Genomic DNA, 55,796 nt, shown 5'->3' on the forward strand with positions numbered 1-55,796 from the left:
CTGCCGCTGACGCTTCATCCACTTCTTCAGGTTCTTGCGCGCGAACGTCGCCTCGCCCTTGGTCGACGCGATGTCGCCGAGCCATGCGTCGAAGCCGGCTCGGCCCAGGTCGGCGTCGAGCGCTGCGACGATGTCGGACTCGCGCTCGTCGAGCATGCGCTCGAGTGCCGCCAGCTGTTCTGTACGCCAACCGATGTCCCGGGTGACGCCGGACGCGTGGTGGCGGCGCAGCTCGTCGAGCATCGCTCGATGGACCGGCTCGACGACGGGCGTGGTGGGCAGTGCGGGTGCGGCCATGAGCGGTGTCCTCAGATCTCGGGTGCCGGTACGACGCCGGTCAGGATGCCTCCGCTGAGACCGCCGTCGACGACCATCGCGTGGCCGTTGATCCAGCGAGCCTCAGCGGTGACCAGGAAGATGATCGCGTCGGCGATGTCGTCGGGCTGGGCGTGTCGGCCCAGCAGACCCCGGACGCCGTCGAGATTATCCTTGCCCATCGACTCCTCGAAGTCGGGCAGAATCGGGGTTTCCACAGGGCCGGGCAGTACCGCGTTGATGCGCAGACCCATCTCCACCAGGGCCAACGACATCGACATCGCGTAGACCGTGGCGACCTCCTTGGAGAAGTTGTAGGTGTTGCCCTCCTGCGGGTTGGCCGTGAACCAGGCCGCACCCTCGTCGAAGGTGTCGGTGGCCAGCAGGTCGCGCACCTGCTCGAGTCGCAACGGCCAGTTCATGCCGGCGATCGACGAGACCACGACGATCGACCCGCCCGTGCGCAACCGGCCGAACATCGCCTCGGTGAGGTGCCGGACGGCCAGTGCGTTCACGGCCAGCACGAGGTCGCCCGGCGCGGTGCCGGGGATGCCCGCCACGTTGATGAGTCCGTCGTACTCGCCGTCGAGGGTCTCGACGGCGGCGTCGATGCTCTGCGGGTTCGCCAGGTCGACCTCGACATGGGTGGTGACCCCGGCGGTCGGAGTGTTCCGGTCGAGGCTGTGCACCAGGGCGCCTGCGGCGAGGAGTTTGCTCGCCACCACGTGGCCGATGCCCGACGCCGTCCCGGTGACGACGAAGCTCTTGCCCGCGAGATCGCTCATCACGTCGTCAGCGTGTACGGCAGCGAGCGGACCGCGTGAACGAAGTTGCCGACCAGGAACTCCGGCTCGGAGAGTTGCAGGTTCGTCGCGCGGGTCAGCAACTGTCCGAACAATTCTCGCAGCTGGGTCTTGGCGAGGAAAGCCCCCATACAGAAGTGGGGGCCGCCGCCGCCGAACCCGACGTGCGGGTTGGGCGATCGGGTGACGTCGAAGCGTTCGGGGTCGGTGAACACCTCGGCGTCACGGTTGGCCGAGGGGTAGAGCATCAACAGCCACTCCCCCGCACGGATCGGTTGCCCGCCGACCTCGGTGTCCACCAACGCGGTACGCCGGAACGTCATCACCGGGGTCGCATAGCGGATGAACTCGTCGACGGCGGTGCCGATGTTCCCGTCGAAGTCGTCGATGAGCAGCTGTCGCTGATCTGGGTTGTCCTGCAATGCCTTCGCGACCAGGCTGATCGTGTTGCGGGTGGTGTCGTTGCCGGCCACCGACAGCAGCACGAAGAACGCGGCGATCTCGTCGTCGGTGAGCTTCTCGCCGTCGACCTCGGCCTGCACGAGATTGGTCATGAGGTCGTCCCGGGGCTCCGCGCGACGGGCCTCGGCCAGTTCGAGCGCCATGGTGAGCAGCGCGACCAACGACTCGTTGAGTACCTCGCCCGGCTCCCGGCCGGCGGCGACGGCCGGGTCGTTCCACGAGACCAGCCCGTCGGCGTGGTGCGCGGCGTCGTCGCGGTGGCTCTCGTCGAGACCCATCATCTCGTAGATGGTCCACATCGGCAGACGCTTGGACACCTGCATGACGAAGTCGCCCTCGGGGTTGGCCAGCAGATCGTCGACGATGCGCTCGGCCTGGCTCTGGATCTGTTCGGTGATGGTCTTCACCTGGCGCGGGGTGAACGCGGCGCTGACCAGACGACGCAGCGACGCGTGGCGCTTGCCGTCCATGGCCAGGAACGACATCGACGCCTCGAGCAGCTCCTCGGGGAGTTCCTCGACCATCACGCCCTGCGCGGACGTGAACAGCTCCGGGTGCTTGCTGACATAGGTGATGTCGGCGTGTGTCGCCACCGCCCACACCCCGGGTTGCTCCGGCGGGATCAGCGCACCCTCGATCGGGGGATGCCAACTGATCGGCGCCTCATCGCGCAGCAGTCGGAAGGTCGCCTCGCGGTCGTCGGCGGTGGCGGCCCAGAACGACTGCGGCGAGATGCTCACGGGATGGAAGGTTCGGTCGGCGGTCGGTGCACTCATGTGAGGAGTCCTTGTCTTCAGAACGGTGGCTGGGCGTCAGACGAGCAGGTCGTCGCGGCCGTCGGCCTTCAACCGCTCGACGTAGCTGGGGAACAGCTTCTTCGACAGGGGCGCCAGCTTGAGCAGCGACGCGACGTTGCCGTCGACCGAGATCTTCTTCTTGGCCATGGCCATCGGGAGGTTCACCCTGCCCTGCCAGTACGCGCTGCCCACGTCGGCGCTCATCGACATCGTCGCGCCTGGGGTCGGTGCGGCGTCGAGGCCGCCCGGCAGCCCGTCGCCGTACACCTTCTGATCGGCGGCGTCGATCACCACATGCGCCTCGGGCTCGGTGAACGCGAACTCGAGGACGATCCCGGTCCCGGCCAACTTCGGGCCGATCTCGTCGTCGGCGAACGCCGTCTCGAAGATGCCTCCGATGTAGGTACACACCTCGTCGGCACTGGCGAAACCCATGATGTCCTCCGTCGTCGCAGTTCAGGGCGGGCCCCACCATCCAGATGAGGTGTGGATCACAGTAGCCATAACTTCACTTATGGTCAAGGGAATCGCACGCCCGTCCGTCAGACGGGGATCGACGACCTAGGCTGGGTCGGTGGCGACCACGACATCGCGCCAGGCGTACCTGGAGACCGGACTGGATGTACTCGCCGATCTCGGGTACGGCGGACTGAAGCTCGCCGAGGTGTGTCGACGCCTCGGTGTCACGTCCGGGTCCTTCTATCACTTCTTCGACAACTGGGGTCACTACACCGGCGAGCTGCTCGAACACTGGCGCACCGAGCGGTCAGACGCTCTGATCGAACACGTTCGCGCCGAACCGGATCCACGCAAACGCATCGAGGCGTTGCGTGCGATCGGCATGTCGCTGCCCTATCGTGCGGAGTCGGCCATCCGAACCTGGAGCAGCCTGGATCCCGCGGTGCTCGCGGTGCAGCAGGAGGTCGACGCCCAGCGCGCACAGGTCCTGCACGACGCGGCGCTCGCCGTCGTCGGCAACGAGCGCGGTGCGGAGATGTTCGCCAAGTGGGCGATGTACCTGCTGGTCGGATACGAGCAGATCACCCTCGAGGCAGATCGTGATGCGCTGGAGTGGATGTTCAACCGCGCCGAGATCGCGCTCGACTCCGGTGAGCTGGCGGACCTGCCCCCGGTGTGACCGGGCGCCGATCCTGCGTCAGGCAGGTGCCAGGAACGCTTGCAGCGCAGCGGAATAACTCGCGACATCCTCGGCGCCCATCATCTCGCGAGCGCTGTGCATCGCCAACTGCGCGGCACCGACATCGACCGTGCGGAGGCCCGTCCGGGTCGCGGTGATCGGTCCGATCGTCGATCCGCACGGCAGGTCGGCGCGGTGTACATAGCGCTGCAGCGGCACCCCGGCCTGCTCGCAGGCGAGCGCGAACAGTCCCTCACCCTCGGCGTCGCTGGCGTAGCGCAGGTTCTGGTTGACCTTGAGCACCGGGCCGCCGTTCACCGCGATCCGGTGGGCGGGCTCGTGGCGGTCCGGGTAGTTCGGATGCGTCGCGTGCGCCATGTCGCCCGAGGCGCAGACACTCGCCGCCATCGTCTGCAGGTAGTCGCCGCGATCTCCGCCGCGCGCCAACACGATTCGCTCCAGCGTGCTCGCGAGGAAATCGGATGCGGCGCCCCGCTCGGATCCGCTCCCGACCTCTTCGTGGTCGAACAACGCCAGCACCCGCGTCGGTCCGCTCGAGTCCGCGGCGTCGAGGAGGCCACGCAGCCCGGCGTAGCAGGTGCCCTGGTTGTCCAGGCGCGGCGCGCTCAGCAGGTCCGAGTGCGCGCCGATCGGCGAACTGGGTACGAGGTCGTGGGTCATGAGTTCCCACCCGACCACGTCGGCGAGGTCGAGTTCCTCCCGGCCGCACAGCCATTCGAGGAACTGCGCGGGCGTACCGTCGTCGACACCCCAGATGGCGTTGACGTGCCGCTGCGGGTCGAGGGTCACGCCCTTGCGGTCCTCGGACAGGTGGATGGCCAGCTGCGGCACCCGCAGAACGGGATCGTCGACCCGGACGAGCCGCTGCTCGAGGCCGGTTCCCCGTCGGATCGCGAGGCGACCGGAGACGCCCAGATCCCGGTCGAGCCAGGAGTTCAGCCACGCGCCGCCGTAGGGTTCGAGGCCGACCATGCGCAGGCCGACCGACCGTAGCTCCGGATGTTGTTTGAGGCGCACGTTGGGGCTGTCGGTGTGGCCGCCGACGATCCGGAAGGCGGTGTCGGTGCCGCGGGCGTCCCAGGCGATGATCGACCCGCCACGGACGACGTAGTGGGCCCCGGCGACGTCGGCCCACGCCTCGGTCTCGTGCAGCTCGGTGTAGCCGGCGGACTGCAGGTCGGCCGCGACCGTCGCGCACACGTGGAACGGCGACGGGGACGCGTCGACGAACGTGCAGAGGCCACGCGCGGTCGCCGACGTCGGGATCGTCATGGAGCTCAGGCCGTGGCCAGGACCGCGTCGATAGCGGAGAAGAACAGCCCGAGTCCGTCGTCGCTCGGGCCGGTCAGCGGCTCGGTGGCGTGTTCGGGATGCGGCATGAGGCCCACGACGCGTCCGTCGGCACTGGCGATGCCCGCGATCGAGCGGAGCGACCCGTTCGGGTTGTCGCCGGCGTAGCGGAACACCACGCGGCCCTCCCCCTCGAGTTCGTCGAGCACCTCCTCGGAGGCGACGAACCGTCCCTCACCGGATTTGAGCGGCACCAGGATCTCCGCACCCGGCTCGAATCGGCTGCTCCAGGCCGAGGTCGTCGACTCGACCTTCAGCCACTGGTCGCGGCACACGAAATGCAGTCCGGTGTTGCGGGTCAGTGCGCCGGGCAGGAGACCGGCCTCGCACAGCACCTGGAATCCGTTGCAGATACCCAGGATCGGGGTGCCGCGGGTGGCTGCCTCGACGACCGCGCCCATCATCGGGGCGAAGCGTGCGATGGCGCCGGCCCGCAGGTAGTCGCCATAGGAGAAGCCGCCGGGCACGATGACCGCGTCGACGCCCTGCAGGTCGGCGTCGGCGTGCCAGAGTTCGACCGGTTGCGCACCGGCGAGACGGACCGCCCGCGAGGCGTCGACGTCGTCGAGGGTCCCCGGGAACGTGATGACCCCGATGCGCGCCGTCACTGCTCGGCCCGGGAGACCGTGAAGTTCTCGATCACGGTGTTGGCCAACAATTCTGCCGCGATGCGCTCCAGGGCGGCGTCGTCGACCGAACCGTCGACCTCCAGCTCGAAGCGCTTGCCCTGTCGGACGTCGGCGATACCGGCGAAGCCGAGCCGGCCGAGCGCTCCGACGATCGCCTGCCCCTGCGGGTCGAGGATCTCCGTCTTGGGCATCACGTCGACAACCACACGCGCCATCTTGTTCGCTCCTGTATCACCGGGGGCTGATTCTCGTGGTCAGCTTACCGGCAGTCGCCGCTGCTCTACGCAGCGCTGCGCCGTGCGGCCGAGTGGGTCAGCTCACGGTAGGTGACCGGCGCCAGACCGTGGTGCAGCGCGAGGTCGACGCAGTCGAGAATCGTCGAGCGTGCCATCGGGTTGTCGAGGTGTTTGGCGGCGATGGACAGCCGGACGATCCCGCCCTTTCGTGCGGTGCGGTTCGACGCGACGACCACCATGCGACACCACCAGGCGTCGGCCCGGAACCCGTCGCCGAACCCGAGTACCCGAGAGCGTTGGAACGACCCGGTCGACAGGTCGTTCCAACCGGTGAACCCGAGATTGACCCGGAACCCGGCCTGCGGCAGCGCCTCGAGCGCGCCCGCGGACGCGGACCATCGAGGGGCGGCGAAGATGCGTGTCCGCAGACCACTGCGTTCGAGAACACGGTCGGCGGCGGTCAGCCGCAGGGCGGCCTCGTGGGCGGCGATGACGGCGAACTCGGCGCGGCGACGCTTGGTGGCCGCCTGGTCGTAGCCGTGCAGCACGATGGCGTCGTCACCGGATCGGCGGTCTCGCAACCAGCCGACGGTGTCGGTGTCGTCGAGGAGTCGGTACCCGTGCTTGAGGCGCGGCGCGACCAGCAACGACACCGGGACCTGACGCTCGGCGAGGGTCTCGGTGAAGTCGCGGACCGCGACCGCGGTCTCGGTGCGGATGCCGGAAATCGATACGTACAGCTGTCCTGCCATGTGCCCCAGTGTCGACCGCGCAGGTGTTGCGACGGTGGAGTCGACGTGTACGGCGATCGAACTACCCGTGTGACATGCGCCGCGTCGCGACGGCGTGGGCGTCGGTCAGAGCACGGCCTCGATCGCCTCGATGACCTCGGCGGCGTCGGGTTCGGTGCGCGGGCGGAAGCGTCGGACGACGGTCCCGTCGGCGTCGAGCAGGAACTTCTCGAAATTCCATTGCACGTCGCCCGCCTCACCGGAATCATCGGTCGCCTGCGTCAACTCGACGTAGAGCGGGTGCCGGTCGCCACCGTTGACGTCCACCTTCTCCAGCAGCGGGAAGGTCACGCCGTAGGTGGTCGAGCAGAACGTCTCGATCTCCTCCGCCGTACCGGGCTCCTGGCCCATGAACTGGTTGCAGGGGACGCCGACGACGGTGAGTCCGCGGTCGCGGTAGTCCTCGGCGATCTTCTCGAGGCCGCTGTACTGCGGGGTCAGGCCGCACTTGCTGGCGACGTTGACCACGAGGACCGGGCCGGTGAACGCGCCGAGGGTGGTGTCGGCGCCCTGCAGCGTGGTGAGGGGGATCGCGTTGATGGAGGTCATCTGATGAGAGTAGGTCGTTCGACCGACGACGGCGAAGTGACCTGGACCACCTGTTTTCCGGGAGTGTGTCCGATCCCACAACAATTGCGTTGGCGACGATAGTTGCGTGTGCGTTACCTTTTCCCGGTGACTCTCACCCACCCGCAGCCTGCGCTCTCGGCACCGGTGTCGGAGGAACAGACGTTCGACGTGCTCGTCGATTTCCTCAACCGTCTGCTCTGCACCACCGAGGTCGACGCGCTGGACAGCATGATGAACACCGAGATCTCGTTCTCGCACTTCCGCACCCTGATGATCCTGTCCGGGCGCGGCCGCGCGTTGTCGTTGAACGAACTCGGCGAGGCGTTGCACCTGTCGCTCGCCGCGGCCGGTCGCAACGTCGACAAACTGGTGGGTCTGGGCCTGGTGGACCGGCGCGAGGACAGCCACGACCGCCGGGTCAAGCGTGTGTCCCTCACCGACGAGGGCCACGCGATGGTCAGCGCACATCTCGACAACAAGGAAGACCAGTTCCGCAGCTTCGTGGGCCGCTTGCCCGAGGAGCTGCGCGACGGACTGCATTCCGTCCTGAACTCGATAGTCAGCGGCGACTATCTCTCCGAATCCGATCCGGTGTTCGTGCACCGGAAGAGCCAGAAAGTGAACGGATGACCTCACCTACCAAGGCCTCCGCAGAAGGGGCCGGCGCGGAGAGCGGCGGTCTCGACGCGCGGGTTCTGAAGATCGCCGCCGTGGTCGTGCTCGGCGCGATCATGTCCATCCTCGACACCACCGTGGTCGCGGTGGCCCAGAACACCTTCCAGGACGTCTTCAACACGTCCGCGGCGAGCGCCGCCTGGACCGCCACCGGATACACCCTGGCCCTGGCCGCGGTCATCCCGCTGTCGAGCTGGGCCGCAGCACGTTTCGGCACCAAGAAGGTCTACCTGACCTCGCTGGTCCTGTTCGTCATCGGCTCCATCCTCTGTGCTTTCGCCTGGAACATCGGCTCGCTCGTCGCGTTCCGCATGCTGCAGGGCGCGGGTGGCGGCATGCTGATGCCCGTCGGCATGATGATCCTGACCCGCGCTGCCGGACCGGAGCGCGTCGGCTCCGTCATGGCCGTGCTCGGTGTCCCGATGCTGTTGGGCCCCATCGCCGGCCCGATCCTGGGCGGCGTGCTCATCGAGTACGTGTCCTGGCACTGGATCTTCCTGATCAACGTCCCGATCGGCATCCTCGCCTTCCTGTACTCGGCCTGGATCCTCGAGGACGACGACGAGAAGACCAGGCCGCCGTTCGACTTCGTCGGATTGCTGCTGCTGTCACCGGGTCTCGCGCTGTTCCTGTACGGGGTGTCGTCGTCGAACGACGCGGGCACGTTCATCGCCGCGAAGGTGCTGATCCCGATGGTGATCGGTGCCGCGCTGATCATCGGATTCGTGTTCCACGCCCTGCGCGGAGCCAACAAGAACCCCTTGATCGACCTGCGACTGTTCAAGAACCCCACGTTGAGCTGGACCGTGGTCACGTTCAGCCTGTTCCTGATCGCGTTCTTCGGCGCCTCGCTGCTGTTCCCGCAGTACTTCATCGGCGTGCGGGGCGAGTCGACCCTGATGGCCGGATTGTTGGTCGCACCACAGGGTCTCGGCGCGATGATCACCATGCCCATCGCGGGCCGGATGACCGACAAGATCGGTCCGGGCAAGTTCGTCCTGACCGGTATCGTGCTGATCGCCTTCGGCCTGGGGACGTTCATGTTCCTCGGTGCCGGGACGTCCTACTGGATCCTCGGTGCGGCGCTGTTCGTGCAGGGCCTCGGTATGGGTATGTCGATGATGCCGATGATGTCGGCCGCGTTGGCCACCCTGTCGGCCGACAAGGTCGCCGACGGTTCGACGCTCGTCAATGTCGTCCAGCAGACCGCCGCGTCGGTCGGTACCGCGGTCATCTCGGTGATCCTGGCCAGCAACCTCAAGTCGGTGACGCCCCCGACGCCGTCCGGCCTGGCCGGGGCTTTCGGTGACACGTTCGTCGTCGCCGTGGTGCTGATCATCCTCTGCCTGGTGCCCGCGTTCTTCCTGCCCCGCAAGAAGGTGTCGGTGCACACCGAGATCGGCGCCGACGGCGAGCCCGTCAAGGCCGCTCCGGTGATGATGCACTGAGCTGATTCCCGACCGAAAGGCCCCGCCGGCAGCTCCACGCCGGCGGGGCCTTTCCCATGCGCCACCCCCAGTTGGGCACGTAAACCCGCCAGTTGGGCACGTAACGACGCCAATTGGGCACCTAAGACCGCCAGTTGGGCACGTAAGTCCGTCAGTTGGGCAGGACCCCGAACCAGTTGGAACCGTCGTGATGTCAGGGACGTCCGATCCATCGTGCAGCCCGACCAACATCCCTTCTGGGGAGACGAGAACTTGATCCGTACTGACGCCGCGGCGCGAGACGTGCGAAGGGACTGCCGTCGGATCCAACGCGGTGTCCACGCTCCACCACATACCGTTCTCACCGACCGTGACCTCATCCGAGCAGCAGTCATACGCGCGGGCGACGGAGCGGTTGTCTCAGGGATGAGTGCCGCGGTCTTGCACGGCGCCAGATTCACCGATCACGACGCCGACATCGAGCTCATACGTGGCCTCACCGGTCAGGGCCGACAGTTCGACGGTGTGCGCATCATGCGAACCGACCATCTCGCGGCCGATGACGTGCAGGTGGTCGACGGCCTCGCCGTCACCACCCCGGTCCGCACCGCCTACGACATCGGCCGACGGGGACCGGCATGGAAAGCCCTGGCACGCCTGGACGACCTCGCCTTTGTGTCCGACCTGGACCTCGCGGAACTCTGGGCGTACATCCGCGATCACCCGCATACGAAAGGGATCCGGCAGATTCGCGACCTGATCCAGTACATCGAGCCCAAATCAGAATCCCCCCGCGAGACCGCCTTGCGGTACCTGATCATCAAGAGTGGGCTGCCACGTCCGGAAGCGCAGATAGAGGTGTTCGGCGCAGACGGGCGCCTCATCGCCAAACTGGATCTCGGCTACCGCCGGTACAAGATCGACATCGAATACGACGGCGTCGAGCACCACACATCGGCCGACGATCGCGCCGACAATGCCGAGCGCGATCGCAAGCTGTCAGACCTCGGCTGGGACACCATCCGCGTCACCGGTCAGGCGATGTCGACGAACCCGGACAAGGTCGTCGCCACCATCGAGGAACTTCTGGCGATCCGCGGTTGTCGGAACCCCCGGCGACACTGATCATCAGCACCACGGCTGCCCAACTGATGGTCGTAGGTGCCCAACCAGCGCGGGTACGTGCCCAACTGGCGGGGTTACGTGCCCAACTGGCGGGGTTACGTGCCCAACTGGCGGGGCGGGGGTCAGACGGCACCTGTCTGGCGGAGGACCCAGGCATGTTCGAAGGCGACCTCTTCCCACTGCTTGTACCGACCACTCACACCACCGTGCCCGGCCGACATCTCGGTCTTGAGCAGGATCGCGTTGTCCGACGTCGAGTTGTCCTGCAACCGCGCCACCCACTTGGCCGCCTCGGTGTACATCACTCGGGTGTCGTTGAGCGACGTGAGCGCGAGGATGGCCGGGTAGTCGAGCGCAGCGACGTTCTCGTACGGCGAGTACGACCGCATGTACTCGTAGACCTTCTTGTCCTCCAACGGATTTCCCCACTCGTCCCATTCGATGACGGTCAACGGCAGCGACGGGTCGAGGATCGAGGTCAACGGGTCGACGAAGGGCACCACCGCGAGGATCCCGCTGAACAGCTCGGGCGCGAGGTTCGCGACGGCCCCGATCAGCAGGCCGCCGGCCGAGCCGCCCTCCCCCACCAACTGCGCCGGGGTGGTCGCGCCGGAGTCGATGAGGTGCCGCGCGGAGTCGACGAAGTCGGTGAAGGTGTTCTTCTTCGTGAGGGTCTTGCCGTTCTCGTACCAGTGCCGACCCATCTCGCCGCCGCCGCGGATGTGCGCGATGACGAAGACGACACCCCGGTCGAGCAGCGACAACCGCGCGATCGAGAACCCGGGGTCCATGCTCGCCTCGTACGAGCCGTATCCGTAGAGCAGCGTCGGCGCCGGCCGCGACACCCCCTTGCGACTCACGATCGACAACGGGACCTGCGTGCCGTCGGCGGCGGTGACCCACTCCCGCTTCTGCTCGTAGTCGGCGGGGTCGTAATCACCCAGCACCACTTGACGTTTGAGCAGGATCCGCTCACCCGAGGTGACGTCGAGGTCGATGATCTCGCTGGGTTCGATGAAGCTGGTGTAGCCGATGCGCAGTCGCGGCGCCGCCCACTCGGGGTTGCCGGCCAGGCCCACCGACGACAACGGCTCGTCGAACGTCAACTCCTGGAACGACACATCCGACGAGCTCGTCGCGCCGCGGATGTCGGCGATCGCGATCCGCGGGGTCGCCGCGCGACGGTAGCTGAGCACCAACTGGTCGGCGAAGGCGTCGACACCCTCGATCCGCGACTCCGCATCGTGCGGTATCAGGACCCGGGTCGCAGTCGGATCGTCGACCGGCGCGTCGAGGAGCTCGAAGTTCTCGGCGTTCTCGTTGTGGGTGATGAGGAACCGGTCCTCACCGCCGATCACGGCGTGCTCGACGTCGTACTCGACACCGTCGCGGCGCGGCCAGATCACCTGGAACTCGCCGGTGGGGTCGTCGGCCGCGAGCACGTGCACCTCGGACGTGATCTTCGACCCGAGCCCGATCATGAGGTACTTGTCGCTGCGCGTACCGCCGATGCCGACCCAGAAGCGCTCGTCGGGCTCGTGGAACACCGTGACGTCGTCGGTACCGGCGCCGAGGTCGTGGCGCCATACGGTGTCAGGACGCCAGGCATCGTCGACGGTGAGGTAGAAGATGTGGCGGCCGTCGTGCGACCACGTCGCGCCCGGAGCGGTGTTCTCCACCGTCTCGGCAAGCAGCTCACCGCTGCCGAGATCCTTGAAGCGCAGCGTGTATCGCTCGTCGCCCACCTTGTCGACGCTGTAGGCCAGCATCGTTCCGTCGTCGGTCACCGAGAACGCGCCGAGGCTGTAGAAGTCGGTGCCCTCGGCGTCGAGGTTGGAGTCGAGGAGCACCTGTTCGCCGGGCAGCGGGTCGTCGCCGGACACCGTCGGGGGGTCCCAGTCGTCGTCGGCGGCGATCGGCGCACGGCACCGCAGCGCGTACTGCTGCCCTTCCACCGTCCGGGCGTAATACCAGTACTGTCCGCGCCGCGACGGCACCGACATGTCGGTTTCCTGTGTCCGCGACTTGATCTCGCCGTAGATCGCGGCCCGCAGGTCGGCGAGCGCGGCGGTGTCGGCCTCGGTCAGGGCGTTCTGCGCCTCGAGGTACGCGATGACCTCCGGATCGTCCTTCTCGCGCAGCCACTCGTAGTTGTCGACGACCTCGTCGCCGTGGTGCACCCGGGTGCTGGGCACCTTCTTCGCGACGGGCACGGCCTGCTTCTCGGTCACTGCTCTCCCTCCGGCCAGTCGGCGAACGACAGACCTGAAATACGTTCATAGGCTTCGATGTAGCGCGCCCGCGTGCGCTCGGCGATGTCGGCGGGCAGTGGTGGCGGCGGACCGTCGGCCCGGCGGTCCCAACCCGAATCGGGGCCGTTCAACCAGTTCCGCACGATCTGCTTGTCGAAACTGGGCTGCACCTCCCCCGGGCGGTAGGTCTGCGCATCCCAGTACCGCGAGCTGTCCGGCGTCATCACCTCGTCGGCGAGTACCAACGTGCCGTCCGCGGCGGTCCCGAACTCGAACTTGGTGTCGGCGAGAATGATCCCACGCTCCGCCGCCAGTTCCGCACCACGCGAGTAGATCTCGAGCGTCGCCGCACGGGCCGCGTCCGCGACGTCGGCACCGACCTTGCCGACGACCGTGTCGTAGTCGATGTTCTCGTCGTGGTCCCCGAGATCCGCTTTCGACGCCGGGGTGAAGATGGGCTCGGGTAGCTGCGAGGCCTCGCCGAGACCGTCCGGGAGCGCGATCCCGCAGACGGCTCCGGACGCCTGGTAGTCCAACAGACCCGACCCCGTCAGGTACCCACGCGCCACACATTCCACCGGCAGCATCGGGAGCCGTCGGACGACCATCGACCGTCCGACGAGATCGGCCGGGATGCGCTCGTCGGAGGGGCCACCGGCCAGATGGTTGGGCACGCCGAGGGCGTCGAACCAGAAGAAGGTCATCGCGGTCAGGACACGACCCTTGTCCGGGATGGGTGTGGAGAGGATGTGGTCGTACGCCGAGATCCGGTCCGACGACACCATCAACAGCGTCTCGTCATCGACCGCGTAGAGCTCGCGGACCTTGCCCGACGCCACGTGCTGATAGGACTCCAGTGATGGACGCATGGCTCCGAGGTTAGTCAGGGCGTGGCAGGCTTGAAGCGTGGACCATGCCCCTGCCGTGCGCATCACCTACTGCACGCAGTGCAATTGGCTGCTCCGTGCCTCGTGGATGGCGACGGAACTGCTGTCGACCTTCGGCTCCGATCTCTCCGGCGTGACCCTGATACCGGGTACCGGCGGGATCTTCACCGTGGAGGTCGACGACAATTCGGTATGGGACCGCAGACGCGACGGCGGCTTTCCGGACATCGTCACCCTCAAACAACGGGTTCGCGACGTCGCAGATCCGGATCGCGACCTCGGGCACGGCGACCGGAGCCGACCCGCGACGCCCACCGTCGACCACTCACCCAGTACTACGGAGGACACATGACAGACCAGGGGACATCAGGTGAGATCGTCGCGGCACGCGAGTTGCTCATCGACTGCTTCGGCCGCATCGACGAGCTCGTCGGCGAGCTGACCGGCGATCTCGACACCGAGACCGCGACCTTCCGCCCCGAGCCCGAGGCCAACTCCATCGCGTGGCTGATCTGGCACTCGGCGCGCGTGCAGGACGATCACGTCGCCGGTGTCGCCGACGTCGACCAGGTGTGGCCGAAGTGGCGGGACCGCTTCGACCTCCCGTTCGACGATTTCGCGACCGGCTACGGGATGAGCTCGGAGGACGTCGGCAAGGTCGTCGTCGACGCGGAACTGCTCGCCGGCTACCACCACGATGTACACGAGCAGACCGTCCGCTACCTCGAGGCGCTGACACTGGCCGAACTCGAGCGGGTCGTCGACGAGAACTGGGATCCGCCGGTGACGGTGTCGGTACGCCTGGTCAGCGTCATCAACGACGCGACGCAGCACATCGGTCAGGCCGCCTACCTCAAGGGCCTCGCCGCCAACTTCTGACCACGCCACCGGGCCGGCGCCGGCGTCAGGCCGCCAATGCGGTCGCGAGGTTGTCGAACGTGCTGCCCCAGCCGCGTCGGGCGCCGTCCTCGGGTGAGATCGGTCCGGGTGCAAGCAGGTGGAAGTCCATCGTCGTGCGGTCGTCATCGTCGGCGGTCAGCGTCACCGTGCACACCGACACCGACGTGGGGTCGGTCGGGTCAGCCCAGGTGAACACCAGCTTCTCCGGCGGGGTCACCTCGAGGTACTCCCCCGACGTGGGGCACTCCCAGCCCGACGCGTCGTCGACCATGACGGCCGAGAAGTGCCCGCCCACACGGACATCGGACGTCGCGCGCTCCGGCGGGATGCTCATGCCGACGGGGCACATCCATCCCATCTGTGCAGACTCGGTCCACGCCGCCCACACGTCCGCGCGCGGTGCGTCGAAGGTGCGGGTGATGGTGAACTCGCGGGTCTCGGTTGCGGTGTCCTGATTCATCTCTGGGTGTCCTCTCGATGTGCTGCGGGTGGTGCGGGATGTCGTCGTGCCAGTTGTGCGTCGAGCCGATCGAAGCTTCTCGACCAGAAGACCCGGTAGCGCTCGATCCAGTCATCGGCCGCCGAGAGCGGGGTCGCGTCCAATGTGCACGGCCGGTACTGCGCGTCCCGGCCGCGATTGATGAGCCCGGCCGCCTCGAGCACCTTCAGGTGTCGAGATATGGCCGGGAGGCTGATGTCGAACGGCTCGGCCAGTTGCGACACCGTCGCCGAGCCACCGTCGGCCAGCCGGGCGAGGATCGCCCTGCGCGTGGGGTCGGCCAGCGCGGCGAACGTCGCACTGAGCGTGTCCGTCGCCATTCCCACTCCTTCGATAACCGATCAGTTAAATAACTGATCGGTTAAATATGCGCCCACCGACACCGGCTGTCAACACCTCTCCGAAAGTTGTTGGCCGTCGCGTGACGGCCGGCGAACGACCTACAGGATCGGCGCGGGGGCGTAACCCGCAGCGTCCGGATACTGCGCGACCAGCCTCCCGACCGCGTCGACCACATCGGCCACCTGCTGCTCGGCGGCCCCCACGAAGGCGGCCTTGTCGGCGAGCGCGGCGTCGAGTGCGGCCCGGTCCAGCGGGAGTCGGTCGTCGGCGGCGAGGCGGTCGATGAGGTCGGGCTCACGCCCCTGCTCACGCATCGCCAGCGCGACGGCGACGGCGTTCTCCTTGATCGCCTCGTGTGCGGTCTCGCGTCCGACACCCGCACGCACGGCGGCGATCAGCACCTTCGTGGTCGCCAGGAACGGCAGGTAGCGCGCGAGTTCCTTCTCGATCACCGCCGGGTACGCACCGAATTCGGCGAGCACGGTCAGGAAGGTCTCCATCAGACCGTCGATGGCGAAGAACGCGTCCGGCAGCGCGACACGGCGCACGACCGAACAGAACACGTCACCCTCGTTCCATTGCGCGCCTGCGAGTTCGGCGGCCATGGAGCCGTAACCGCGCAGGATCACCGCGAGGCCGTTGACGCGCTCGCAGCTGCGGGTGTTCATCTTGTGCGGCATCGCCGAACTGCCGACCTGGCCGGGCTGGAAGCCCTCGGTGACGAGTTCGTGTCCGGCCATCAACCGGATGGTGTGCGCCAGCGACGACGGGCCCGCCGCGACCTGTACCAGAGCCGAGACGACATCGTGGTCGAGGGAACGCGGATAGACCTGCCCCACCGAGGTCAGCGAATGCGAGAAGCCAAGGTGCGCAGCGATCTTCGACTCCAGCTGCGAGAGCTTCGCGGTGTCGCCGTCGAGCAGGTCGAGCATGTCCTGCGACGTACCCATCGGCCCCTTGATGCCGCGCAACGGGTACCGGCCGATCAGCTCACTCAGCCGCGTCAGCGACACCAACAGTTCGTCGGCGGCGGAGGCGAAACGCTTGCCGAGCGTGGTGGCCTGGGCGGCGACGTTGTGGCTGCGTCCGGCCATCACGACCGACGAGTACTCCGCGGCGCGGTCGGCGAGACGGGCCGCGACGGCCACACCGTGGGCGTGCACGTGCTGCAGCGACCGCAGGATCTGCAGCTGCTCGACGTTCTCGGTGAGGTCGCGGCTGGTCATGCCCTTGTGGATGTGCTCGTGACCGGCGAGGTCGTTGAACTCCTCGATGCGCGCCTTCACGTCGTGCCGGGTGACCCGCTCGCGGTCGGCGATCGACGCCAGGTCGATCTGATCGACCACGCGCTGATAGTCCTCGATGACACCGTCGGGCACGTCGACGCCGAGTTCCCGCTGCGCCGAGAGCACCGCGATCCAGAGCTGACGCTCGAGGGAGATCTTGTGCTCGGGCGACCACAGCGACACGAGATCGGCCGATGCGTAGCGGCCGGCCAGGACATTGCTGATGCGGGGTTTGTCAGACACGACGCTCATTGTGCCCTGCGGCCCAACCGGCGGAGTTACGTGCCCAAGCGACGTCGTTACGTGCCCAACTGGCGGAGTTACGTGCCCAACCGGCGGAGTTACGTGCCCAACTGGCGCGGGTGGGGTCTAGCTGTAGGCCTTGGGCAGCGGCATCTTGCGGTCGGCGAGCACCTGACGCAGCCGCGTCGGGTAGTCGGTGATGATGCCGTCGGCGCCGGCGTCGATCTGCGCGTTCATCACGTCGGTGTCGTTGACGGTCCACGGGATGACGGTGAAGCCCTCGGAATGCGCACGGTCGACGAAGGACTTGTCGGCGATGAGCCGGAAGCCGGCGTCCTTCGTCGTCTGGCCATAGGGCACCGAATAGCCGGGCGAGAGCACCTGCACCCCGAGCTGCTTCGCGCCCGCGATCACGTCGCCACCGACCGCGTCGTAGTCCACCGACCCGGTCCACTGCGACTTCGACTTCCACGTCGTCTCGTCCCACAGCGCCACCAGCGGGATCGACGGATCGGCGGCCCGCACGATCGGGAGCGTGCGCCAGTCGAAGCTCTGGATGTCGACGAGGTCGGTCTTGCCCGCGGCCTTGATCGCGCCGAGCATCACGTCGACGTACTGCTGCGGGGTCGCCGATTCGCTGCGCTTCTCGCCCTCGATCTTGGTCTCGATGTTGTAGTGCACCCGAGCGTTGTACTTGTCTGCCAGCGCGAACAGCTGCGGCAGCAGCGCGATCTTGTTGCCCTCGACGACCTTCGCGTCGGGGAACCCCTCGAGCTTCTTGCCGCAGCTCAGCGTCTCGATCTGGGCGTAGGTCAGGTCGTGGACCACCTTGCCGACGTACGGGAACTGCGGGTCTCCCGGCGTCGCGGCCGCGGTGTCGGCGCACTTGGTGGGATCGATCGTGGGGTCGTGCCAGATGATGGGCTCGAGGTCCTTGGTCAGCACGATGTCGAGCTCGAGGGTGTCGACGCCCAGCTTCAACGCCTGCTCGAACCCGTACAGCGACTCCTCGGTGTGCTCACCACGTCCACCGCGGTGGGCCTGCAGATCGAAGGCACGGGCCGATCCGGTGGCCGAACTCGACGACGCGTCGGACGCGTCGGGCGACGAATCCGAGCCGCACGCGGCGAGTCCGAGGGTGGCGGCCGCGGCGGCGGTGAGCAGGGCAACGCTGCGGAGCAGGCGAGAAGAGGTCACGAGGATCCAAACTATGGGGGTCGTACCGTGAAGGGCCAGCTCAGCCCGGGGTGTTCATCGAGTGTTAATGCGTGTGGACTCAGGCGTTGACCGGCGCGAGGACGTCGACCACGTCGCACAGGGCCACCCTGGTCACGGCCATCACGTCGTCCTCGGCGTCGGCGAGCGCACCCACCACGGCACCGTCCTCGACGGCCATCAGCTGGGCGATCCGCGCCGGGCTCCCGACGCGGCCGGACTTCTCCAGCACCTCGCCGTGCAGCCCGGCCAACAGCTTGCGACGGTTGGCCAACACCGGCCGCAGTCGGGGGAACCGCGCGCACAGCACGACCATCTCGTAGCGGGTCGTGAGTTCGTCGCGGGTCGTTCGATCGCCGACGAAGACGTCGGCCAGTGCCTCCGCGGTCGCCTCCCCGCCGCGACGACGCCGTGTCAGCAACTCCGACCGCAACCGGATCGCCTCCTCGTCGTGATGACAGGCGAAGGTGACCGCTTCGACGATCAGATCCTCGAGCGACTCGAAGTAGTACGTGGTCGATGCGAGGGGCAGCCCGGCACGTTCGGCGACGGCCCGGTGGCGGACAGCATCAAACCCACCCTCCAGCAAGAGTTCTCCGGCGGCGGAGATCAGTCGCGCCCGCCGTCGCAATCCCTTGGGGGTGGCTGCCGACGTCATCGGCTCATCGTGCCAAAGCACACGCGACCTCAGACTTGTTTTGCGCAAATCTGCTGTGGACCGATCTGCAATCGGTTCGGCGTGTGAGCAGCGCAGTCAGCGGCGGACCACCGGGCCGAGCAGATCGATGCCGCGCTCGATGTCCGCCGCGCTGCCCGCGAAGCTGAGCCGGACCGTGCGGTGTCCGGTGCGGGTGTCGAAGTCCGCGCCCGGCGCCATCGCCACCCCCGTCTCGGTCAGCACCCGCGCGCACCAGGAGAGGGTGTCGTCGGTCAGGGCGCCCACGTCGGCGTAGATGTAGAAGGCCCCGTCCGGCGGCGCGATGTCGTCGATGCCCAGACTCGTGAGGCCGTCGAGCAGGACGGCACGGTTCGCGGCGTACCGGGCGACGTGGGCGTCGCACTCGGCGATCGACTCGTCGTCGAAGGCCGCGATCGCGGCGATCTGCGACACCGCCGGCGGGCAGATCGTGAGGTTCGCGGTCAGCCGTTCGATTCCCCGGAGATACCGCCGCGGCACCAACATCCAGCCCAGTCGCCATCCCGTCATCGAGAAGTACTTCGACACCGACCCCATCACCACCGACTCGCGCGACGTCGCCCAGGCACACGACGTCGGCCGGTCCGGACCGCCGTACTCGATGCCGTGATAGATCTCGTCGGAGATCAGCAGGGTGCCGTGGGCGTCGCACCAGCGGGCGAGGTCGGCCAGTTCGTCCGGGGTCAGGATCGTCCCGGTGGGGTTGGCCGGGCTGGCGACGATGAGTCCCGCGGGTGGTTCGTCGAGAGCGTCGAGCATGGCCGGGGTCGGGACGAACCGCGACTCCGGGCCACAGTCGAGTTCGACGACCTCGCACCCCAGCGCGGTCAGGGCGTTGCGGTAGGCGGGGTAGCCCGGGCGGGCCATCGCGACGCGGTCGCCGACGTCGAACGCGGCGAGGAAGATCAGCGTGAACGCGCCGGACGACCCGGTGGTGACCACGACATCGGTGGGGTCGACGGCCAGTCCGTACCGGCGTCGGTAGAGGTCGGCGATGGCCTCGCGCAGCGGGGTCAGACCCAGCGACTCCGTGTAGCCGAGCAGGTCGGAGTCGAGGGCGGAATGCACCGCACGCAGCACCGGGGCCGGCGCCGGGGTCGACGGTTGGCCTGCGGCGAACGAGACCACCTCGAGCCCGGCGGCCCGTCGCGCGGCGCTCGCAGCCAGCACGTCCATGACGTGGAACATCGCCACGTCCGATCGCCGCGATCCCTCCGCTGCCGCCATTCGTCGAGCCTAGTGGCGCACCCGCGGCGGCGAGAAAGGGCGCCCACGTCGCGATTCATCGGTCCGCGACTCCACCGGTACCCTGTGGGTTCGATGGCCACGGGGCGGACGCGCACGGGATACGGGGGACGACGATGACGGGGCTCGATCTGTGACGACCAGGCTCACTCGTCGTGCGCTGTTCCGGGCCGGCGCGGGTCTCACCGCGCTCGGTGCGCTGGCCGCCTGCGCCGACGAACCGGCCACCGGATCGGCTCCGCGACAACGGTTGCAGGCGCGGGCGCAGGACGAGGTCGTACCCGAGAGCCCTACCAGTGCCGCTGCCGTCCCCGGCGACCCCGCCCTGATCACCGGTAGTTTCCGGTCCGCGGCCATGCGTGGTCGCGACACCCGCTGGGTCGTCGCCCGGCCCCCGGGCGTCACCGGCGACATCCCCGTCGTGGTGATCCTGCACGCGCTGAACTCCGACGAGCGCACCGCCTTCGACAGCAGCCTGCAGATGCACCGCTACCTGGCCGAGTCGGTGGCCGGTGGCACGGCGCCGTTCGCCCTCGCGGCCGTGGACGCGGCGCGATCGTATTTCCATCCGCGGGTCGACGGCACCGACAGCGGCGCCATGGTGATCGACGAGTTCCTGCCGATGCTCACCGACAACCGGTCACTGGGCCTGCGAACCGACCGCATCGGACTGTACGGCTGGTCGATGGGCGGCTACGGCGCGCTGCGACTCGGGGCCATCATGGGTCCGTCGCGGGTGGCCGGTATCGCCGCGAGTTCGCCTGCGCTGTGGGGTGATCCGCGAAGCTTCCCGCCCCGCGCCTTCGACAACCCGGCGGACTACCAGGCCAATTCGTTGTTCGGCCAACAGGCCGCGCTCACCAAGATCCCGCTGCTCATCAGCATCGGGTCGAGCGATCAGTTCTACCTCTACACCCGTCAGTGGATGGCCGGCCTGCACCCCGCCGCGGCCTTCTCCACCTCGCCCGGCGGTCACAACAACCGGTACTGGCGCAGCGTGCTGCCCGACCAGATGGCGTTCCTGGGTCGCAGTCTCGCCGCCTGAGCGATCAGGGAATGGAGATCCGTCCTTCGAGGGCCGCGAGGCCGATGTCGGAACGATGATGTCCACCAGGCAGTTTCACCGCGGCGACGCGCTCGTACGCCTGGGCCCGGGCGGCGGCGAGGTCGGCACCGGAGCCGACGACGCTCAGCACCCGCCCCCCGCTGGAGACGATCGCCCCCTCGGAGTTGCGGGCGGTGCCCGCGTGCAGCACCCCCTCGGCCTCGCCCCCGGTGATCACGTCGCCCTTGCGTGGCGTGCCGGGGTAGTTCTCGGCGGCGACGACCACCGTGACGGCCGAACCCTCGCGCCAGCGCAGCGGTTCCAGATCGGCCAGCGTTCCGGTCGCGGTCGCCGAGAGCGCCCGGCCGAGCGGGGATTCCAGCAGCGACAGCACGGCCTGGGTCTCGGGATCACCGAAGCGGCAGTTGAACTCGACGACCGCGGGCCCGTCGGCACCGATGGCCAGCCCGGCGTAGAGCAGGCCACTGAACGGGGTACCACGCGATTCCATCTCGGCCGCAACGGGTCTGACGACCTCGTCGACGATGCGCTCCACCATGCCGTCGGGCAACCAGGGCAACGGTGTGTAGGCGCCCATCCCGCCGGTGTTGGGCCCCTGGTCGTTGTCACCGACTCGTTTGTGGTCCTGCGCCGGGAGCAGCGGGACCACCACCGTGCCGTCGACGAGACAGAACAGGGACACCTCGGGGCCGTCGAGGAACGACTCCAACAGGACCGGGTGACCGTCCTCCAGCAGATCGGCGGCGTGCACGCGAGCGGCGGCACGATCGGCGGTGACCACGACACCCTTGCCCGCGGCCAGCCCGTCGTCCTTGACCACCCAGGTGGGACCGAACCGATCCAACGCCGCGTCGAGATGAGCGGGGTTGTCGACGATCTCACTGTGGGCGGTCCGGACGCTGGCCGCGGCCATCACGTCTTTGGCGAACGCCTTGGACCCCTCGATCCGGGCGGCCTGCGCCCCGGGGCCGAACGTCGCGAAGCCCGCGTCGCGGAGGGCGTCGGCGACACCGAGCACCAGAGGCACCTCGGGCCCGATGACCACGAGGTCGGCGTCGATCTCGCGCGCCAGGGCGATGACGGCTTCGGCCGAAGCGATGTCGACCGCATGGTTCATGGCGACCGATTCCGTGCCCGCGTTGCCGGGGGCGACGTGCAGTGCCGTGACCTCCGGATCGTTCGACAGCCCGACGAGCAGCGCGTGTTCGCGGCCGCCCGATCCGATCACCAGTGTTCGCACGGGGCCTGACTCTACTAGCTGGGCCGTCGCGTCAGGACAGGCTGTGTTCGAGCCGCTCCAGGGCCACCGCGCGATGTCGGGTGCCGACGATCTCGTCGAGGATCACCACGGCGACGGGCGCGACGGCCGTGACGACCAACGCGTAGACCACCGACAACCCGGCCGCGGCGAGCAGCACCGACCCGACGAGGATCGCGACCGCGGCAACCGTCAGCGCCAGGTTGAGCACGTCGAACTCGACGAGGTAGGTGTACATCGCGGCGATCGACACGATGTAGATGCCGAGCGGGACGGCGACGCACGCCACCGCGGCTGCGGCCGAGATGTGCGACTCGTGTTCGAGGTAGAGCGCCGAGACGTGCAACCCGGCACCGACCGCGGCGATCGACATGAACACGATGATGTGGGCGTATCCCCAGCCGAAACACTTGGCGCGCCGCAGTTGCAGAGCCTCGCCGGTGGGCACCACGAAGTAGATCCACCACATCGCGAACGTGGCTGCTGTCCCGGCCGAGCCGAGCACGGCGGTCTCCAGGGTCCATCCCTGGGAGTGGATCACCGCCTGCAGCGCGACGACGGTCCCGACGATGCCCTCACCGAGGGTGATGATCGCCAGCAGCCCGTACCGCTCGGCGATGTGGTGCGGATGCCAGGGTGTGTCCGGTTCCGAGTTGAGGCGCTCGGCGACGAACGGACCGGACAGCTCCACCCCGGCCAGCACGAGGGTCGCGACGAGCGTGGGGATCAGCGACGTGTTCACCACGATGAGCGCGATCCACCCGGCCTGGGCGACGAGGATGGCCAGCGCGTAGCTGAGACAGGTCCGACGGAACTCGGGGCTCTGCACGGAGGCGCGGATCCACTGGAACACCATCGCCACGCGCATGACCACGTAGCCGAGGACCGCGACGCGATTGTCGATGTGCTCGCCCTCGGCGACAGAGGTGAACACCGGCTCGATGCCGAGCGCGAGGATCAGTACGCCGCCCATCTGCACCATCGTGACGACGCGGAACACCCAGTCGTCGGTGTCGAAGGCGGAGGCGAACCACGAGAAGTTGATCCACGCCCAGATGCTGGAGAACGTCGCGAATCCGAACCCGATGATCGCGGTCTTGTAGTCGCCGTCGGCCAGATAATGCGCCACCTGGGTGCCGGCCAACGAGAACGCGACGACGAAGGTGAGGTCGAAGAAGAGTTCGAGATTGGTTGCCGTGCGGCCCTCTTCGTCCCGCGCCCGGCCGGTCATCTTCGCGACACGATGGCTCAGGACCAGTGATCCGCCGCTGCCGGGGTCTGAGGTCATCGGGAAATAGTACGTATTGTCCGTTGTCCGCGTGCGACACCGGTGCCGTCAGGGTGGGTGGAGTGCGAAACCCGCGTCAGCGGGCGATGGCCGCACGGATCGCGGCGGCGGCGGGTTTCGGGTTCCCGAATTGGTCCCACACCCCGAAAAAGCCCTCACGCGGACCGACGCCGGCACCCTGGTCGAAGGGCTCGTAGGCGAACACCGTTCCGCACCAGCTCTGCTGGGCCAGGTATCCGAGCGCATCGGAGTAGGTTCGTGCCTGCACATCCCGTGAGACGCTGTCGGGCGTGATCCCCGTGGACGCCCCGAACTCGGTGAGCCACAGCTTTTTGCCGGAGTCGCCGGCCCTGACCATGATCGCCCTCGACGACGGCAGCAATCCGCCCCCCGTGAACGCCGCGCGGGGTAGCGCCGGATACGTGTACGGGTGGACGCCGACCCAGTCGGAGTTCGCGGCGAGACCGTGGTCGTACATCGAGCGGAGATACGCACCGGCATCGGCACCGCCGTTGGCCAGACCGGCCGAACCGACCGACACCGACGGGTTCACCGACTTCACCGCTGCGCGCACGGCGATGAGGTATCGCATGTAGGAGGGCGCCGAGAAACCGGGGATCAGATTCGGCTCGTTCCCCACCTCGATCGCCGTGACTGCCGGATAGCGCCGTAGTCCGGCGACCGCAGATGCGGCAAGACTCGCCGGACTCTGAGACGGGTCGAACACCATGCACGCCAGAAAGTTCGAGATCCCGGCAGCGCGTCCTGCGTCGTAGAGGACGTCCTGACCGAAGGTGAACCGGTACCACGAGGCGCCGACACCGGTGACCAGATCCATCATCCGGTTGGCGGTCGCCGCCGAGAACCTCGGAGTTCTGTTGCCGTCGGCCGCGAACCCGAAACGACTCGACGGGAACAGTGCAGCCGCATGTGCCGCCGCCGGGATCGCGAGTGCACCCGTCGCGACACCCGCACCCACGAGAACCGATCGACCGAGGAATTCCCTCCGGCCCAACGTCGATCGCCCACGTACACCACTGTCATCGATCTCTGATCTCCCCATCCGTCGAGGATATATCGCATCGATGCGGCACTTCGGCGTGGATCTGGCGCCGAACGGTGCAGAAACCCCTAGTCGGACACCCGGGCGATGAACGCGCCGAGGTTGGTGCGCACCCGCCCGATCTTCGATTCCACGTCGAGGTCTTCGCGGTACTGCTTGCCCAGTGCCGGGGTCTTCTTGCCGCGGGCGTAGAGCGAGCAGGCGAGATCGGTGCACATGTAGGTGCCGACCGAATTGCCCTTACGACCCGCCTCGCCGGACCGGTTCGCCGTCATCAGCGAGACCCCGCCCGACGGGTGCGTGGTGAGGCAGATCTTGCACATCTGGGCGCGTCGGGACCCGCCGGTCTCGTGCCGCAGGGCAAGGCCGACGAAGCCGTCCCCGTCCGGGGCGACGAGGTAGCACCGTCCGGCGTACGTCGGATCGGTCCACCCGAGGAAGTCGAGCTCGTCCCACGGGCGCGAGTCGAGATCGCGCGGGATGACGATGCGCTTGGCCTCGCCCTTGGTGCAGTTGACGAACGACGACCTGATGTCGGCTTCGGTCACGGGATACATGGGAATCACTCTTCGTTGATCGTCGGTCGGACTCGGCGAGTGACGGTACGCCCGGGTCGGCGCACCGCACAACGAGTTTTCCGTACCCGTCGACAACGCGACGGCCGCCGGATCGGGGGTCCGACGGCCGTCGCTGCCATGACTCAGCTGGTCGGCTGGGTCAAGTCGTAGAGCGTCACCGTGCCGACGGTCTTCGCCGTGTAGTGCGTGGTGATCCACTCACTGATCGCGGTGGCCGTACCCTCGGCGTTCATGCCGCCGCCCGTGCGTCCACCACCGATGAAGTAGTGGATCTTGCCCTGGCGCACGTACTCCTGGAACTGAGCCAACGTCGGCGACGGATCGCTGCCGTTGAAACCTCCGATGGGCATGACCGATTTCTGTGTCGCCAACTGGTAGCCGGACGCGGAGTTCGATCCGATGGCCGCAGCGACCCAGGTGTACTTGTCGGCATCGGTCTCCAGCAGCGTCACCATCTCGGCGGTCGGCTTCGATCCCTCGAGCAGACCTCCGCCGGGACCACCCATGCCGCCGGCGCCACGGGTCGTGGCGCCACCCGCCTGTGCTCCGGGGGTGGTTGCACCGTTCGTGCCGGGCTGTCCGGGAGCCTGGCCGCCCTGAGCCCCGCCACCGAACCCGCCGAACCCGCCCGGGCCGAATCCGCCGCGCATCCCGCCGCGACGTCCGCCCATACCGCCGAACGGACCGCCACCGTTGACCGACGGCCCGGCGGTGATGATCGAACCCGTCGTGGGTGTGCCCGCGGTGTCGATCGCGTAGGCGGCTGGCCCCGCAAGACCCATCACGATGGCGACCCCCGCGACGATCGCGGCCACCCGCGGCAGGCGTGGGACGAGCAGTGCGATCGCGGCGATCGCGGCCGCGACGATCACGACCCATCGCAGCCACGGCACGAAGTCCGGCGATCGGTTGAGCAGGAAGAACGACATCGCGCCGGTCACCGCGACGGCGACCGCGAGCACGATGCGCACCCACGTGAGGTGACGACCCTTCCAACACATGGCCGCACCCGCGCCGATGAGCGCCGCGATGGCAGGCGCCAACGCGACGGTGTAGTACGCGTGGAAGATGCCGGACATGTAGCTGAAGACGGCCATGGTGGTGAGCAGCCAGAGCATCCAGACCGAGATCAGGGCGCGATGGATGTTGGTGCGAGATGACCTGCCGCACAGCACCAGTGCCGCGATCCCGAGGATCAGGGCGGTCGGGATGAGCCAGGCGATCTGACCGCCCTGCTCGGGCTGGAACATGCGGAAGAACCCGGTCTCGCCCCACATGCCGCCGCGACCGCCGGGCCCACCTGCGCCACCGGGACCACCCGCGCCGAAGCCGCCGGTCGCGGCGGTCTCACCGATCGCGCGACGCGCGCCGCCCCCTCCGCCTCCGGTGCTACCGGTCTCGTTGCCGGTGAGTCGTCCGAAGCCGTTGTAGCCGAACGTCAACTCCAGGATCGAGTTGTGTTGCGAACCACCGATGTAGGGGCGAGAGTCCTTCGGCCACAGCGTGACCGCCAGTACCCACCAGCCCGCGCTGACAAGCATCGCGACCAGCGCGGTGATCAGGTGGCCGAGTCGCTTGACCCAGGTGTGCTGGCCGAACGCCAGGTAGGTGATCGCCAGCGGCGGGATGACCAGGAACACCTGCAACTGCTTGGTGAGGAACCCGATACCGACCAGTGCGCCGGTGAGCACCATCCATCGGATCCGACCGTCCTCGATCCCCTTCAGGGTCGCCCAGACGGCACCGATCATCAGCAGCACCAACAGTGCGTCGGGGTTGTTGAAGCGGAACATCAACGCGGCCACCGGGGTGAGAGCCAGTGTCGCGCCCGCCAACAGACCGGCGGGAGCACCCAGATACTTCTTGACGATGAGGTGGAGCAGCGCCACCGAGGCGACACCCATCAGCGCCTGCGGGACCAGGATCGACCACGAGTTCAGCCCGAAGATGCGTACCGCGATTCCCGGGATCCACAGGGAGACCGGGGGTTTGTCGACGGTGATGGAGTTCGCGGCGTCTGACGACCCGAAGAACCATGCCTTCCACGACTGCGAGCCGGCCTGGATGGCCGCGGAGTAGAAGGAGTTGGCGTACCCGTTCGCGCTCAGGCTCCACAGGTAGAGCACCGCGGTGGCGGTGAGCAGGACGCCGAGGCCCCACCGTTCCGGATGTGGCAACGCCCGCCGACGCCTCCCATCATCGGATGGTGAGACGCCGGTGGGGGTGTCGAGTACAGATGTCACGCTGCGGCCTCCATGCCTGCGGTGTCGTCGTCGGACCGGGGCCCGTGCCCGGACGCATCGGCGTGGGCGTTGCGGAACACCCAGCGGAACGCGACGAAACGGGTCAGTGTGGCAACGAGGTTCGCGACCACCAGGACGAGGAGTTCGATGTGCTTCGATGCGCCGGGTGCACCGGCCTCCAGAGCGAGCAGCGAGCCGGCGGTGATGGCCCAGCCGAACAGGAAGACCGCGATACCCTGCAGGTGGTGCTTGGCCGCATCCTCCCGCCCCTTGACGCCGAAGGTGAAGGCTCGGTTGGCGGCGGTGTTGAACACCGCGGTGATGAGCAGCGCCGCGAAGTTCGACAACTGTGCGCCCAGCATCGAGTGCAGGACGAGGTAGAGCACCGCGTAGGCGACGGTGGAGATGACGCCGATGACGCCGAAGCGGACCAGTTGACCGATCATGCCGTGCGGTACCCCCGTGACGTGCGGATCGTCGAACCGGTTGCGTCCCAGACTCCGTCGGAGTTCGGCCACCGGGAGGTCGCCGTTGGCGAGCGCGCGACCGACGCGCCAGCATCCCTTGAGGTCTTCGGTCGCGGTCTTGACGATGTCGACGCTGCTGTTGGGGTCGTCGATCCAGTCGACCGGCACCTCGGCGATCCGCAGGCCGATCCGCTCGGCCAGCACCAGCAGCTCGGTGTCGAAGAACCAGCCGGTGTCGTGGACGTAGGGCAGCAGTGCATGTGCGACGTCGCCGCGCATCGCCTTGAACCCGCACTGTGCGTCGGAGAACTTCGCCCGCATCGTGGTGCGGAGGATCAGGTTGTAACTGCGCGAGATGAATTCACGTTTGGCGCCACGGACCACCCGCGACGAGCGGGACAGGCGCGAGCCGATGGCGACGTCGGAATGTCCCGACAGCAGCGGCGCGACCAACGGCATCAGGGCGTTGAGGTCGGTGGACAGATCGACGTCGCAGTAGGCGACGACGGTGGCGTCGCTCATGCTCCAGGTCGCGTTGAGCGCACGACCGCGGCCCTTCTGCGCCAGGTGCACGACGCGGACACTGTCCATCGTCTGGGCCAGCTCCACGCCCACGGCGAGAGTGCTGTCGGTGCTGGCGTTGTCGGCGATGGTGATGCGTGCCGAGTACGGGAAGTTGGTGTGCAGGTGCTCGGCGAGGCGGCGGACGCAGCCGGCCAGGTCGGCCTCCTCGTTGTAGACCGGCACGACGACATCGAGGTCGGGATGGCGGGGCGTGCGGTCTACGACGACGATCATCTCGGGAGCGTCGGTCGGGTCCGGCATCGCCGTGCCGCCCGATCGATCGACGGTGTCTGTTGTCATGACACAGACTCTGATCGGTCAAGCTGCCCCGTCTCTGCGGCCGACCTGTCAGCTTCCTGTGAGCGGAACCACCCTCAGTCGGAGGTGTGCTCCTCGTGCCCGGCAGCGCGCAGAGCTGCGCGGATACGCGTCGCGGCGTCGTCGAGTGACGCGGGATCGGGGTCCTTCTCGGCCAGCGCGAGGTCGAAGGTCTCCAGCGAGTGCGCCGGGAAGACGTGGATGTGCAGGTGCGGCACCTCGAGCCCGGCGATGAGCAGGCCCATGCGAGGGGCGTCGAACGCGTCGCGGGTCGCCTGGCCGACCGTCTGTGACACCGCCGTCAGGTGGGCGAAGACCGCCGGGTCGACCTGCTCCCAGTGGTCGATCTCCTCGCGCGGCACCACCAGCACGTGCCCGGGCGTCACCGGGTTGATGGTGAGGAACGCGACGGCCGTGTCGTCCTTCCAGACGAAACGTCCCGGGATGTCGCCGTTGATGATCATGCTGAATACCGAAGCCATGGGTCGATCGTATGCGTCCCGACCGACCCGACGGGTCGGTGTCAGCGCAGTGCGGCGATGCGCCCGAGAGCGGTGGCGATGATCTCGGGCGACGTGCCGATGTTCATCCGGACCCAGCCCGCGCCGGGTCCGCCGAACGAGACACCGTCGCTCACCTTCACCCGCGCACGATCCAGCATCGCCCCGGCCGGATCGGCTCCGAGGTCGAGTCGGCGGCAGTCCAGCCACGCGAAGTACGACGCCGCGCCCGGGCAGTAGCCCACCTGCGGCAGTGTGTCGGCCAGCAGTCCGGCCACGACCTCGGCGTTGTGCTCCAGTTCGCCGATCAGCTGGTCGAGCCAGGCCTCGGAGTCGCGGTACGCCGCGATCGACGCGATGACCCCGAAGTGGCCGACCGCCCAGGCGACCTGATCGCTGAACGACGGCAGGTCAGCGCCGATCAACAGGCCACATTTCAGGCCGGCGATGTTCCACGCCTTGGACGCGCTGTGGGCGGCCACCGCCGTGTCCCCCGCCACCTCGAGATACGGGGTGAACTCGGTGTGCGAGAACGTCAGCGGGGCGTGGATCTCGTCGGAGACGACCCGGACTCCGTACCGCTCGGCGAGCGCGGCCAGCGTGGAGAGATCTGCCCGACTGTGCACGGTCCCGGTCGGGTTGTGCGGGTTGGCCAACAGGAGCGCCCGCGCTCCCGCACGCATCGCGGCGTCGATGCCGTCGAGGTCGAGGCGACCGCCGTCGCCGATGTCGATGAGGGGCACCTCCACCGGGCGGACGCCGACCGCGTCGAAGTAGGAGAAGAACGACGGATAGACCGGGGTGGTGACGATGACGCCGTCACCCGGCCGACAGAGATGGCGCAGCAGGTCGGTGATCGCCACCCCGACGTCGGTGAACGGGATCACCGGTTGCGTCACCGACCACCCCCAGCGACGCTGCGCGAAGTCGGCGAACACAGCAGGCAGTTCGCTGTCGTGCGCCGCGTAACCGGTGTCCGACCGCTCCACCGCGGCGTGCAGGGCATCGGCGATCGGTTGCGCGAGAACCGAATCCATCTCGGCCACCCACATCGGCAGGACGTCGCCGGCCAGATTCTCCCATTTCGCGCTGGTGCGACCTGATTGCAGATCGGTCAGCGAGGACCCGAGGATCGCGGTGCGCGGATGGGTGTCGGCCACCGCCTCACTCTAACCGCGGCAACCGAACCCAGAAGGTGGCTCCGCCGCCGGGGGTGTCCTCGACACCCACGGTGCCGCCGTGTGCGGCGACCAACGCGGCCACGATCGACAGCCCCAGTCCACTGCCACCCGACTTCTCGTCCCGATGCCGAGAGCTGTCGCCCCGGTAGAAGCGTTCGAAGACCCGCGCCTGGTCGTCGGGGCTCAGCCCGGGACCGGTGTCGGCGACGGCGAGGATCGCGCTGTGCTCGTCGGTGCCGACGCGGATGATGATCCGCGCGTCGTCAGGGGTGTGCCGGATGGCGTTGGTGATCAGGTTGCTGAGCACCTGCGACAGCCGTGGGGCGTCACCCATCACGGCCGGGATCCCCGGCCCGTCGATCATCTCCACGGAGATGTCGCGACCGGGAGCGGTGGCCCGAGCACTGTGGACCGAGTCCGACGCCAGGCCGAGCAGGTCGACCTGGGCACGTTCGAGGGGACGCTGCGCATCGAGCCGGGCGAGCATCAGCAATTCCTCGACCAGCAACCCCATCCGGCCGGCCTCGTGCTCGATCCGCGACATCAACTGGTCGGGATCGGTCATGGCACCCTGCCGGTACAGCTCGGAGAAGCCGCGGATGGAGGTCAGCGGGGTGCGTAGTTCGTGACTCGCGTCGGCGACGAAGCGCCGCATCTTGTCCTCGGAGCGACGAGCCTGTTCCTCGGACGCGGCGGTGGTCGCGAACGCGGTCTGGATCTGGTGCAGCATCACGTTCAGCGACGCCGCGAGCCTGCCGACCTCGGTGTTCGCCGGCGACACCGGGACACGCTGATCGAGGTCGCCGCCTGCGATGGCCTCGGCCGTGACCTCGACGCGCCGCAGCGGTCGAAGGCTGCTGCGCACCAACAGGTATCCGAGCCCGCCGACGATGACCACGACCCCGAGGCCGATGGCCAGCTGCAGCCAGATGAGGCGGGTGACGGTGTCGTCGACGTCGGTGAGCTTGATCGCCACCACCGAGGTCGTCATCGCGCCGGAGGAGTTGGCCGCGGTCACCTTCACCACGCGCCAGCGGACGTCCGAGCCGGTGGCACTACCGACCGTCTCGGGATCCTCACCGAGGCGGTCGACGTCGGAGAGGTCCGGGGATCCGCCGACGTCGTTGATGGTGAACGTGGTGCCGTCCGATCGGAACAGCATCACGTAGTACGGCGACGGTGGCCGCCGCTCGGCGGTGGGGCTGCCGCTGGTTCCGCCGGAGTTGTTCGAGAACGGTCCCTTGTCGTCGCCCTCACGCGGACGGGCCCACCCGTCGGCGGCGTTCTTGAGTCCGTTGTCGGTCCGCTCGATGAGGCGGTTCTGCATCGCCGACGTCACCGAGACGCCTGACACGAGCAACCCCAGCGCGACGAGCACCAGCATCAACCCGACGAGCGACACCCTCAGCGGGATCCCGCGACGATGCCGGGGCTGCGTCGGCGGCGGTGCGGACGATGCCGCGGGCGCGACCACGACGTGATCCGGATGGGCAGTGGTCATCGGGGTTCGCGCATCACGTACCCCACGCCACGCAACGTGTGGATCAGGCGCTTCTCGCCGGTGTCGACCTTGCGGCGCAGGTAGGACACGTACGACTCGACGACGTTGACCTCGCCGCCGAAGTCGTAGTTCCAGACGTGGTCGAGGATCCGCGGCTTGGACAGCACCGTGCCCGCGTTGATCATGAAGTACCGCAGCAGCGTGAACTCCGTCGGCGACAACGACACCAGCTCGCCGTCCTTCCACACCTCGTGGGTGTCGTCGTCGAGCTCGATGTCGGCGAACGTGATCCGGGTGGGTTCGGCCTTCTGCTCACCGAAGCCGTTGCGGCGCAGGATCACCCGCAGACGTGCAACGACCTCCTCGAGGCTGAACGGCTTGGTGACGTAGTCGTCGCCGCCGATGGTGAGACCGTTGATCTTGTCCTCCATCGAGTCGCGCGCGGTGAGGAACAGCGCGGGCGCCTCGATGCCGTCGGCACGCAGCCGCCGCAGCAGGCCGAAGCCGTCCATGCCGGGCATCATCACGTCGAGGACGAGCGCGTCGGGACGGAAGGTCCTCGCCTTGTCGATCGCGGCCGGACCGCTCGCCGCGGTGGCGACGTCGAAGTGCTGGAACTTCAGCGACACCGACAGCAACTCGAGAATGTTGGGCTCGTCGTCGACGACGAGCACCCGTGCACCGGAATCAGTCATGGTGACACCTTCCGTGATTACGCTGGGCCGCCGCTGAGCACTTCCTGGCAGCTCGCTGTGAACTCTCATCGCACCACGCGGTCGGTCAGAAGAGCGTGGGTTCGCCGAACCCCGGAACGCTCTCCGCGGCCAGGATCCGCCCCTTGGTCGCCGCTCCCCCGGGCGCCGAGAATCCCCCGACCTCGGTTCCCGCCCCGAGTACGCGGTGACACGGGATGACGACCGGGATGGGGTTGCGGCCCAGCGACCGCCCGACCGCCTGCGCGGCCAACGGCTGGCCGATCCGCGCCGCGACCTGCCCGTACGTCAGGGTTCGTCCCCGCTGGATCGACCGGGTGACCGCGTAGACCCGTTGGTCGAACTCGGGGAGGTCGGCGATGTCGACGACGATCGCGGACAGGTCGACGTCCTCACCGGCGAACAGACGGTCGATGGACTCGATCACCTCGTCGACCGCCTCGGGCGGGGACTGTTCGGTGGCGTCGAACCCGCGGAGGTAGTCGACGACATCGCGCGCGTCCGGCTCGGGCAACGCGACGGCGACGATGCGATCCTCGAGGTCCCAGGCGAGCCCACAGGTTCCCAGCGCGGTGTCGAACAGGGCGAATCCGCGGTCCCGGCGGGTCATGTTCTCCCCGCGATCACGCGACCGTGTCCCGCATGAACGGGGCCGGATAGCCCGGCTTGGGACGGACCTCGCCGAGCCAGGCGGCCAGGGCGTCGGCACGCGTGGTCAGGTCCTTGATCGCCGCGCGCGGAAGCTTCTCCAACGGGTGCAGCCCGATCGAACCGTCGGCGCGGAGGAACCATCCGCCCACGATCCGGCCGTCCCACCAGATGCTCTGTCCCCCGTTGCCGTTGCGGTCGAACATTGCCGCGCCGTGCTCACCGAGGTACCACCCACGCTCCTTCCACCCCATGGTCGTGGGGTCGAGTTCGGGCAGCACGGACCCGGTGGGCGGCACCGGCTCGACGGGGTCCAGATCGTCGGGAAGCAGATACCCGACGTCGAACCGGCCGGTGTCGACCTCGACATCCACCTCGACCGCACCGAGCTGCGCCAGGGCGGTGCGGACCGCCTTCTTGGTCGATCCCAACCACCACACGATGTCGGTCTCGGTACCGGGCCCGAACGACCGCAGCCACCGCTCCACCATGGCGCGGTGGCCGGTCTCGGGATCGGCGAGGGGGAGATCGGCCCCCAGCCAGCTCGACATCGACGACCAGCGAGGACGGGACACGTGCCAGCCGGCGGTGTTGGGGCCGCGGACGATGTCGCCGGCCGCGCTCATCATGTTGAGCACCCGCGGCCCCATGGGCGACGATCCACCCCACGTGTCGAGCGGTCCGGAGACGATGACCCCGTCGAGTTCGGTCAGGCGTGCGCGCAGTTCGGACGACGACGCCAGGGTGCCGTCGGACAGTTCGGCGACGACGGCCGAGCGCGCGGTGTCGATCCAGCCCTCGGGATCAGCGAAGTCGGCGCTGCGTCGCAGATCGCGCAGCATGTTGGTCCGTTCACTCGCCGCGACCCGCGGGCCGACCGCACTGACCGCGTCGGCGAGGGTCGATCGGTCGACGACGAACACGGTGCGACGCATCGCGAGCTGTTTGACCAGCGACCGTGATTCGTACAGCAGGGCCTGCAGATCATCGGGCACGAAACCCGTTGTGCGCGCCCACACCGACATGAACACCGTCGGCGGGCAGGTGGCGTGCAGCGCGACGACCGCTCGCGCCACCTCGAGAGCGTCGTCGGCCCGGGCGGCGTCGGTCAGCAGGTGCCGTCGCAGCATGCGCGCGCGTCGCTGCTCGGCGGTGACTCGCAACCGGGTGGACATCGAAGTGCGGGTCAGCTCTGCGGGATGGCCGCGATCGCCTCGATCTCGACGAGCTGACCGTCGTGGGCGAGCACGGTCACACCGACCAGGGTGCCCGCCGGCTTGTGGGCACCGAACGCCTCGACCACCGCGTCCCACGCCACCGAGAGGTCGGCCTGCAGGCCCTCGGCGACGTAGACCGTCACCTTGGCCACGTCCGAGAGGGAAGCGCCCGCCTCGGACAGGATGGTGGTGAGGTTGAGCATGCACTGGCGCGCCTGGGCCTGCACGTCGCCGGGTCCGGAGGTCGAGCCGTCCGCCTCGGTGGGTGCTGCACCGGCGGTGAAGATGATCGAACCGGGCAACGCCGTTGCGCTGTAGGTGAATCCACCGTCGTAGAGCGTTTCGGAGCCGTTCAGGCGTAACTGCGACATGGGGTCCACCCTACGTCGTTGCCCTCCGCCGACGCCCGCATCCGAGTAGCGTCGGCACGTGTCCCGGATCTCGGCACACCGCAGCGTCTCCAGCATCGGGCCTGTTCCGCTATCGATGAAGGAGCGCCACATGGCCGCATCCACACCGGTGATCTTCATCCACGGCCTCTGGCTGCACTCGTCCACCTGGAAGCCCTGGGTCGACCTCTTCGACGCCGAACACATCCCCGCGACGGCACCCGGGTGGCCGCGCGAGCACTCGTCGGTCTTCAAGTGCCGTCAACGCGGCGAGGACGTGGTGGGCATGGGCATCGCCGAGGTCGCCACGCACTACTCGCGCATCGCCGCCGAGTTCGACAGCCCGCCGGTGGTGGTCGGCCACTCCCACGGCGGACTGGTCGCCGAGTACCTGCTCGCCAGGGGACTCGCGTCGGCCGCGGTCGCCATCGACCCGGCCCGGCTGAGCGAGGAACTGCCTCAGCCCATCTCACAGCTGATCGCCGAGTACCCGGCCATGGCGAACCCGGCCGATCGCGGCCGCGAGGTCAATCTGAACAACCGCCAGTTCCGGTCGGTGTTCGGCAACGCGATCAGCGAGGACGAGTCGGACAGCCTCTACGAACGGTGGACGATCCCCGCATCCGGCGCGCTTCTGTTCGAGACCGACTTCGCGGGCAGCGAACCGCCCGCGACGGACGACCCGGCCCGGGGGCCGCTGCTGCTCGTCTCCAGCGGCCGAGGCCAGGAGGCCGACGACACCCCGCCCACGTCCAGTTTCGAGTCGTATCGCCATGCCGACGCGGTCACCGAACGACGCACCTTCGCCGATCGCGGACACTCACTCGTCATCGATCACGACTGGTCCGACGTCGCGAAGTCCGTTCTGGAGTGGATCACCGCACACAGCGACCGCGGATGACCGAGCAGCAACGCCGCAGCATCGGCCGTAACGACGGTCCCCTCGAGAGCGAACTCGAGGACAGCTTCGATGTCATCGTCACCGAGGGCGCCGAACGACTGCACCGCACGGTGCGGACGGTGGTCATCACCGGACTGTTCGGCGGCATCGAGGTCGCCCTCGGGATCATGGCGATGCTGGCCGTGCTGCACGAGACGGGGAACCATCTGCTCGCCGGTCTGGCGTTCAGCATCGGACTCATCGCGATCTTCCTCGCGCACAGCGAACTGTTCACCGAGGACTTCCTGATGCCCGTCGCCGCGGTGGTCTCGCGGAACGGGTCTGTCGGTCAGCTGGCCAAGTTGTGGGTCGGGACGCTCGCAGCGAACCTCGTCGGTGGGTGGGCGATCATGTGGATCATCACGCGGGCGTTCCCCGAATGGTCCGACGTACTGAGCGAATCCGCCCACCACTTCGTCGACGCGCCGCTGGCGTTGCAGTCGATCTGCCTGGCGGTACTCGGTGGCGCCACGATGACCCTGCTGACCCGCATGCAGCAGGGCACGCAGTCCGACGTCGCGAAGATCGTCGCGGCCGTGGGTGCCGCGTTCCTGCTCGCCGGGCTGCAGCTGTTCCACTCGGTCCTGGACTCGCTGATCATCTTCGGCGCCATCGAGACCGGCGCCGACGTCAGCTACCTCGACTGGCTGAACTGGTTCTGGTACACCACGCTCTTCAACATCATCGGCGGCGTGGTGCTGGTGACGGCGCTGCGACTGCTCCGCACCAAGGAGCTCGTCGAGGAAGAGCGCGCGGAGGGCTGACCCGCCGCCACCACGTCGACACGGACAGACCCCGCCGCGAATGACAATTCATCGCGACGGGGTCTGGAGAAGAGGTCAGCGGAGCGCGCGGCGGGCGCGGACGGCTCCGCTGAGGGTCAGCGCGACCACGGCGCCGACGACTGCCGAACCCAGCAGCGCGACACCGACACCCAGGTCGAAATCCCAGGCGATGAAGCTGATGGTGGTGTGCACCGTGTTCTGCAGGACGAAGACGACGAGCGCGGCGACGAGAACGGTCGCGACGGCGAGCATCAGCTTCGACGCGGCGCCGAAGGTGCGGCGTCCGGAACGGTGGGCGGTGGTGTCGGTGGTGGCGGTGGCCATGGCGATGCCTTCTCTCTGGGGTGGTGAGGATGGGGGGTTCAGGGCGGGGCGGCGGCGGGTGGCCGGACCGCGGCCCTGCGGGTCGCCGCCGGATGGGCGGCGACCCGACGAGCGTGCGTCGAGCGGGAGATCACCGAGCTGATCAGCTCAGCTTGTCCTTGATGTTCTCGCCGACCTTCTTGGCGCCGGAGACGCCCTGATCCTTCTTGCCCTCGGCCTCGAGGTCGGAGTTGTCGGTCACGTCACCGACGACCTCCTTGGCCTTGCCGATCGCGTCTTCTGCAGCGTTCTTGGCCTTGTCGACGATCCCCATGATGATTCCTTTCTCAGGTCCGCGACCGGAGTGCCGCGGTTACATCCAGTGAGTCGTGGGCCGACGGAGTTCTGCACTCGACATCCCGCGTGACACCGATCACGCAGCGGCACGAGCTAGCGGTGGATCGGCCCGTCCAGCGACGACAGCGGTCGCGCCGAGGCGTCCGAGCGCACCGCGATGATCTGCGCCGCGATCGACACCGCCGTCTCCTCGGGGGTGCGGGCATCGAGGTCGAGGCCCATCGGGCTGTGCAGGCGGGTGAGATCGGCGGGGGCCACGCCCGCATCGACGAGTCGCGACAACCGGTCGGCGTGGGTCCGACGAGATCCCATCGCCCCGACGAAGGCGAACCGGTCGAGGGTCAGTGCCGCCTGGATGGTCGGGACGTCGAACTTGTCGTCGTGGGTCATCACCGCGATCACGGTCCGTGCGTCCAGGCGCCCGGCCGCGTGCTCTCCGCGCAGGTAGCGGTCCGGCCAGTCCACCACGACGGCGTCCGCACGCGGAAAGCGTTGCACTGATGCGAAAGTGGCGCGGGCGTCGACCACCGTGACCTCGTAGCCGAGCGTCCGGGCGGTGTCGGTGAGCGCCCGGACGAAGTCGTTGGCGCCGGCCAGGATCATCCGTGGCGCGGTGGCGAACGACTGGACGAACACCGTGAGACGACACCCGGCCGCCTCCTCGCCCTTGTTGATCTCGCTGCCGCCGACCATCCCGCTGCGACCGACGGCGAGCAACGCGCGGGCATCGCGGTCGACGCGGTTCCACGGCGTGGCCGCCGTGCAGCTGTCCGAGCCCGCCAGCACCGTGCGCAGCGTGGGTGCACCGACGGTGGTCACCAGGGCGCACGGCGTCCGCGCATCGATCCGGGAACGCAGGTCGACGAGGACCCCGGGACCGTCGACCCGTTCGATGAGCACCTCGATCTCACCGCCACAGGTCAATCCGACCGCGAACGGGTCGATGTCGGATCCACCGAAGCGCTCGAACGATGGTTCGCCGGTGGCGATCACGTCGGCCGCAGCGGCGACCACGGCCGCCTCGACACACCCGGACGACAACGATCCGACGACATCTCCGTCGGCCGTGACCATGAGCGCGGAACCCACCGTGCGCGGGGACGATCCGGTGACACCGACGATCCGCGCGAGTGCCACCGGCGATCGGGTGGACTCGACGACCAGGGCGTCGAGGATGTCGAGCATCCGATGAGATTATCGTGTTCAGCGACAGTGTGATCGGACTCGTGGAGCCTCCTGTCGGGATTGAACCGACGACCTTTCGCTTACAAGGCGAGTGCTCTACCGCTGAGCTAAGGAGGCGTGTGTCTCGTGCGTGAGTATATCGGCCGGGTGTTGCGCCCATTGGCGGGCTCCAAGCGCGCCACGATCGACACGATCGAGCCGTACACATCGCCGCTGTCGCCTCGGCAGCCGGTCGATCTCACCGACGACGGCGCGGTCACCGAGGTCCTCGATCTCGCGATCAAGGTGGGATCGGTGCTGCTCGACTCCGGCACCGGCGCGATCGACACCCAGACCCAGATCCGGTTCGTGGCCGGGATGTTCGGCGTCGAGCGGTGCGACGTCGATGTGACCTACAACACGATCATGGCCAGCGCCCGTCGCGGTTCGTCGATGCCGCCGGTCACCGCGATGCGCACGGTGCACTACCGCTCGCTCGACTTCACCCGCCTCGCCCAGGTCGACCGGCTCATCCGCAAGATCCGCAGCCTCGCCGTCACCCCGGCCGAGGCCCACATCGTCATCGACGAGATCATCGCCGCCCCGCACCCCTACGCCCGCTGGGTCGCGACGCTCGCGTGGTCGACGATGGCGGCGGCGTTGTCGGTGACGCTGGGCGGCAACTGGCTCGTCGCGGTGGTGTCGTTCCTGACGACCGCGGTCATCTACCGGCTCAACCAGGCACTGAACCGCCTCGGCACCCCGGTGTTCTTTCAGCAGATCGCGGGCGGCTTCGTCGCGGTCATCCCGGCGGCGATCGTCTACCAGTATCAGGAAGCGCTCGGCGTCGGGATATCCCCGACGCTGGTCATCGCCGCGGGTGTGATCGTGCTGTTGTCCGGGCTGTCGTTGGTCGGCTCGGTGCAGGACGCGATCACCGGCGCCCCGATCACCGGCGTCGCCCGCTTCTTCGAGCTGCTCATCCTGACCGGCGGAATCATCGCCGGCGTCAGTGTCGCGATCCAGTTGCTGGAGAGCACGGGCATCTATCTGCCCACCATCACCAGCACCACCCAGCTCGGGCTCATCGACGCCCCGGCCCAAATCCTCGGTGGCGGCACCGCGGCCGGCGCGTACGCGCTGGCCAGCTACGCCGAGAACCGCGCGTTGCCGGTGGCGTTCATGGGCGGGTTGATGGGGGCTGCGGTGTCGGCGGTCGCGGCCCTGGCGGACATCGGCGGCGTCATCGCCGGAGGCATGGCCGCGCTCACCGTCGGGTTCGCCGGTGGTCTGCTCGCCCGCCGTGCGCTGACACCGCCGCTCGTCGTCGCGGTCGCCGGCATCACGCCCCTGCTCCCCGGTCTGGCGGTCTACCGCGGTCTGTACGGGATCCTCAACGAGCAGACGCTCGACGGCTTCACCGCCCTGGCGTCGGCACTCGGTGTCGGTGCCGCCCTGGCCGCGGGAGTCACCCTCGGCGAGTTCATCGCCCGCAGCCTGCGACGTCCGCGGATCACGACGCGACCCACCCGCGCCCTGCTCACCGCGCGGTCGGCACTGCGACCGAAACGGTTCACCCGACCCGACACCGAGCCGCAGCCGGTCAGCGATCCGCTGCTCAGCGCCATCACCGAGCCGCTCCGGGCACAACCCGATTCGACGAACCGGGTAAAGTAGAGGTCATGCCAGCGAAGACCACGGACAAGACCGACATTCCCGACGAAGAACTGGCGACGGTCGCAGACGAGACAGCCCGTGCCGCGCGTCGCGTGGTGGCCGCGTTCGCCACCGACGCCGACGAGTGCCGGATGCTCCTGGCCATGCTCGGGATCGCACCCACCGACGAAGCCTGAGCGGTGAGCGCGACCGGCACCGACCTCCAGCTCGACCCCGATGAGTTGCACACCGCGGATTTCGTGGTCGTCGCCAACCGTCTCCCCGTCGACAAGGAAACCCTCCCGGACGGTTCTATCCGGTGGAAGCGCAGCCCCGGCGGTCTCGTCACCGCCCTCGAGCCCATCCTGCGGTCGCAGACCGGCGCCTGGGTCGGCTGGTCGGGTGTCCCCGACTCGAACGACAACCCGGTCGTCGACGGCCTGCAGCTGATCTCGGTCCCGCTCAGCGCATCCGAGATCAACGACTACTACGAGGGATTCTCCAACGCCACCCTGTGGCCGCTCTACCATGACGTCCTGGTCAAGCCGGAGTACCACCGTGAGTGGTGGAACGCCTATGTCGAGGTCAACCGTCGCTTCGCCGAGGCCGCGTCCGCGGCGGCGTCGGACGGCGCGATGGTCTGGATCCAGGACTACCAGCTGCAGCTGGTCCCGAAGATGCTGCGCATGCTGCGCCCCGATCTCAAGATCGGGTTCTTCCTGCACATCCCGTTCCCGCCGGTAGAGCTGTTCATGCAGCTGCCCTGGCGTACGGAGATCGTCGAGGGCCTGCTCGGCGCCGACCTCATCGGATTCCACCTCCCCGGCGGCGCCCAGAACTTCCTCTACCTCGCACGCCGACTCGCCGGACAGGCGACGTCGAAGGGCACGGTCGGGGTGCGCTCGAAGTTCGGCGTGGTCCAGGTCGGTTTCCGACACGTCCGCGTGGGCGCCTTCCCCATCTCCATCGACTCCGGCGCCCTCGACGCCGAGTCCCGGTCGCGCAAGATCCGCGCACGGGCAGCGGAGATCCGCACCGAACTGGGCAACCCGTCGACGATCATGCTGGGCGTCGACCGTCTCGACTACACCAAGGGCATCGATGTCCGTCTGCAGGCGTTGTCGGAGCTGCTGGCCGAGGGACGCATCGACCCGTCCGACACCGTGATGATCCAGCTGGCCACCCCCAGCCGTGAGCGCGTCGACAGCTACATCCAGATGCGCGCAGGCATCGAGCAGCTCGTCGGCAACATCAACGGCACCTACGGCGAGGTCGCGCATCAGGTCGTGCAGTACCTGCATCGCCCGGTCGACCGCGACGAGCTCATCGCGTTCTTCGTCGCCGCCGACGTGATGCTGGTGACGCCACTGCGCGACGGCATGAACCTGGTGGCCAAGGAGTACGTGGCCTGCCGCAGCGACCTCGGGGGCGCGTTGGTGCTCAGCGAGTTCACCGGTGCCGCGGCCGAACTCCGCTCGGCGTACCAGGCCAACCCGTACGACCTCGACGGCGTCAAGGACGCGATCATGGCCGCGGTGAACCAGGACGACGAAGAGGGTCGCCGACGCATGCGTGCGCTGCGCAGGCAGGTTCTCGCGCACGACGTGAGTCGCTGGGCGAAGAGCTTCCTCGGCGTGCTGGGCAGCACGCAGGAGACCGCGTCGAGCGCGAATCGCGGTGTCGACATCGTCGATGGGTGACTCCGTCACGATCGATCGCTGATCCGTTGCGCTCGATTGGACGGGTACATGGCTTCGCGCTCTAGACTCACCGGGTGAGTGCCCAAGATCTAGCACCGGAACTTCGGCGCGCGCTGAAGGACATCGCGCGCACCCCTCGGCTCCTCGTCGCCTCTGATTACGACGGCTGTATGGCCCCGATCGTGTCGCGACCCGAGGACGCCCGCCCCAACCCCGATTCGGTCCGGGCGATGCGCGCGATCGCCGACCTCGACTCCACCACCGCCGCGGTCATCTCCGGTCGTGCGCTGCGTGACCTGGCCACCCTCTCGCGCCTTCCCGCCGAGGTCCACCTCGTCGGCAGCCACGGCAGCGAGTTCGACATCGGTTTCGTCCACGAGATCAGCCCCGAGGCCAACGAACTGCTCGACACCGTGATCACCGAACTGCGGGCCATCGCCGTCGACTACTCCGGCGTCACCGTCGAGACCAAGCCGGCGAGCACCGCACTGCACGTCCGCAACGCGTCGACCACCGACGCCGACGCCGCGGTCCACCGGGTGCGCACCGGACCCGCGTCGTGGGACGGGGTGCAGGTCACCGAGGGCAAGTCGGTCATCGAGCTGGCCGTCATCCGCACCGACAAGGGACAGGCCCTCGACATCCTGCGTCATCAGGCGGGCGCGGGCGCAGCCATCTTCTTCGGCGACGACGTCACCGACGAGAAGGCGTTCCGCCGGCTCCACGGACCCGACTTCGGCGTCAAGGTCGGTGACGGCGACACCCTCGCCACCTACCGCGTGTCCACCACCGACGACGTCGCCACGGCTCTCGCCTTCCTCTACGAGGAGCGTCGCGCCTGGCTGCGCGGGGAGAACGCCGCCCCCATCGAGCGGTTGTCGATGCTGGCGTCGCCACGCACCGTCGCACTGATGACGCCGGACGCCAAGATCTGTTGGATGTGTCATCCCGAGCCCGACTCGGCCGCGGTGTTCGCCAGCCTGCTGGGCACCGTCGACGCCGGCGAGTTCGGTGTCCGTCCGTGGGTCGACGGCGATCGACGTCCGCCGCTGCCGCAGAGCCAGCGCTACGTCGACGGCACCATGACGATCGAGACCCGGTGGGCCGGGCTCGAGGTCATCGACTACCTGCCGCACGATGTCGCACCGGGCCGTACCGATCTGATGCGCGTGGTCACCGGGACCGTGCCGACGCTGGTGGAGTTCGCGCCGCGTCCGGAGTTCGGTCAGGCCAGCGTGCAGCTCGAGGCCGTCGACGAGGGTCTGCGGGTCCTCGGCTCGAACGAGCCGATCGTGCTGCGGTCGCCGGGGGTCACCTGGCGCATCGACACCGACCGCTTCTACCAGCGCGCAACCGCCGTCATCGATCCGTCCGACGGACCCATCATCCTCGAATTGCGGTGTGGCACCGACTACATCGGCGAGGAGGAACGCAGCGAGGAGCAGCGTCGCGCGCTCACCGAGACGTACTGGAGCGACTGGGTGTCCCGCCTGAGCCTGCCTCCCCTCAAGCCCGACCTGATGAAGCGGTCGGCGCTCACGCTCCGCGGGCTCGTGCACGCCGATTCCGGATCGATCATGGCCGCGGCCACGACATCGCTGCCCGAGGAGATCGGTGGTGTGCGCAACTGGGACTACCGCTACTGCTGGTTGCGCGATGCCGCGATGACCGCGTCGGCGTTGGTGTCGGTGGGCTCGCACGCCGAGGCCGAGGGGTACCTGAACTGGCTCTACCGGGTGCTGGGGACGGTCAACGGTCCCGAGTGGCTGCACCCGCTCTACACACTCGCCGGCGGTGGCCTGCCGCCCGAGGCGATCATCGACTCGCTCCCGGGATACGCGGGATCGCGGCCGGTCCGCGTCGGCAACGCCGCCAATCAGCAGGTCCAACTCGACGTGTTCGGTCCGATCGTCGAACTCATCGGCCACCTCGCCGATGCGCGTGCCGCCTCCGGGCTGGCCACCCCGCTCACCGACGCCGACTGGGATCTCGTCGCCAACATGGTCTGGGCCGTCGAACGTCGGTGGTTCGAACCCGACCACGGCATCTGGGAGATCCGCGGCAACCCGCGTCACCACGTGTACTCGAAGGTCATGTGCTGGTTGACCGTCGACCGCGCGCTGAGCATCGGCGCCCGTTTCGGGCGCGAGGTCGAGCCGGGCTGGTCGGTCCTGCGCGACGTCATCGCGGCGCAGGTCCTCGAGCAGGGGTGGAACGCCTCGGCCAAGTCGTTCACCGCTGCCTACGACGGCGTCGACCTCGACGCGGCCACCCTGCACATCGGGCTGTCCGGCCTGATCGATCCGACCGACGAGCGGTTCGCCCAGACTGTCAAGGCCACCGAGGCCGAACTGCGCAGTGGCGCAACCGTGTACCGGTACCACCACGACGACGGCCTGCCCGGTGGCGAGGGTGGCTTCCACCTGTGTGCCGCCTGGCTCGTCGAGGCCTACCTGCTGATCGGTCGCCGTTCGGATGCCGAGGCCCTGTTCGACCAGCTCGTGAAGGCCGCCGGCCCCACCGGCCTGCTGTCCGAGGAGTACGACCCCGTCGCCGAGCGCTCACTGGGCAACCACCCGCAGGCCTACAGCCACATCGGGTTGCTGCGCTGCGCGGCCCTGCTCGGGGCCTGACCGCCGACTGAGATCGTCTGACATACGGGCCATCGAGGGCATATTGCCCTCGGAGACACCCATATCGGACGATTTCAGCAACTCGCCCAGTCCAACCGGTACGTTCGGCTGATGACGCTCTCCGAGTCGTGGGCGAGCTACGTGTCGCTGCTGACCGACCGCGCCCCGCGTACCGCCGCGGCTATCCGCGCTCCGCGGAGCGCAGAGGCCCGGCAGAAGGCGGACTTCTCGAAAGTGCCCTGGAACGGCGACCTTCGGGAGTTCTTTTCCCTGCACGACGGGCAACCTCAGCGGACGACTGCAGAAGCAGACGCCGGCACGGTGCTGCCGCAGCTGTGGCTGCTCGGCATCGACGAGGTGGTCGAAGCCCATTCCCGCTGTCGCCAAACGCATTTCTACACCGACCACCTCGGTACCGACTGGCCACAGGTCGCCGGCGCCGAGCCCGCGAGTGTCGTCGTCTCGATGTTCCGGGACGCCTACGTCCCCTTCGCATCAACTGGCGACGGCAACTACCTCTGCGTCGACACCGGCCCTGGCGAACACCACGGATGCGTTCGCGAATTCGGTCTGGAGTTCGCCGTCTGGAGGGATCTCCCCGTCATGCAGGCGGCGTTCGCACTCATGGAGGCCCTGACCGGCGTCCGGGTGACCCTGGACCTTCTGCGCGAATCGACGTATCTGAGCCTCGACATACCGCTCCCCACTGAACCCGCCGTGAACTGACGAACCCGCGTCCTGCAGGACGCGGGTTCGTGAGTTGAGAGCGGGTTTGCTCGGCGGTCAGCCGATGCTGACGTGGTCGGCGCCGTTGTCGATGGGCAGATCCCCGTCGACGGTCGCGATGACCTCGTAGTTGTTCAGGGTGATGTTGCCCGAGTGGTTGTCGAGGAACGCCGTGTCGGCGGCGTCGCGACCGGTTGCGATGCGGACCAGGGCCTGACGAGGCGCCAGTCCGGTCGCGTCCACGACCAGCCACTTGTCGTCGATCAGCGCCTCGGCGACGGCATGGAAATCCATCGGGACACATCCCGGCGCGTAGACGGCGACGAGACGGGCCGGGATGTTCAGCGCCCGCAGCAACGCGACGACGAGGTGCGCGAAGTCGCGGCACACGCCGGCGTTGGCCAGCAGCGTGTCCTCGGCGCCGTCGATCGGGTCGCTGGCGCCGGGGATGTAGTTGAGGCGGGCCGCCACGAATCGCGACACCTCGTAGAGCAGCTCGATCGGGGGCTTGCTCAGGTCGAATTCCGCTGAGACGTAACCGAAGAACTTGTCGGCCTCGGCGTACCGACTGGGACGCAGATACAGCGACCGCTCGCCGACCTGGACCGCGACGGGATCGGCCGGGGTGTTGATCGCGGCCGAGTACTGCACGAGCACGTTGCCGCGCTCGACGTTCAGCCGGTGGATCCGGGTCCCGGCCTCCCCCATGATCTCCTCAGGGGTCACGGCATTACCGTTCACCGACACCGACAGGGTCTCGACGAGGTCCATCCCCGGGAGACGCGCCACGGTGACCTGCAGCTCGAGTTCGGTGGCCGAATCCACCCAGATGTCCATCATCGATGAAACGTCACGCTTGATTGTGCCCATGTGCGGTCGGCGCCCTAACCGTCGGTGATTCTCTGCGTCGCGGCGGTCCCCGACCTTCTTCAAGGCGCCTGTGGGTCCAAGCCTAAGGTGCGCACGCCGCAACCGTAAACTCGACGACATGAGCGACACATCGAAATCGTCTGACCCCCGTCCCGTCGCGGTTGTCACCGGCGCCAGTTCCGGCATCGGCGAGGCGACGGCGAGAACGCTTGCCGCACAGGGTTATGAGGTCGTCATCGGCGCCCGTCGACTCGACCGACTCAGCGAGGTGGCGGCATCGATCAACGGTCGCGCCATCGAACTCGACGTCACCGACGACGACTCCGTCGCCCGGTTCTGCGAGCAGCTCGACTCGGTCGACATCCTCGTCAACAACGCGGGCGGCGCACGCGGACTGTCGACGGTGGCCGACGCCGACCTCGACGAGTGGCGGTGGATGTGGGAGACGAACGTCCTCGGCACACTGCGGATGACCAAGGCGCTGTTGCCCGCGCTGATCGCGTCCGGCGACGGACTCGTCGTGACCATCACGTCGATCGCGGCCGTCGAGGCCTACGACAACGGCGCCGGCTACACCTCGGCCAAGCACGCGCAGGCGGTCCTGCACCGCACGCTGCGCCTGGAGTTGATCGGTCAGCCCGTCCGGTTCACCGAGATCCTGCCCGGGATGGTGGAGACCGAGTTCTCGCTGGTGCGGTTCGACGGCGACTCCGATCGCGCCGACGCCGTGTACGACGGACTGACGCCGCTCAGCGCGTCCGACGTCGCCGAGGTCATCGGCTTCGTCGCCTCACGCCCGCCGCACGTCAACCTCGACCAGATCGTGCTCAAGCCCCGCGATCAGGCAAGCGCCCGCCGCAACGTCAAGACCGGATAGGTCCGATCAGCCCGTCGGGCCCTGGCGGGCCGGGGCCGGCGGGGTGGTCGAGATGCCGGACAGCTGAGGGGCGTTCGACGGGGTGGCCGGTGCGGTCGAGCTGGTGACCTCACCCTCCAGCGCCGACATCGCCTTCCAGTCGTCCCAGGAGAACGTCCAGTCGTAGATGTCGCCGTCGGCCTCCGACAGTGGGATCCGGGTGTTGGTGACCTCGACCGGATCGCCGTAGATGGCGACGTTGAAGTACTGCTGGGCGTTGTCCAGCGACAGGTTGATGCAACCGTTGGTGACGTTCGACGAGCCCTGCACGCCGGTGGTCTCGGGGTTGGCGTGGATGAACTCGCCGTTGTTGGAGATACGCACCGCGAACCGCTCGCGGATGTTGAAGTATCCGGCCGCGGGGTTGGACATGTAGAAGTCCTCGTGCTTCTCGCTCACCACGTGGATGCCCGAGCGCGTCACGTTGCGGTCGAGGTCGCCGCTGCCGTAGCTGCACGGCAGGGTCATCAGGACGTTGCTGCCCTGCATGACGTCGATCTTGAACGACGTCGCGTCCGCCTTGACGATCTGCGAGCGGCCGATGACGAAGTCGCTGGTGACGTCGGCGGCACCGTAGGCGCCGTCGCCGTGGTTCAGGCCGTAGAGCTTCGCCCGCATCGACACCTTCGTGCCCGGCGCGAAGTACTCCTTCGAACGCCAGTGGGCGCGGGAACCGTTGTCCTCGGGCAACCAGGCCCAGCTGCCCTCGGTGGGCGGGGTGGTGGTCACGGTCAGCGCACGCTCGACGGCCTTCTTGTCCGACACGGTCGAGTCGAACTTCAGGATCAGGGGTACGGCGATGCCGACCTCCTGGCCGTCGGCGATGTTCACGACGACGTTGACCTGCTCCTGCGGGGTCAGCGTGGTGACGGTGCCCTCGATCGGCACGACCTTGCGGTCCTCGCCGATCGCCGACCCGGACCAGGTGTACGTGCCGCCGTAGCCGAGCGGCTCGGTGACGGTGTAGGTCGAGCGGTCCTCCGACAACGCGCCGGTCACGACGGTGCCGCGGGCGTTGGTGAGCTTGACGTCCGGGTTGAGCTGGCCCTTCGACACCTTGACGGCGAACTCGGCCGTCGGGCTCGGGTTCGCGTCGGAGTCCGACTTGGGCAGGTAGCTGATCTCTGCGGTCGGCTCGGCGCTCTCGGACGCGGCGGCTCCGGTGGACGAACCACCGTTGTCGCTCTTGCTGCAGGCTGCGGCGGTCACGCCGACAGCGCCCACGGCCAAAGCCGCGAGAGCTCCTCGCCTGGTCAACCGCACTGGGTCACGACTGTCGATCATTTCTTCGACGATACCTGGTGATCTGCGGTGCCCGTCTCCCCCGAAGGACCTACAGGCGGCAGCCGACCAGCACCGGCTCCGGTTCCAGACGGACCCCGAACGCCGCCTCGACGCCGTCGCGCACCTGGCGGGCGAGGGTGAGCAGTTCCTCGGTCGTGGCGCCGCCACGATTGGTCAGGGCCAGGGTGTGCTTGGTGGACAGACGTACGGACACGGTGTCGTCGGGGTAGCCGCGGGAGAAACCGGCGCGCTCGATGAGCCATCCGGCGGACAGTTTGACGCCACCCTCGGCGGCGAATCGGGGCACCGGGACGTCGCCCACCCGCGCCGAGATGGCGTCCAGGATGTGAGGGAGATCATCGTCGGAGACGATCGGATTGGTGAAGAACGACCCTGCACTCCACGTGTCGTGGTCCCCGGCGTCGAGAACCATCCCCTTCCCCGACCGCAGCGCGAGGACCTGCTCGCGGACGACAGCGACCGGGACGCGCTCGCCCTGCTCGACCCCGAGCGTGTGCGCGAGCTCGCGATATCGGATGGGCGCACTGAGGCCGTCGTCGGTCAGCCGCATGGCGACACGGACCACGACGCGGTCGTCGTGATGCTTCAGCGCGCTGGTCCGGTAGGCCAGGGCGAGTTCGGACGGGGTGATCCACCGCAGCGCACCGTCGGTTCGATCGAGCACCTCGACGCCGTCGAGCACGTCGGCGATCTCCACGCCGTACGCGCCGACGTTCTGCACCGGCGTCGACCCGACCGCCCCGGGGATCCCGGAGAGGCACTCGAGGCCGCCCAGGTTGCGCTCGACGGTGTCGGCGACCACGGCGTCCCAGCCGGCGCCCGCGTCGGCGACCACCCGCGGACAGTCGTCCGGACCGACGTCGTAACGGACCTCGTCGTTGGCGATCTGCACGACGGTCCCGGCGAAACCGGCGTCGGAGACAACGAGATTGGACCCCCCACCGACCAGCAGGACCGGTTCTCCGGCGCGATCGAGGCGCCCGAGGGTCTCGACGAGCTCATCGGCGGTGGTCACGCGCACGAACGCGCGGGCCGGACCGCCCAGACGCAGGGTGGTGAGCTGCGACAGCGACACCGGCTGACCGGGGTAATCCGCGTAGTCGCGTTCGGGGCTCACGGCCCCAACGGTAACGTCTGCAGACCATGGCGACGAAGCTGCGGCACACGATCACCTTCCCGTTCGGAATGGCGGCCTACGTCGCCGCGGTCTCCGACACCGAGTACTGGAAGGCCCTGTCCGTCGGGTCCCCGGAGGCACCCGGTGAGCTGGAGTCGACCGACATCACCGACACGGGGGCCGAGGTACACCTCATCCAACGCATCCCCGGCGACAAGCTGCCCCCGGCGGTCACCGCACTCGTCTCCGGCGATCTGGCCGTCAAACGGTCGGTGATCATGGCGTTCCTGGCCGACGACCACACCACCGGATCCTTCGACGCCGACGTGACGGGTACCCCGGCGACGACCAAGGGGACGATCGACGCGACCGGCGCCGATGAGTGCACCGTCGTCTTCACCGGCTCGGTCAATGTCCGAATCCCATTGGTCGGCGGCAAGATCGAGAAGATGATCGCCGAGAATCTCGTGGGCCTGTTCGACGCGGAGCGCGATTTCACCATTGCCTGGCACGACGAGCACAGCTGACCTGACCGGCAGGTAAGGTACCGATCATGGCGCGCCGTCTCAGTTATTCAGCCCGATATGAGCATCCAACCGAGAAGGTCTACTCGGCACTGTCCAGCCGTGAGTTCTGGGACGACCAGATGGTCGAGTTCCGCAAACTGACCCCGCAGTCCGACGTCGACAAGTTCGTCGTCGACGAGAACGGTGTCGACATCGTCCTCGTGCAGACCCTCCCGAAGTCCGATCTGCCCGCCATCGCCAGCGCGGTGATCAAGAAGGACATGATCATCACCCGCAAGGAGTTCCTCGGGCCGTACAACCCGGAGAAGACCGAGGGCACCTACAGCGCGGGCATCCCCGCCGGCCCGGGCAACGTCTCCGGCGTGCAGGAGCTGTTCCCCACCGAGACCGGGTGCACCCTGCGACGCACCACCGAGGTCAAGGTCTACGTCCCGTTCGTCAACGGCAAACTCGAGCAGCTCATCCTGGTGAACCTCGTCGACCTGTTCCGCGGCGAGGCGGAGTTCACGGCCGACTGGATCGCCAAGAACAGCTGACCCCCGGCCCGGTCGGTGGCACGCGACGGGTTCCTGCGGGCGCAGGGTCAGATCACCCGCGGCACCACCAACCTCAACCGTCTGCGACGCGTCGACCGATGGATGGCCGGACGTATTGAGATCGTCGAACTCCTTCGCGCGCAAGCAGATCCGCTCGCGGTGGACCTGGGTTACGGCGACCGCCCGGACACCGCGGTGGAGATGTCCCGCCGGTTGCGTGCGGTGGCGCCGCGGACCGCGCTGGTGGGCCTGGAGATCGACCCCGCCCGCGTGGTCGACGACCGCGACGGGGTGCACTTCGCCCGTGGCGGTTTCGAGCTCGCCGGGCTACGCCCGCACCTGGTCCGCGCGTTCAACGTCCTGCGGCAGTACGACGAGTCCGAGGTGGGCCCCGCGTGGGCGCGTATGCAGTCCGGCCTCGCACCCGGCGGACTGATCGTCGAGGGCACGTGCGACGAGATCGGTCGGCGGTGCGCCTGGATCCTCCTCGACGCCGACGGTCCGCGCTCGCTGACCCTGGCCTGGGATCCCGAGCACACCGATCGCCCGTCCGACATCGCCCCGCGCCTGCCCAAGGCGCTGATCCACCACAACGTGCCGGGTACCCCGATCCACGACCTGCTCACCGCCGCCGACCGGTGCTGGGATGCCGCAGCGCAGTACGCGCCCTACGGCCGACGCGTCCGGTGGAGTCACGCCCGGACCGCGCTGCACGCCCAGGGCGTGCCCTGTGAGCTGCCCCGCCGACGTCTCCGCGACAACGTCCTGACCGTCCCGTGGGACGTGGTCTCGCCCGTCCGACCGTAGAATCGGGCCCATGCGTATCGCGATGGCCCAGGTCCCCAGCGGGACCGATCCCGCCGCCAACCTGGACCTGCTGCGCGTACGGGCCGGGCAGGCCGCGGCCGACGGCGCCGATCTCGTGGTGTTCCCGGAGGCGATGATGTGCCGGTTCGGCGTGCCGCTCGCCCCGATCGCCGAACCCCTCGACGGCCCCTGGGCCACCGGCGTCCGCGACACCGCGACGACCTCCGGTGTGACGATCGTGGCGGGGATGTTCACCCCGGCCGACACCCTCGACGGTCGCCGACGGGTGCGCAACACCCTGATCGTCGCCGCCCCGGACGGCACGGTGACCTCCTACGACAAGATCCACCTCTACGACGCGTTCGGATTCCGCGAGTCCGCCACGGTCGCGCCCGGATCGACCCCGGTCGTGATCGAGGTTGCCGGACACACCGTCGGCCTCGCGACCTGCTACGACATCCGGTTCCCAGAACTGTTCACGACCCTCGCGACGGCGGGCGCCGAGCTGATCGTCGTCCCGTCGTCGTGGGGCGCCGGACCGGGCAAACAACAGCAGTGGCGGGTGCTGGCCCAGGCCCGCGCGCTCGACAGCAGCACCATCATCGCCGCGGTGGGTCAGCCCGTCCCCCCGGATCCCGACGTCGCGGACTCCGCCGCGCCGACCGGGATCGGCCATTCGCTGCTCGTCGACCCGTTCGGCGACGTGCTCGCCGAATACGGTGACGAGGAGTGCCTCGACCTGCATGTTCTCGACTTCGACCGCGTGGGTGCAGCCCGGTCGACGATCGCGGTTCTCGACAACAAGATGTTGCACGTCTGACGTCGCGGTCGGACCTTTCAGAGAAGTCTCACGATCGGCACAACATGGGCAGGCAGAATCGAGGGCGATGAATGAGCGCAACGACAACGACGACGCCCCCACCGCCAAGGCCTACTCACAGACCCGGCCGTTCGAGGCTCCTCCCGGGACGGAGTACCCGGCCGTGCCCGGTTACGGTCCGCCGTCGGGACCGCCTCCGCCCGGAACGGGGTTCGACGACCCGGCCCAGCCCGCGGGCGACCCGCCGCGGCCGGCGAAACCGCGCCGTCGCGTCGGGATGATCGTCACGATCAGCGCCCTGGTGCTGGTGCTCGTGTTGGTCATCGCCGGGGTGGGCAGTGAGCTCTACCTGCGCAACGCGACCAAGGACTGCCTCGAGCAGTCGTTCGCGGAGCTGACCGGGTCGTCGGCGTCGGTGTCGTTGAGCAAGAAGCCGATGCTGTTGCAGGCGGCCACCAAAGAGGTCCCCTACGTCCAGATCGACACCTCCGGGGACGACGGGTCGGCCATCTCGCTGCACGGCCGCGCCGACAACATCAAGGGCATCTCCGACGGCTCGACCATCGGCAGTCTCGCCGCCACCGGGTCGGTCCCCTTCGCGCGGATCGTCGAGCTGAGCAAGCAGTCGTCGCAGCAGTCCACCGCCACCGACCAGCAGCAGTCGACCGGACTCGGCGGCCTGTTCGGCGACTTCACGCTGGACAGCCTCACCGGCGACCCGTCGACCGGCACCATCACCGTCAACGCAGGCGTGAGCGTGGCCGGGCTGATCTCCATCCCGGTCAGCACCGAGATCAAGCCGGTCACGACCGGCGGCAAGATCGACTTCCAGGTCGTCAAGGCCAGCGCCCTCGTGTTCGGCATCCCGTCGAACTTCGCGCAGACCCTCGTCGACGGGGTGTCGAAGTCGTTGTTCCCGCCCCTGTTCGACAAGCTCTCCATCGACAAGCTCTCCGTCACCTCCACCGGCGTGGACTTCGCGGTCACCGGAACCGATGTGCCGCTCGACCAGAACACGTCCGGCTCGACGTCGGGGTCGCAGGGCCAGACCACCTGCACGGTCATCTGATGCGGTCATGACCTCGAAGCCGGAACCGTTGTGGCTCTTCGCCGATCAGCTGGGTCGCCACATCCACTCCGCGCCCGAGCACTCCGATCGCGACATCATCCTCATCGAGTCGACCGCGGCGCTACGCCGACGCGGCGGCCATCGTCAGAAGGCGCACCTGCTGCTGTCGGGGATGCGACACCTCGCGGCCGAACTCGGTGAGCGAGCGCAACTGTGGCAGGCCGACGGCTATCGCGACGCGCTCGTCGAACTCGGCCGACCGGTGGTCGTGCACGAACCGACCTCGCGGGCGGCACACGATTTCGTACACGCCCTCGTCGAGGAGGGGCTCGTTGCCGAGGTGCTGCCGAACCCTTCGTTCGCCCTCTCGCGGGAGGACTTCGAGAAGTGGGCGGGCACGGCGTCGTCGTTCCGCATGGAGACCTTCTATCGCGAACAACGCCGCCGTTTCGACATCCTCATGGACGGTGACCGGCCTGCGGGCGGGACGTGGAACTACGACCACGAGAACCGTGAGTCGCCGCCGAAGTCGGAGACCCTGGGCGTCGACCCGCCCTGGTGGCCCACCGAGGACGAGATAGACGAACAGGTCCGCGCCGACCTCGACGCCCTCGAGATCGAATGGTCCGGCGCCGACGGGCCGCGACTGTTCGCGGTGACCACCGACGAGGCGAACGAAGCCCTGCGGACCTTCATCGACCAGCGGCTCGCGACGTTCGGGCGCTACGAGGACGCCATCATGGGGGCGGACTGGACGATGTCGCACTCGCTGCTGTCGGTGCCGCTCAACCTGTCGCTGCTCGATCCCCTCGACGTGGTGCACGCCGCCGAGGACGCCGCGCGCAGCGGCGACGTGGACCTCGCCGCCGCGGAGGGGTTCATCCGTCAAGTCATCGGGTGGCGCGAGTTCATCTGGCATCTGTACTGGCACTTCGGTGCGGAGTACATGACGAACAACAAGCTCGACGCGCACGTGCCGCTGCCGGACTGGTTCCGCGATCTCGATGCCGACGCCGTCACCGCCCGGTGCCTGTCGGACGCGCTCGAAGGTGTCCGAGACCGCGGCTGGGTTCACCACATCCCCCGACTGATGATCCTGGGCAGCCATGCGCTGCAACGTAATTACGACCCGGCCGAGCTGACCGAGTGGTTCCGCGCCAACTTCGTCGACGGCTACGAGTGGGTCATGCCGGTCAACGTCATCGGGATGAGTCAGCACGCCGACGGCGGTCTGATGGCGACGAAGCCGTACACATCCGGCGGCGCCTACATCAACAAGATGTCCGACCACTGCCGCTCGTGCGACTACAACCCCAAGAAGCGGGTCGGCGACGACGCCTGCCCGTTCACGGCCGGGTACTGGGCGTTCACCCATCGCCACCAGGAGATGCTGTCGGCCAACCACCGCACCGCACGTGCGGTCTCGACGATGAACCGACTCTCCGATCTCGACGCGGTGCTCGAACAGGAAGCCCATCGGGAGGTGTTCTGATGGGGTCGGAAGAACGCCGATGTCGACGGGGGCTGCGCGCGTACGATCGACAACACTTCCCAAGGGGCGAGACGAGGTGAACATGATCATGCCTGAGCAGAACCGAGCCGCGGTCGCGATCGTGAGTTATGCCGGCGTTCTGTACGCCGCGGTGGCGGTCTTCGCCGTCACCCTGTTCTATTCGACCGCCGTCGATCACGGCCCGCGGCACGAATACCCCGTGGAGCACTGGATTCTCGCGGCCGGGGTGTCCGCGCTCGTCGCGGGCGTCCTGCTGCTCGCGGTCAACGCGCTGCTCCGCGACACCCGGACGGCACGCACCCGAACCTGACGCGGACCGTCCACGTCGACTTGAACCCGCCGAGGGTCTAACCGTCGACGACGCCTGACCGGCACGCATAGCGTCGGACCGCGTGTCTGTGAAAACCGTCGAACCGTCCCCACGGCCCACCCCGGACGACGCGGGGCCCGAGTCCACGGACCCGACCCGGCTGCGACTGGTCGTCGCCTCGGCACTGCTCGGCACCACCATCGAGTGGTACGACTTCTTCCTCTACGCCACGGCCGCGTCGCTGGTGTTCAACAAGCTCTTCTTCCCCGACAGCAGTTCCTACGTGGGGACCATGTTGTCGCTGGCGACGTTCGCGGTCGGTTTCGTCGTCCGCCCCATCGGCGGCGTGGTGTTCGGACACATCGGCGACAAGATCGGCCGAAAGCGCACACTCGCCGTCACGATGCTGCTGATGGGGACCGCCACCGCGCTGATGGCGGTCCTACCGACCGCGGCGCAGGTCGGGGTCGCCGCACCGATCCTCCTGCTGGTCCTGCGGGTCGTCCAGGGATTCGCCCTCGGCGGGGAGTGGGCGGGCGCGGTCCTGATGTCGGTAGAACACGGCCCTCGCGGTCGGACGGGCCTCTTCGGGTCGATCCCGCAGATCGGGCTGGCGCTGGGCCTCGGACTCGGCACCGCGGTGTTCGCGACACTGCAGACCGTCTTCGACACCGCCGACTTCCTCGCCTACGGCTGGCGCATCGCGTTCGGCGTGAGCGTGATCCTGGTGATCGTCGGCTTCGTCGTCCGTCTGGTCGTCGACGACACCCCGTCGTTCCGTGCCGCCGAACGCACGGTCGCCACCGTGCGCGCACCCATCGCGGCCCTGTTCGCCGATCGACA

General features: G+C 68.2%; 59 protein-coding genes and 1 tRNA gene (2 of these 60 running past the window's edge). 23 read left to right on the forward strand and 37 right to left on the reverse strand.

The features are described from left to right. The 4 genes in view from LX13_RS05135 to LX13_RS05150 are tightly spaced (at most 36 nt apart) and all read right to left on the reverse strand, a layout consistent with a single transcriptional unit that may run on beyond the window. Window positions 1-297: the 5' end (the start) of an aldehyde dehydrogenase family protein gene (locus LX13_RS05135; protein ID WP_253660204.1), read on the reverse strand. The gene continues 1,107 nt to the left of window position 1, outside the view; the window shows 297 of its 1,404 coding nt (coding positions 1-297); it begins with the start codon at window positions 295-297; its stop codon lies off the left edge, out of view. A gap of 11 nt (window positions 298-308) precedes the next feature. Then, window positions 309-1,100: a coniferyl-alcohol dehydrogenase gene (locus LX13_RS05140; RefSeq protein WP_253660571.1), complete on the reverse strand. Its 792-nt coding sequence runs from the start codon at window positions 1,098-1,100 to the stop codon at window positions 309-311. Further along, window positions 1,100-2,356, reverse strand: a complete 1,257-nt coding sequence (locus tag LX13_RS05145; RefSeq protein ID WP_253660205.1) for a cytochrome P450 — start codon at window positions 2,354-2,356, stop codon at window positions 1,100-1,102. Before LX13_RS05145 ends, LX13_RS05140 begins: the two co-directional genes overlap by 1 nt. A 36-nt stretch (window positions 2,357-2,392) precedes the next feature. Further along, complete coding sequence (locus LX13_RS05150; protein WP_253660206.1) at window positions 2,393-2,812, reverse strand: SCP2 sterol-binding domain-containing protein; 420 nt, start codon at window positions 2,810-2,812, stop codon at window positions 2,393-2,395. 139 nt (window positions 2,813-2,951) lie between these two features. On the opposite strand from LX13_RS05150, the gene LX13_RS05155 reads away from it, so the two are divergent. Beyond that, the gene (locus tag LX13_RS05155) at window positions 2,952-3,515 is read left to right on the forward strand and encodes a TetR/AcrR family transcriptional regulator (protein WP_253660207.1); all 564 of its coding nucleotides are present in this window, start codon (window positions 2,952-2,954) and stop codon (window positions 3,513-3,515) included. Window positions 3,516-3,533: 18 nt separating this feature from the next. On the opposite strand, the gene LX13_RS05160 is transcribed toward LX13_RS05155, so the two are convergent. The 5 genes from LX13_RS05160 to LX13_RS05180 all read right to left on the reverse strand — a co-directional run bounded on the left by LX13_RS05160 (window position 3,534) and on the right by LX13_RS05180 (window position 7,091). Then, a complete protein-coding gene (locus LX13_RS05160) occupies window positions 3,534-4,808 on the reverse strand; it encodes a M18 family aminopeptidase (protein WP_253660208.1) in 1,275 nt (424 codons plus the stop codon). Window positions 4,809-4,813: 5 nt separating this feature from the next. Continuing rightward, on the reverse strand, window positions 4,814-5,494 hold the full coding sequence (purQ, locus tag LX13_RS05165; protein WP_253660209.1) for a phosphoribosylformylglycinamidine synthase subunit PurQ: 681 nt from the start codon (window positions 5,492-5,494) through the stop codon (window positions 4,814-4,816). Next, the gene (gene purS / locus LX13_RS05170) at window positions 5,491-5,730 is read right to left on the reverse strand and encodes a phosphoribosylformylglycinamidine synthase subunit PurS (RefSeq protein ID WP_188485881.1); all 240 of its coding nucleotides are present in this window, start codon (window positions 5,728-5,730) and stop codon (window positions 5,491-5,493) included. Before purS ends, purQ begins: the two co-directional genes overlap by 4 nt. Window positions 5,731-5,795: 65 nt before the next feature. Further along, entirely contained in the window at window positions 5,796-6,503 is a 708-nt protein-coding gene (locus tag LX13_RS05175) for a DUF2334 domain-containing protein (protein WP_253660210.1), read from the reverse strand. 105 nt (window positions 6,504-6,608) lie between these two features. Continuing rightward, a complete protein-coding gene (locus LX13_RS05180; protein ID WP_253660211.1) occupies window positions 6,609-7,091 on the reverse strand; it encodes a glutathione peroxidase in 483 nt (160 codons plus the stop codon). A 126-nt stretch (window positions 7,092-7,217) separates the two neighbouring features. Here LX13_RS05180 and LX13_RS05185 point away from each other — a divergent pair, with 126 nt between their 5' ends. The 3 genes from LX13_RS05185 to LX13_RS05195 all read left to right on the forward strand — a co-directional run bounded on the left by LX13_RS05185 (window position 7,218) and on the right by LX13_RS05195 (window position 10,339). Next, complete coding sequence (locus LX13_RS05185) at window positions 7,218-7,742, forward strand: MarR family winged helix-turn-helix transcriptional regulator (protein ID WP_253660212.1); 525 nt, start codon at window positions 7,218-7,220, stop codon at window positions 7,740-7,742. Next, window positions 7,739-9,235: a DHA2 family efflux MFS transporter permease subunit gene (locus tag LX13_RS05190; RefSeq protein WP_253660213.1), complete on the forward strand. Its 1,497-nt coding sequence runs from the start codon at window positions 7,739-7,741 to the stop codon at window positions 9,233-9,235. Before LX13_RS05185 ends, LX13_RS05190 begins: the two co-directional genes overlap by 4 nt. Window positions 9,236-9,748: 513 nt before the next feature. Next, window positions 9,749-10,339, forward strand: coding sequence for a type IV toxin-antitoxin system AbiEi family antitoxin (locus LX13_RS05195; RefSeq protein ID WP_301300701.1), 591 nt, complete (start codon window positions 9,749-9,751; stop codon window positions 10,337-10,339). Between the two features lie 122 nt (window positions 10,340-10,461). Here LX13_RS05195 and LX13_RS05200 read toward each other — a convergent pair whose 3' ends face one another. Together LX13_RS05200 and LX13_RS05205 are read right to left on the reverse strand one after the other, a co-directional pair. Beyond that, entirely contained in the window at window positions 10,462-12,570 is a 2,109-nt protein-coding gene (locus tag LX13_RS05200) for a S9 family peptidase (RefSeq protein WP_253660215.1), read from the reverse strand. Beyond that, window positions 12,567-13,460 carry a phosphoribosylaminoimidazolesuccinocarboxamide synthase gene (locus LX13_RS05205; protein WP_253660216.1) on the reverse strand — a complete coding sequence of 298 codons (894 nt, stop codon included), beginning with the start codon at window positions 13,458-13,460 and terminating at the stop codon, window positions 12,567-12,569. The genes LX13_RS05200 and LX13_RS05205 overlap by 4 nt, the downstream gene beginning before the upstream one ends. Before the next feature lie 37 nt (window positions 13,461-13,497). On the opposite strand from LX13_RS05205, the gene LX13_RS05210 reads away from it, so the two are divergent. Then, window positions 13,498-13,830 (forward strand): Rdx family protein, encoded by a 333-nt coding sequence (locus LX13_RS05210; protein WP_253660217.1) that lies wholly within the window; start codon window positions 13,498-13,500, stop codon window positions 13,828-13,830. Beyond that, a complete protein-coding gene (locus LX13_RS05215) occupies window positions 13,827-14,357 on the forward strand; it encodes a mycothiol transferase (protein ID WP_253660218.1) in 531 nt (176 codons plus the stop codon). The genes LX13_RS05210 and LX13_RS05215 overlap by 4 nt, the downstream gene beginning before the upstream one ends. Window positions 14,358-14,382: 25 nt before the next feature. Here LX13_RS05215 and LX13_RS05220 read toward each other — a convergent pair whose 3' ends face one another. From LX13_RS05220 to LX13_RS05245, 6 genes are all read right to left on the reverse strand, one after another. After that, window positions 14,383-14,838 (reverse strand): SRPBCC family protein, encoded by a 456-nt coding sequence (locus tag LX13_RS05220; RefSeq protein WP_253660219.1) that lies wholly within the window; start codon window positions 14,836-14,838, stop codon window positions 14,383-14,385. Beyond that, entirely contained in the window at window positions 14,835-15,197 is a 363-nt protein-coding gene (locus LX13_RS05225; RefSeq protein WP_253660220.1) for an ArsR/SmtB family transcription factor, read from the reverse strand. Before LX13_RS05225 ends, LX13_RS05220 begins: the two co-directional genes overlap by 4 nt. A gap of 120 nt (window positions 15,198-15,317) precedes the next feature. Beyond that, window positions 15,318-16,748 carry an adenylosuccinate lyase gene (gene purB / locus LX13_RS05230; protein ID WP_372499821.1) on the reverse strand — a complete coding sequence of 477 codons (1,431 nt, stop codon included), beginning with the start codon at window positions 16,746-16,748 and terminating at the stop codon, window positions 15,318-15,320. A gap of 126 nt (window positions 16,749-16,874) precedes the next feature. Next, complete coding sequence (locus LX13_RS05235; RefSeq protein ID WP_253660222.1) at window positions 16,875-17,945, reverse strand: glycerophosphodiester phosphodiesterase family protein; 1,071 nt, start codon at window positions 17,943-17,945, stop codon at window positions 16,875-16,877. 79 nt (window positions 17,946-18,024) lie between these two features. After that, window positions 18,025-18,621, reverse strand: a complete 597-nt coding sequence (locus LX13_RS05240) for a TetR/AcrR family transcriptional regulator (protein ID WP_253660223.1) — start codon at window positions 18,619-18,621, stop codon at window positions 18,025-18,027. Window positions 18,622-18,717: 96 nt separating this feature from the next. Further along, on the reverse strand, window positions 18,718-19,887 hold the full coding sequence (locus tag LX13_RS05245; RefSeq protein ID WP_253660224.1) for a pyridoxal phosphate-dependent aminotransferase: 1,170 nt from the start codon (window positions 19,885-19,887) through the stop codon (window positions 18,718-18,720). Window positions 19,888-20,038: 151 nt separating this feature from the next. On the opposite strand from LX13_RS05245, the gene LX13_RS05250 reads away from it, so the two are divergent. Further along, window positions 20,039-20,950 carry an alpha/beta hydrolase gene (locus LX13_RS05250; RefSeq protein ID WP_253660225.1) on the forward strand — a complete coding sequence of 304 codons (912 nt, stop codon included), beginning with the start codon at window positions 20,039-20,041 and terminating at the stop codon, window positions 20,948-20,950. 4 nt (window positions 20,951-20,954) lie between these two features. Here LX13_RS05250 and purD read toward each other — a convergent pair whose 3' ends face one another. From purD to LX13_RS05315, 13 genes are all read right to left on the reverse strand, one after another. Next, window positions 20,955-22,211 carry a phosphoribosylamine--glycine ligase gene (purD, locus tag LX13_RS05255; protein WP_253660226.1) on the reverse strand — a complete coding sequence of 419 codons (1,257 nt, stop codon included), beginning with the start codon at window positions 22,209-22,211 and terminating at the stop codon, window positions 20,955-20,957. A 31-nt stretch (window positions 22,212-22,242) separates the two neighbouring features. Further along, window positions 22,243-23,517 carry a low temperature requirement protein A gene (locus LX13_RS05260; RefSeq protein ID WP_253660227.1) on the reverse strand — a complete coding sequence of 425 codons (1,275 nt, stop codon included), beginning with the start codon at window positions 23,515-23,517 and terminating at the stop codon, window positions 22,243-22,245. A gap of 76 nt (window positions 23,518-23,593) precedes the next feature. Continuing rightward, complete coding sequence (locus tag LX13_RS05265; protein WP_253660228.1) at window positions 23,594-24,580, reverse strand: glycoside hydrolase 5 family protein; 987 nt, start codon at window positions 24,578-24,580, stop codon at window positions 23,594-23,596. A 68-nt stretch (window positions 24,581-24,648) separates the two neighbouring features. Then, window positions 24,649-25,137 carry an FBP domain-containing protein gene (locus tag LX13_RS05270; RefSeq protein WP_253660229.1) on the reverse strand — a complete coding sequence of 163 codons (489 nt, stop codon included), beginning with the start codon at window positions 25,135-25,137 and terminating at the stop codon, window positions 24,649-24,651. A gap of 143 nt (window positions 25,138-25,280) precedes the next feature. Further along, a complete protein-coding gene (locus LX13_RS05275) occupies window positions 25,281-27,401 on the reverse strand; it encodes an ArnT family glycosyltransferase (RefSeq protein WP_372499823.1) in 2,121 nt (706 codons plus the stop codon). Beyond that, a complete protein-coding gene (locus LX13_RS05280; RefSeq protein WP_253660573.1) occupies window positions 27,398-28,693 on the reverse strand; it encodes a bifunctional glycosyltransferase family 2/GtrA family protein in 1,296 nt (431 codons plus the stop codon). Before LX13_RS05280 ends, LX13_RS05275 begins: the two co-directional genes overlap by 4 nt. Before the next feature lie 113 nt (window positions 28,694-28,806). Continuing rightward, a complete protein-coding gene (locus LX13_RS05285; protein WP_253660230.1) occupies window positions 28,807-29,232 on the reverse strand; it encodes an HIT family protein in 426 nt (141 codons plus the stop codon). 41 nt (window positions 29,233-29,273) lie between these two features. Then, a complete protein-coding gene (locus LX13_RS05290) occupies window positions 29,274-30,410 on the reverse strand; it encodes a MalY/PatB family protein (RefSeq protein WP_253660231.1) in 1,137 nt (378 codons plus the stop codon). Between the two features lie 4 nt (window positions 30,411-30,414). After that, complete coding sequence (locus tag LX13_RS05295) at window positions 30,415-31,932, reverse strand: sensor histidine kinase (RefSeq protein ID WP_253660232.1); 1,518 nt, start codon at window positions 31,930-31,932, stop codon at window positions 30,415-30,417. Then, entirely contained in the window at window positions 31,929-32,627 is a 699-nt protein-coding gene (locus LX13_RS05300) for a response regulator transcription factor (protein WP_253660233.1), read from the reverse strand. The genes LX13_RS05295 and LX13_RS05300 overlap by 4 nt, the downstream gene beginning before the upstream one ends. Window positions 32,628-32,712: 85 nt before the next feature. Then, complete coding sequence (locus LX13_RS05305; RefSeq protein WP_253660234.1) at window positions 32,713-33,255, reverse strand: methylated-DNA--[protein]-cysteine S-methyltransferase; 543 nt, start codon at window positions 33,253-33,255, stop codon at window positions 32,713-32,715. A 13-nt stretch (window positions 33,256-33,268) separates the two neighbouring features. After that, window positions 33,269-34,468, reverse strand: a complete 1,200-nt coding sequence (locus LX13_RS05310; RefSeq protein WP_253660235.1) for a winged helix DNA-binding domain-containing protein — start codon at window positions 34,466-34,468, stop codon at window positions 33,269-33,271. An 11-nt stretch (window positions 34,469-34,479) separates the two neighbouring features. Beyond that, on the reverse strand, window positions 34,480-34,881 hold the full coding sequence (locus tag LX13_RS05315) for a RidA family protein (protein WP_253660236.1): 402 nt from the start codon (window positions 34,879-34,881) through the stop codon (window positions 34,480-34,482). Window positions 34,882-35,011: 130 nt separating this feature from the next. Between LX13_RS05315 and LX13_RS05320 the strand changes: the two genes are divergently transcribed. Beyond that, window positions 35,012-35,800: an alpha/beta fold hydrolase gene (locus tag LX13_RS05320; RefSeq protein ID WP_253660237.1), complete on the forward strand. Its 789-nt coding sequence runs from the start codon at window positions 35,012-35,014 to the stop codon at window positions 35,798-35,800. Beyond that, a complete protein-coding gene (locus tag LX13_RS05325) occupies window positions 35,797-36,603 on the forward strand; it encodes a formate/nitrite transporter family protein (RefSeq protein ID WP_253660238.1) in 807 nt (268 codons plus the stop codon). Before LX13_RS05320 ends, LX13_RS05325 begins: the two co-directional genes overlap by 4 nt. 75 nt (window positions 36,604-36,678) lie before the next feature. Here LX13_RS05325 and LX13_RS05330 read toward each other — a convergent pair whose 3' ends face one another. From LX13_RS05330 to LX13_RS05345, 4 genes are all read right to left on the reverse strand, one after another. Next, window positions 36,679-36,948, reverse strand: coding sequence for a LapA family protein (locus LX13_RS05330; protein WP_253660239.1), 270 nt, complete (start codon window positions 36,946-36,948; stop codon window positions 36,679-36,681). A 142-nt stretch (window positions 36,949-37,090) separates the two neighbouring features. Further along, window positions 37,091-37,261 (reverse strand): CsbD family protein, encoded by a 171-nt coding sequence (locus LX13_RS05335; protein WP_253660240.1) that lies wholly within the window; start codon window positions 37,259-37,261, stop codon window positions 37,091-37,093. 116 nt (window positions 37,262-37,377) lie between these two features. Beyond that, window positions 37,378-38,469, reverse strand: coding sequence for an XdhC family protein (locus LX13_RS05340; RefSeq protein WP_253660241.1), 1,092 nt, complete (start codon window positions 38,467-38,469; stop codon window positions 37,378-37,380). A 42-nt stretch (window positions 38,470-38,511) separates the two neighbouring features. Beyond that, window positions 38,512-38,586: transfer RNA gene (locus LX13_RS05345), tRNA-Thr, on the reverse strand. Between the two features lie 9 nt (window positions 38,587-38,595). Here LX13_RS05345 and LX13_RS05350 point away from each other — a divergent pair. The 5 genes from LX13_RS05350 (at window position 38,596) to LX13_RS05370 (ending at window position 45,163) form a co-directional block, all read left to right on the forward strand. Next, window positions 38,596-40,125, forward strand: a complete 1,530-nt coding sequence (locus LX13_RS05350; RefSeq protein ID WP_253660242.1) for a threonine/serine exporter family protein — start codon at window positions 38,596-38,598, stop codon at window positions 40,123-40,125. 5 nt (window positions 40,126-40,130) lie between these two features. Continuing rightward, window positions 40,131-40,301 carry a hypothetical protein gene (locus LX13_RS05355; RefSeq protein WP_188485940.1) on the forward strand — a complete coding sequence of 57 codons (171 nt, stop codon included), beginning with the start codon at window positions 40,131-40,133 and terminating at the stop codon, window positions 40,299-40,301. 3 nt (window positions 40,302-40,304) lie between these two features. Next, window positions 40,305-41,804: an alpha,alpha-trehalose-phosphate synthase (UDP-forming) gene (locus LX13_RS05360; protein WP_253660243.1), complete on the forward strand. Its 1,500-nt coding sequence runs from the start codon at window positions 40,305-40,307 to the stop codon at window positions 41,802-41,804. A gap of 74 nt (window positions 41,805-41,878) precedes the next feature. Next, complete coding sequence (gene otsB / locus LX13_RS05365) at window positions 41,879-44,437, forward strand: trehalose-phosphatase (RefSeq protein WP_253660244.1); 2,559 nt, start codon at window positions 41,879-41,881, stop codon at window positions 44,435-44,437. Window positions 44,438-44,548: 111 nt separating this feature from the next. After that, entirely contained in the window at window positions 44,549-45,163 is a 615-nt protein-coding gene (locus tag LX13_RS05370; protein WP_253660245.1) for an SMI1/KNR4 family protein, read from the forward strand. A gap of 57 nt (window positions 45,164-45,220) precedes the next feature. On the opposite strand, the gene LX13_RS05375 is transcribed toward LX13_RS05370, so the two are convergent. Next, window positions 45,221-46,003, reverse strand: coding sequence for a transglutaminase-like domain-containing protein (locus LX13_RS05375; protein WP_308214708.1), 783 nt, complete (start codon window positions 46,001-46,003; stop codon window positions 45,221-45,223). Window positions 46,004-46,151: 148 nt separating this feature from the next. Between LX13_RS05375 and LX13_RS05380 the strand changes: the two genes are divergently transcribed. After that, on the forward strand, window positions 46,152-46,910 hold the full coding sequence (locus tag LX13_RS05380; protein WP_253660247.1) for an SDR family oxidoreductase: 759 nt from the start codon (window positions 46,152-46,154) through the stop codon (window positions 46,908-46,910). A 6-nt stretch (window positions 46,911-46,916) separates the two neighbouring features. Here LX13_RS05380 and LX13_RS05385 read toward each other — a convergent pair whose 3' ends face one another. Together LX13_RS05385 and LX13_RS05390 are read right to left on the reverse strand one after the other, a co-directional pair. Next, window positions 46,917-48,233 (reverse strand): L,D-transpeptidase, encoded by a 1,317-nt coding sequence (locus tag LX13_RS05385; RefSeq protein ID WP_253660248.1) that lies wholly within the window; start codon window positions 48,231-48,233, stop codon window positions 46,917-46,919. 49 nt (window positions 48,234-48,282) lie between these two features. Continuing rightward, entirely contained in the window at window positions 48,283-49,371 is a 1,089-nt protein-coding gene (locus LX13_RS05390; RefSeq protein ID WP_253660249.1) for a UDP-N-acetylmuramate dehydrogenase, read from the reverse strand. 26 nt (window positions 49,372-49,397) lie between these two features. On the opposite strand from LX13_RS05390, the gene LX13_RS05395 reads away from it, so the two are divergent. The 8 genes from LX13_RS05395 to LX13_RS05430 form a co-directional block, all read left to right on the forward strand. Continuing rightward, window positions 49,398-49,898, forward strand: coding sequence for a DUF2505 domain-containing protein (locus tag LX13_RS05395; protein WP_253660250.1), 501 nt, complete (start codon window positions 49,398-49,400; stop codon window positions 49,896-49,898). A gap of 26 nt (window positions 49,899-49,924) precedes the next feature. After that, entirely contained in the window at window positions 49,925-50,434 is a 510-nt protein-coding gene (locus tag LX13_RS05400; protein ID WP_253660251.1) for a DUF2505 domain-containing protein, read from the forward strand. Between the two features lie 15 nt (window positions 50,435-50,449). Further along, window positions 50,450-51,241: a class I SAM-dependent methyltransferase gene (locus tag LX13_RS05405; protein ID WP_253660252.1), complete on the forward strand. Its 792-nt coding sequence runs from the start codon at window positions 50,450-50,452 to the stop codon at window positions 51,239-51,241. 10 nt (window positions 51,242-51,251) lie between these two features. Further along, entirely contained in the window at window positions 51,252-52,061 is an 810-nt protein-coding gene (locus tag LX13_RS05410; RefSeq protein WP_253660253.1) for a carbon-nitrogen hydrolase family protein, read from the forward strand. 67 nt (window positions 52,062-52,128) lie between these two features. After that, the gene (locus LX13_RS05415) at window positions 52,129-53,130 is read left to right on the forward strand and encodes an LmeA family phospholipid-binding protein (protein ID WP_253660254.1); all 1,002 of its coding nucleotides are present in this window, start codon (window positions 52,129-52,131) and stop codon (window positions 53,128-53,130) included. A 7-nt stretch (window positions 53,131-53,137) separates the two neighbouring features. After that, window positions 53,138-54,622: a cryptochrome/photolyase family protein gene (locus LX13_RS05420; protein ID WP_253660255.1), complete on the forward strand. Its 1,485-nt coding sequence runs from the start codon at window positions 53,138-53,140 to the stop codon at window positions 54,620-54,622. Between the two features lie 88 nt (window positions 54,623-54,710). Beyond that, window positions 54,711-54,953: a hypothetical protein gene (locus LX13_RS05425; protein WP_253660256.1), complete on the forward strand. Its 243-nt coding sequence runs from the start codon at window positions 54,711-54,713 to the stop codon at window positions 54,951-54,953. 88 nt (window positions 54,954-55,041) lie between these two features. Further along, on the forward strand, window positions 55,042-55,796 hold the 5' portion of the coding sequence (locus LX13_RS05430) for an MFS transporter (RefSeq protein ID WP_372499855.1). 667 nt of this gene lie beyond the right edge of the window; 755 of the gene's 1,422 nt are visible here — the first part of the coding sequence; the start codon lies at window positions 55,042-55,044; the stop codon falls past the right edge of the window.

The sequence above is a fragment of the Williamsia maris genome (genome assembly GCF_024171815.1).
Taxonomy (GTDB): Bacteria; Actinomycetota; Actinomycetes; order Mycobacteriales; family Mycobacteriaceae; genus Williamsia_A; species Williamsia_A maris.

What these genes read in the sequence shown, in the direction of transcription:
- LX13_RS05205 (WP_253660216.1), bottom strand. Translation starts at nt 13,460, where the DNA reads ATGCGTCCATCACTGGAGTCCTATCAGCACGTGGCGTCGGGCAAGGTC.
- LX13_RS05300 (WP_253660233.1), bottom strand. Translation starts at nt 32,627, where the DNA reads ATGACTGATTCCGGTGCACGGGTGCTCGTCGTCGACGACGAGCCCAAC.
- LX13_RS05150 (WP_253660206.1), bottom strand. Translation starts at nt 2,812, where the DNA reads ATGGGTTTCGCCAGTGCCGACGAGGTGTGTACCTACATCGGAGGCATC.
- LX13_RS05180 (WP_253660211.1), bottom strand. Translation starts at nt 7,091, where the DNA reads ATGACCTCCATCAACGCGATCCCCCTCACCACGCTGCAGGGCGCCGAC.
- LX13_RS05415 (WP_253660254.1), top strand. Translation starts at nt 52,129, where the DNA reads ATGAATGAGCGCAACGACAACGACGACGCCCCCACCGCCAAGGCCTAC.
- LX13_RS05310 (WP_253660235.1), bottom strand. Translation starts at nt 34,468, where the DNA reads ATGTCCACCCGGTTGCGAGTCACCGCCGAGCAGCGACGCGCGCGCATG.
- LX13_RS05285 (WP_253660230.1), bottom strand. Translation starts at nt 29,232, where the DNA reads ATGGCTTCGGTATTCAGCATGATCATCAACGGCGACATCCCGGGACGT.
- LX13_RS05270 (WP_253660229.1), bottom strand. Translation starts at nt 25,137, where the DNA reads ATGTATCCCGTGACCGAAGCCGACATCAGGTCGTCGTTCGTCAACTGC.
- LX13_RS05370 (WP_253660245.1), top strand. Translation starts at nt 44,549, where the DNA reads ATGACGCTCTCCGAGTCGTGGGCGAGCTACGTGTCGCTGCTGACCGAC.
- LX13_RS05175 (WP_253660210.1), bottom strand. Translation starts at nt 6,503, where the DNA reads ATGGCAGGACAGCTGTACGTATCGATTTCCGGCATCCGCACCGAGACC.
- LX13_RS05355 (WP_188485940.1), top strand. Translation starts at nt 40,131, where the DNA reads ATGCCAGCGAAGACCACGGACAAGACCGACATTCCCGACGAAGAACTG.
- LX13_RS05295 (WP_253660232.1), bottom strand. Translation starts at nt 31,932, where the DNA reads ATGACCACTGCCCATCCGGATCACGTCGTGGTCGCGCCCGCGGCATCG.
- LX13_RS05315 (WP_253660236.1), bottom strand. Translation starts at nt 34,881, where the DNA reads ATGTCGCAGTTACGCCTGAACGGCTCCGAAACGCTCTACGACGGTGGA.
- LX13_RS05305 (WP_253660234.1), bottom strand. Translation starts at nt 33,255, where the DNA reads ATGACCCGCCGGGACCGCGGATTCGCCCTGTTCGACACCGCGCTGGGA.
- LX13_RS05220 (WP_253660219.1), bottom strand. Translation starts at nt 14,838, where the DNA reads ATGAATCAGGACACCGCAACCGAGACCCGCGAGTTCACCATCACCCGC.
- LX13_RS05340 (WP_253660241.1), bottom strand. Translation starts at nt 38,469, where the DNA reads ATGCTCGACATCCTCGACGCCCTGGTCGTCGAGTCCACCCGATCGCCG.
- LX13_RS05400 (WP_253660251.1), top strand. Translation starts at nt 49,925, where the DNA reads ATGGCGCGCCGTCTCAGTTATTCAGCCCGATATGAGCATCCAACCGAG.
- LX13_RS05375 (WP_308214708.1), bottom strand. Translation starts at nt 46,003, where the DNA reads ATGATGGACATCTGGGTGGATTCGGCCACCGAACTCGAGCTGCAGGTC.
- LX13_RS05245 (WP_253660224.1), bottom strand. Translation starts at nt 19,887, where the DNA reads ATGGCGGCAGCGGAGGGATCGCGGCGATCGGACGTGGCGATGTTCCAC.
- LX13_RS05145 (WP_253660205.1), bottom strand. Translation starts at nt 2,356, where the DNA reads ATGAGTGCACCGACCGCCGACCGAACCTTCCATCCCGTGAGCATCTCG.
- LX13_RS05380 (WP_253660247.1), top strand. Translation starts at nt 46,152, where the DNA reads ATGAGCGACACATCGAAATCGTCTGACCCCCGTCCCGTCGCGGTTGTC.
- LX13_RS05385 (WP_253660248.1), bottom strand. Translation starts at nt 48,233, where the DNA reads ATGATCGACAGTCGTGACCCAGTGCGGTTGACCAGGCGAGGAGCTCTC.
- LX13_RS05160 (WP_253660208.1), bottom strand. Translation starts at nt 4,808, where the DNA reads ATGACGATCCCGACGTCGGCGACCGCGCGTGGCCTCTGCACGTTCGTC.
- LX13_RS05215 (WP_253660218.1), top strand. Translation starts at nt 13,827, where the DNA reads ATGACAGACCAGGGGACATCAGGTGAGATCGTCGCGGCACGCGAGTTG.
- LX13_RS05395 (WP_253660250.1), top strand. Translation starts at nt 49,398, where the DNA reads ATGGCGACGAAGCTGCGGCACACGATCACCTTCCCGTTCGGAATGGCG.
- LX13_RS05265 (WP_253660228.1), bottom strand. Translation starts at nt 24,580, where the DNA reads ATGGGGAGATCAGAGATCGATGACAGTGGTGTACGTGGGCGATCGACG.
- LX13_RS05240 (WP_253660223.1), bottom strand. Translation starts at nt 18,621, where the DNA reads ATGACGTCGGCAGCCACCCCCAAGGGATTGCGACGGCGGGCGCGACTG.
- LX13_RS05320 (WP_253660237.1), top strand. Translation starts at nt 35,012, where the DNA reads ATGGCCGCATCCACACCGGTGATCTTCATCCACGGCCTCTGGCTGCAC.
- LX13_RS05195 (WP_301300701.1), top strand. Translation starts at nt 9,749, where the DNA reads ATGCGAACCGACCATCTCGCGGCCGATGACGTGCAGGTGGTCGACGGC.
- LX13_RS05425 (WP_253660256.1), top strand. Translation starts at nt 54,711, where the DNA reads ATGCCTGAGCAGAACCGAGCCGCGGTCGCGATCGTGAGTTATGCCGGC.
- LX13_RS05225 (WP_253660220.1), bottom strand. Translation starts at nt 15,197, where the DNA reads ATGGCGACGGACACGCTCAGTGCGACGTTCGCCGCGCTGGCCGACCCC.
- LX13_RS05190 (WP_253660213.1), top strand. Translation starts at nt 7,739, where the DNA reads ATGACCTCACCTACCAAGGCCTCCGCAGAAGGGGCCGGCGCGGAGAGC.
- LX13_RS05140 (WP_253660571.1), bottom strand. Translation starts at nt 1,100, where the DNA reads ATGAGCGATCTCGCGGGCAAGAGCTTCGTCGTCACCGGGACGGCGTCG.
- LX13_RS05335 (WP_253660240.1), bottom strand. Translation starts at nt 37,261, where the DNA reads ATGGGGATCGTCGACAAGGCCAAGAACGCTGCAGAAGACGCGATCGGC.
- LX13_RS05410 (WP_253660253.1), top strand. Translation starts at nt 51,252, where the DNA reads ATGCGTATCGCGATGGCCCAGGTCCCCAGCGGGACCGATCCCGCCGCC.
- LX13_RS05330 (WP_253660239.1), bottom strand. Translation starts at nt 36,948, where the DNA reads ATGGCCACCGCCACCACCGACACCACCGCCCACCGTTCCGGACGCCGC.
- LX13_RS05420 (WP_253660255.1), top strand. Translation starts at nt 53,138, where the DNA reads ATGACCTCGAAGCCGGAACCGTTGTGGCTCTTCGCCGATCAGCTGGGT.
- LX13_RS05280 (WP_253660573.1), bottom strand. Translation starts at nt 28,693, where the DNA reads ATGCCGGACCCGACCGACGCTCCCGAGATGATCGTCGTCGTAGACCGC.
- purS (WP_188485881.1), bottom strand. Translation starts at nt 5,730, where the DNA reads ATGGCGCGTGTGGTTGTCGACGTGATGCCCAAGACGGAGATCCTCGAC.
- LX13_RS05260 (WP_253660227.1), bottom strand. Translation starts at nt 23,517, where the DNA reads ATGACCTCAGACCCCGGCAGCGGCGGATCACTGGTCCTGAGCCATCGT.
- LX13_RS05325 (WP_253660238.1), top strand. Translation starts at nt 35,797, where the DNA reads ATGACCGAGCAGCAACGCCGCAGCATCGGCCGTAACGACGGTCCCCTC.